Origin of the sequence: Kitasatospora sp. NPDC088264 (assembly GCF_040685715.1) — a bacterium.
Taxonomy (GTDB): Bacteria; Actinomycetota; Actinomycetes; order Streptomycetales; family Streptomycetaceae; genus Kitasatospora.
On record NZ_JBFBIR010000047.1, the window covers coordinates 1 to 57267 of the forward strand.

Consider the following 57267-nt stretch of genomic DNA (forward strand, 5'->3'; position numbering starts at 1 on the left):
TGGCCGCGCAGCGCGAACAGCGCGGCCCCGCTGATCATCCGCGAGTGGACGAAGGAGACGTGCACGGCGATCGGCTCGTGCCGCCCGACCGGGGCCGGCCTTCCGGTCGCGCATCACCAGCGTGGCCACGACCGCCGCCGCCAGCACCCCGATCGCGCTGATCGTGAAGGTCGTCGACATCGCCGAGGTGAAGGCCTCCCGGACGGTCCGGACGAGCCCGGCGTCCCCGTTGGCCAGCGCCAGCGCCCCGCCGACGGAGTGCTTCGCCTCCTCCGGCATCCCGGCGGGCATCTCGGCGGCGAAGCCGCTCGACAGTAGCGAGCCCAGGATCGCGATGCCGAGCGCGGTGCCGGCCTGCTGGATGGTGTCGTTCAGCGCCGAGCCGACGCCCGCCTGCTCCGGCGGGATGGTGCCCATCAGCGCCCCCACCGCCGCCGGCATCGCCAGGCCCGCGCCGAGGCCGAGCAGCCCGAGGGCGACCGCCGGGACGGTGAAGCCGGTGCCGGCGGTGACGGTGGTCAGCAGGGCGAAGGAGGCGGCCATGACGAGCATCCCGGTGAGGATGAGCAGGCGGTTGCCGATCGTGGCGGCGAACTTGGCGCCGACCCCGTTGCCGACCAGGGCGGCGATGGCCAGCGGAACGAACGCGAGGCCCGCCTTGACCGGCGAGTAGCCGAGCACGAACTGCAGGTACTGGGTGAGCACGAGCAGCAGGCCGCCATTGCCGATCTGCACCAGGGTCAGCGACAGCGAGCCCCCGCTGAAGTTGCGGTGCTTGAAGAGCGCCAGCGGGACCATGGGCGCGGAGGTGACGTTCTCCCACACCACGAACCCGCCGAGCGCGAGCACCGCGACGGCCAGGGTGACCAGGGACTGGCCGCCGAAGGCGCCGTGCTGCGGGATCTCGATGATCCACCAGACCAGGGCGGTCATGCCGGCCGCGGACAGCACCGCGCCGAGCGGGTCGGGCTTCTGCCACGGCCCCTTGGACTCCGGCATCAGGAGCAGGCCCGCCAGGATCGCCAGGGCGACGACCGGAACGTTGATGAAGAAGATCGAGTGCCAGGAGAAGTGGTCGATCAGCACGCCGCCGAGGACCGGGCTGCCGACCAGCCCCAGCATCGCCACGGAGCTCCAGGCGGCCATCGCCTTGTTGCGCTCGTCCTCGTCGAAGACGGTGATGAGGATCGACAGCGTCGAGGGCATGATCAGCGATCCGCCGACGCCCATGGCGACCCGTGCCGCGATCACCTCGCCGGGGTTGGTGCAGAAAGTGGCCGCGAGGGAGGCCGCCCCGAAGAGCAGCAGTCCGATGATCATGATCTTCCGGCGGCCGAAGCGGTCCCCGAGGCTGCCGGCGGTGAGCAGCAGCCCGGCGAAGACCAGGACATAGGAGTCGAGGATCCACTGGGTGTCCTGGGCGCCGGCGTCGAGGTCCGCCGTCATCGAGGGCACGGCGACCGTGAGCGCCATGCTGTCGACCACCAGGACGAGCGAGCTCAGGCACAGCACGATCAGGATCCACCAGCGGTGCGGGTTGCGGCCCTCGGTCGCGTTGAGCGCTGTCATCAGCCACCCCTCCATTCTGCGCACACCGTTCCCCCGATGCGCACGTCGATCCTTCGTTGCGCACACTGTACGCACTGCGGAACAGTGTGCGCAACACCCGACTCCTGTACGCTCGATGCGAACGGTGTACGCAGCGAAGCAGGAGCAGAGGGAAGGGGAGCCGCCATGGCCGCCGAAACGAACCCGATCCCGTCCGTGTGGGCCCGTCGGCAGCGCGAGCCCGACCAGCCCGCACTCAGCCGGGCCGCGATCGTCCGCGAGGCGATCACCATGCTGGACGCCGAGGGCATCGAGGCCCTGAGCATGCGCAAGCTGGCCACCCGGCTGAACGCGGGCGCCACCTCCCTGTACCGGCACGTGGCGACCAAGGACGAGCTGATGGAGCTCGCGGTGGACGAGGTCTTCGGCGAGATCACCCTCCCGCCCGCCGACAGCCCCGACTGGCGCGCCGCCGCCACCGAGGCCGCCGGCGCCTTCCGGGCGACGGCCCTGCGCCACCCCTGGCTGTCGTCCGTCCTCGGCCAGGCCGGCCTCGCCTACCTCGGCCCCAACCTGATGTCCTACGGCGAGCGGCTGACCGCCTTCTTCACCTCGGCCGGCTTCCCCGAGCCGGTCCGGGCGATCGACGCGGTCATCTCCTACGTCGTCGGCATGAGCACCACGGAGGCGGCCTGGCTCACCACCGTCGCCCGGGCCGGCGAGAGCGAGGCCGCGTTCATCGCCCGGCTGATGCCCGCCGCCCGGGAGGCCACCGCGGGCTTCGCCCACCTCACCGACGCCTACTCGACCGTCTCCGCGGACCCGGACCCGGCCGCCACGCGCGACGCCAAGTTCGCCTACGGCCTCGACGTGGTCCTGGACGGCCTGGCCCTCCGCCTGCCCCGCTGACTCTCCGGTCGGACGACCCCCGGCCACTCCGCTCAGCGCGCAGCCGCCGTCCGCCCACCACGCCGGGCCGACCGGACCAAGCCGTCCAACTCCCCCGCAAAGGGACAGCGGTCGCGTCCCACGTGCGGGCGCCCCTTCCCCGCCTGGCGAAATACCGGCGGTCGCGGGGTGGGGAGCGGGCACAATGGCCTAGTGATGGTGGGCCGTCCGGTGTCGGGGGGCCAGGGAATGGAGGCCCGGGTGAGCGATCTTCCGCGCAAGGCAGTGACCCGCACGGCACGGCTCGCCGCCCTGCCGCTGGGGATAGCCGGACGCGCCACGCTCGGTCTGGGCAAGCGCATCGGCGGCCGCTCCGCCGAGGTGGTGACGGCCGAGCTCCAGCAGGCCACCGCCGACCAGCTGTTCAAGGTCCTGGGTGAACTCAAGGGCGGAGCCATGAAGTTCGGGCAGGTGCTGTCCGTCTTCGAGGCCGCGCTGCCCGAGGAGGTCGCCGGGCCGTACCGGGCCGCGCTCACCAAGCTGCAGGACGCCGCTCCCCCGATGCCCGCCGCCAAGGTGCACACCGCGCTCGCCCAGCGGCTCGGGGACGGCTGGCGCGAGCTGTTCCGGGAGTTCGACGACCGGCCGGCCGCGGCCGCCTCGATCGGGCAGGTGCACCGGGCCGTCTGGCACGACGGGCGCCGGGTCGCGGTCAAGGTGCAGTACCCGGGCGCGGGTGACGCGCTGCTCGCCGACCTGACGCAACTGAGCCGGGTGGCCTGGCTGTTGGGCCCGCTGATCCCGGGGCTGGACATCAAGCCGCTGATCGCCGAGCTGCGCGAACGGGTGTCGGAGGAGCTGGACTACGAGCTGGAGGCGCAGGCCCAGCGCCGGCACGCCGAGGAGTTCGCCGGCGACCCGGACATCGTGGTGCCCGGCGTGGTGGCGCAGGCCGACCAGGTGCTCGTCTCCGAGTGGATGGACGGCACCCCGCTGGCCGAGGTGATCACGGACGGCACCCAGGAGGAGCGCGACCGTGCCGGGCAGTTGCTGGCCCGGTTCCTGTTCGCGGGCCCGTCCCGGACCGGCCTGCTGCACGCGGACCCGCACCCGGGCAACTTCCGGCTGCTGAAGGACGACGGCCCGGCGTCGGGCTGGCGGCTGGGGGTGCTGGACTTCGGCACGGTGGACCGGCTGCCGGGCGGGCTGCCCGCGCCGATCGGGGCGTCGCTGCGGATGGCCCTGGACGGCGACGCGGCGGGCGTGCTGAAGATGCTGCGCGAGGAGGGCTTCGTCAAGCCCTCGATCGAGCTGGACCCGGACGCGGTGCTGGACTACCTGCGGCCGATCATCGAGCCGGCCGCCGTGGACAGCTTCCACTTCACCCGGGCCTGGATGCGCGCGCAGGCGGCCCGGATCGCCGATCCGCGCTCGCCCGCCTACAACCTGGGCAAGCAGCTGAACCTGCCACCCGCGTACCTGCTGATCCACCGGGTGACGCTGAGCACCATCGGGGTGCTCTGCCAGCTGGGCGCCCAGGCGCCGTTCCGGGCGGAGATGCTGGCGTGGCTGCCCCAGTTCGCCGGTCGGGAGCCGGCGAAGCCGGCCAACCCAGCGGGGACGGCGAAGCCCGCCGGTCGCAAGCCGGCAGGCGGCAGGCCCGCCAGCCGCACCCGCAAGAGCTGACCGGAACGCCGCCCCCGACGACCGCAGGCCGCTCCCCGTGACGGGGGGCGGCCTGCGGCACGACGGGGGTGGAACGCGGGGAGGCCCCGCACGCGACGACAGCCGCGACTACATCAGGGCGACGGCGATCGCCTTGCGGGCCCGCAGCGAGGCGCGCTCGGCCCGCTGCTTGAGCCGGCGGGCCCGGGCGACCCGGGTGACGAGGCGTTGGTGCTCGGCCTCGTGCAGGCGCTCTTGCATATGGGCCCGGGCCAGGGATTCGTGGAGGAGTTGCATTTCGAGGGTCCTGTTCTGGATCTGAAGTTCGGTGGTCTGCTCAGCGCGGACGGTCGGATCGATGGCGGCGGCGGTCATGTGGTGGTCCTGCTCGTGGTGCGTGCTCGGGAAGGGGGCTGGCCGGGATGCGTCGGCCTTGGCGGCGGCGATCCGGACGGAACGGCGGAGGGAGCTGTCCAGCAGGGGCTGCTCTCCCCGGCGGACGGCCCTGGCGCCGTGGGCGGGGTTCACGCCATGACCTCGGTCTTGCGCGGACGGCCACGCGGCCGCTTGCGGGCCACGACGACGCCCTGGACGAAGAGCTCGCCACCCCAGACGCCCCACGGCTCGCGCCGCTCCAGCGCACCGGTCAGACAGGCGTCCTTGACCGGGCAGGTGCCGCAGAGGGACTTCGCGTACTCGACGTCGGCGGGCGTCTCGGCGAAGAAGACCTCGGGGTCGAAGGCGCGGCAGGGGATGGGGAGCCCGAGCGCCTCGGCCTGCTCGATGGAGCTGATCTGCATGGAAGGAACCTCCGGGGGGTCGGCCTGGTCGGCCTTGGTGATCTGGCTTGTCGGCGGTACGGACGGGATGGGCGGCGTGATGACCGTGGACACTGTGGCGTCTTCCTCGTCTTCTCAGTGGTTCCGGCCCAGATGGCTGGTGGGTCTGGGCCGGAGGCCCCGGGGGGCCTGGGTGATCTTGCGTACCGGACAAAACAGAAGGGCCGCGGATCCCGGTGTGACGGGTTCCGCGGCCCTGGAGGTGCCGACCTGAGGCTTACTCAGGTTCGTTCTCTCCAGGGTTCAGGCCCGCGGAAGGCCCGCATCCGGATGGCCGTGGCGCCCGCAAAGGCGGCCATGGCCTGGTTAATCTGCTGCTCGTTCTGCTTCTGGGTGCTTCCGGCACCGACGACCTGCGCATAGTCGCCGTGCATGGCGGCTGCTACGACTGCCTTCGGTGCCTGGGTCGGTCGCTCATCACGCAGGGAGCGCGACGTACCGAACGACGCCCAGTCGCCGGACAGACCGGCCTCGACGGAGGTGCCTTCGACGTTCCTGCCGCCCGCGGCGCAGACATCAGTGTGTCCAAGGCCACTGACAGCGGGGACGACGGAGACACCGGTGGTGTCGAGACCCAGACCGGTTCCACCGAGCTCGGCGAGCGCCCGCAGACGGGCGGCACGCAGGGAGGCAGCAACAACGGTCTGGCCAGTCATTTTGGTGATCATGATGTTTCCCACTGTCATCGCCTCCTCTCGGCGTCTCGCGGAGCCAGGTCGCCCCGGTTCCGAATGTTCGGATGTCTGTCTCGGTGAAGCTGTTGGGTGCAGGGGATTCGGCACAGGTGTCACCCCGTGCGATCTCGTCCCCTTGACCGCTCCGGCAGGCTATTGCGCTCCCGGTATGCCGCGCAAACTATTTTTCACGGCGGGTTCGGATGTCCCCCGAGCGGCCCCCGGGAGACTCCCCTGGACCGCGCCCGGACCGGCTCACGCCGGATCGACCGGCTCGCCGTCCTCGACGCCGTCCGGATCCTCCTCGGGCTCCTCCCCCGCACACAACGAGAGCACGGCCGCCCCGTACTTGTCCAGCTTCATCGCGCCGACCCCGGAGATCACGGCCAGCTCCTGGCGGCTGGCCGGCACGTCCTCGGCGATGGCCATCAGCGTGGCGTCGGTGAACACCACGTAGGCCGGCGCCCCCTGCTTCTTGGCCTGGCGGGCCCGCCACTCGCGCAGCCGCTCGTACAGCGCCTCGTCCATGGTGGACGGGCAGCTCTCGCAGCGGCGCAGCTTGCGCTCGACCGCCTCGGTGAGCACCTTCTCGCAGACCCGGCACTTGACCGGGCCGCGGACCCGCCGTCCGGCGGAGCGCTCGCCGGGCTCCACGCCCCCGCGCCCGCCCCGCCCGCCGGTGCGTGCGCCGGGGGCGCTGGAACCGGGGCGCAGCCCGTCCAGGAAGCGGCTGGGCTTGCGGCTGGCCCGGCCGCCCGGGGAGCGGCTGAGCGCCCAGGAGAGGGAGAGGTGCTTGCGGGCCCGGGTGACGCCGACGTAGAGGAGTCGGCGCTCCTCCTCGATCTGCTCGTCGGTCTTGGCGTAGATGATCGGCAGGGTGCCCTCGGTGAGGCCGACGAGGAAGACGGCGTCCCATTCGAGGCCCTTGGCGGCGTGCAGCGAAGCGAGGGTGACGCCTTCGACGGCGGGGGCGTGCTGGGCGGCGGCGCGGGCGTCGAGTTCGGCGACGTAGGCGGCGAGGTCGGCGCTGTGGCCGGCGGCGGTGCGGGTGCGCTCGAACTCCTCGGCGAGCCGGACGAGGGCGGCGAGGGACTCCCAGCGGTCGCGCACGGCGCCGGAGCCGGCGGGCGGTTCGGCGGTGAAGCCGCGGGCGGCGAGGACGGCGCGGACCTGGCCGGCCAGGTCGGGGGCGTCGGCGGTGAGCGGGTCGGCGCCGGCCCGGGCGGCGCCGCGCAGCAGGACGCCGGCGTCGCGGACCTCGGGGCGTTCGAAGAACCGCTCGGCGCCCTTGAGCTGGTAGGGGACGCCGAGGTCGGCGAGGGCCTGCTCGTAGACCTCGGACTGGCCGTTGGTGCGGAACAGGACGGCGACCTCGCTGGCGCGCACGCCGGTGGCGAGCAGGTCCTTGATCCGGCGGGCGGTGGTCTCGGCCTCGGTGGGTTCGTCCTCGTACTCGGTGTAGACGGGTTCGGGGCCGGCCTCGCGCTGGGAGACGAGTTCGAGGCGGTGGCGGGCGGCCTCGCCGCGGGCCTGGCTGAGCAGTCCGTTGGCGAGGTGGACCACCTGCGGGGTGGAGCGGTAGTCGCGGACCAGCTTGACGACCGTGGCCTCGGGGTGGCGGGTGCGGAAGTTGAGCAGGTAGTCGGGGGTGGCGCCGGTGAAGGAGTAGATGGTCTGGCTGGCGTCGCCGACGACGCAGAGGCTGGCCCCGCCGCCGGGGCCGGTCCACTGGTCGAGCAGCCGCTGCTGGAGCGGGGAGACGTCCTGGTACTCGTCGACGGTGAAGTGCCGGTACTGGGAGCGGACCTGGTCCGCGATGTCGGGGCGGTCCTCCAGGATGGCGGCGGTGAGCAGCAGGACGTCCTCGAAGTCGATGACGCCGCGGCGGCTCTTGGTCTCCTCGTAGACGCGGTAGACCTGGGCGGTCTCGGCCGGGTCGCGGGGGGCGTCGCGGCCGGACTTCTGGACGGCGGCGGGGTAGTCGTCGGGGCCGAGCTGGGTGACCTTGGCCCACTCGATCTCGGCGGTGAGGTCGCGCAGTTCGGTGCGCTGGACGCGCAGGCCGCAGCGGCCGGCGGATTCGGCGACGAGCTGGACCTTGCGTTCGAGCAGCTGGGGCACGGGGCCGCCGACGGCGCGCGGCCAGAAGTACTGGAGCTGGCGCAGGGCGGCGGCGTGGAAGGTGCGGGCCTGGACGCCGTCGGCGCCGAGTTGGCGCAGCCGGCCGCGCATCTCGCCGGCGGCGCGGGCGGTGAAGGTGACGGCGAGGACCTGCTGGGGCTGGTACACGCCGCTGCGCACGCCGTAGGCGATCCGGTGGGTGATGGCGCGGGTCTTGCCGGTGCCGGCGCCGGCGAGGACGCAGACGGGCCCGTGCAGGGCGGTGGCGACGGCGCGCTGTTCGGGGTCGAGCCCGGCGAGCACGGCGTCGGGGCCCGTGGCGGCGGTGGGGTCGGCCCAGAGGGAGCCGTGGGGGCCGTCGGACGGGCTGCCGCTCAAGAGGTCTTCCTGCATGCTTTCCATCCTCTCAGCCCGCTGGGACAACGGGGGCGGGGTTGTCCACAGGCACGGTGTGATCGCAGGATGATCGCTGCGCACCGGGGCGCGCGGGGCCGTTCGGGCGCCGTCGTGGTGCGACGGAGCGTGGCCGTGCGGAATGACCGTCGCGCGGTGGGCGTTCCTGCCCTGAGACCGTACGCCCTCTTCCTGAAGGAGCCTCCTCGATGTCCGGCAGCGTGACGATGTACAGCACGACCTGGTGCGGGTACTGCAACCGACTCAAGAGCCAGCTGGACCGGGAGGGGATCGGCTACACGGAGGTCAACATCGAGGAGGACCCGGCGTCGGCGTCGTTCGTCGAGTCGGTCAACGGCGGCAACCAGACCGTGCCGACGGTGCTGGTGACGCCGAACGCCGGCGGCGAGCGGGTCGTGATGACCAACCCGAGCCTGCTCCAGGTGAAGAAGGCCCTCGGGGTCTGAGTGGTCCGAACGGCCTGAGCGGTCCGCGCGACCCGAGCGGCCCGCATGGTCCGTGCTGCCCGAGCGGGCTTGAACGGCCCGGCCGGGCCGGCCCGGGGTCCGGGCCGGCGCGCGTCACTGCGCGTCGGCCCTGGCGGGGTCGACGGGTGCGGCGGGCGCGGGCAGGGTGGCGCGCGCGCCGAGGTCGCCGATGCCGTAGACGAGCCGGCTGCGGTCGGCCGAGTAGCGGGTCTCGATGACCCGGACGGGCCCGCGCCGGTCGTAGGTGACGCGGGTCTGAACCATCAGCGGCACGCCGGGGCCGCCCTGGAACCACTGGGCCTCCTCGGGGCCGGGCATCCGGGCGACCAGGTGGTCGACGGCGCCGATCTCGGTGCGGCCGAGTTCGTCGAGGACGGCCTCGTCGCCGCCCTCGACCGGGTCGGGTTCCATCAGCGGGGTGCCGGCGGCGAGTCCGGCCCGGTAGTGGCTCTCCTCGATGGAGTACGGCTCGCGGTCGAGCAGGCGCAGTTGGCGGCGGACCACGATGGCCTCGCCGGGGCGCAGTCCGAGCCGTTCGGCGATGTCGACCCGGGCCCGGACGATCATCATCTCGAAGTCGGTGGTGAGTTCGCGGCCGGCCTCGGCGGCCTCGCCGAGGTAGACGGCGGAGGGCACGGCCAGGCAGTCCCGGGGGGCGGGGGCCAGGGTGGGGCCGTAGGCGCGGTGGTCCAGGACGGGATGTTCCCGCAGGTAGGTGCCCTTGCCCTGGAGGCGGACCAGGCGGCCTTCGTTGACCAGGACGTCGACGGCGAGCCGGACGGTGTTGCGGGCGACTCCGTACTGGCGTTCCAGTTCGCTCTCGACCGGGAGTGCGGCGTCGGCGGTGAACTCGCCCTCGGCGATCCGGCGGCGCAGGTCGGCGGCGAGACGCTGGTATTTGGGGGATTGGGCGGTGCCCCGGGGGATTGTCACCCGAGTGAATGTAGCGAGCGCGATGGCGGGGTTTCAGCCGTTTCCGGCAATGTCGTCCGCGCGGGTTGACGACGGCTTCGGGACGGCGGGCGGTGGTAGCAGAACTGGCCCGTCCGGCCACGAACATCCGATCGTGGCGGATTCGGAAAGGAAGGGAAAAGAAAAACGGGGGCGCGCGGGATAACCCGCACGCCCCCCATTCGTCGGGGATTACCAGCGCGCCGCCGACGGCAGCGGTCCGCCGTACCAGAGCTCGACCAGGTGGCGCGCGATCGAGATCCCGGAGGGCGGCAGGATCTCCCCCGCCTCCATCCCGGCCCGCAGCTCCTCGCGGGAGAACCAGCGCGCCTCGGCCAGTTCCTCGCCGTCCACGGTGATCGCCGTGCCGCCCGGCAGCGCCCGGCCCGTGAAGCCGAGCATCAGGCTCGACGGGAAGGGCCAGGGCTGGCTGGCGACGTAGCGCACCTCGCCGACCTGCACGCCGGCCTCCTCGTGCACCTCGCGCACCACCGCCTGCTCGATCGACTCCCCCGGCTCGACGAAGCCGGCCAGGGTGGACCAGCGGCCCTCCGGCCACAGCGCCTGGCGGCCGAGCAGGCAGCGGTCCTGCTCGTCGGTGATCACCATGATCACCGCCGGGTCGGTGCGCGGGTAGTGCTCGGCCGCACAGGAGGTGCAGCGCCGCACGTGCCCGGCGCCGGCCTTCTCGGTCGGGTGCCCGCAGCGCGAGCAGAAGCTGTGCAGCCGGTGCCAGTGCTCCAGCGCCACGGCGTGCACCAGCAGTCCGGCGTCCCGGTCCGACAGCAGCGCGCCGACCTCGCGCAGTCCGGCCGGGCGGGCGTCGCCGTCCAGCCGCCCGGGCAGGCTCTCACCGGCCAGCGCGAAGTACGAGACGCCGTCCTCGTCGGTGCCGAGGAAGTACCGGTCCCCGGTCTGCGGCGCCTCGAAGGAGGGCATCAGCACGAGTTCGGTGCCCTGCGCGGTGTCGACGACGAACGCCTCGCCGCCGGCGATCGGCAGCACCCGGGTGGCCGGGTGGCTCCAGGCGGCGGCCAGCCAGGGCTCGTCGAGCCGGTGCTCGGCCGCCCGGTCCACCCCGGCCCGGGCCAGTGCCAGGTTCAGTGGGCGTTCGGTCTCAGGCACGGTGCTCACTTCGTTCCATCCCCACGTGATGAATCATCCGGATGAGTGATCTGACTGCCATGGTGTGCCCGCGCGGGGTCACGCGCCGGGCCGGAAGTTCTCGGCCAGGTCCCCCCACAGGTACGCGGCCGTCTCCACGCCCTTGGCCAGCAGGTCCAGTTCGACCTTCTCGTTGACCGAGTGCCAGCCGTCCGAGGGCACCGAGATGCCGAGGAACAGCACCGGCGCGCCGAGCACGTCCTGGAGGTCGGCGGCCGGGCCGGAGCCGCCCTCGCGGGTGAAGAGGATCTTCTGCCCGAAGGCCCGGCCCATGGCGCGGACGGTGGACTGCAGCGCCGGGTGGTCCAGCGGGGTCAGGCAGGGCCGGGTCGCGCCCGGGAAGGTCAGCTCGTGGCGGACGCCCTCGGGCACCCGCGCGGCCACCCACTCCCGGACGGCCTCGCGCACCTTCTCCACCTCCTGCCCGGCGACCAGCCGGAAGGACAGCTTGAGGTGCGCCGAGGACGGCACGATGGTCTTGCCGCCGGGGCCGGTGTAGCCGCCCCAGAGGCCGTTGACCTCGGCGGTCGGGCGGGCCCAGACCCGCTCCAGGGTGGAGTAGCCGGCCTCGCCCCGGGTGCCGTACGACTTGGCGACCCTGAGCCACTGCGCCTCGTCGAAGGGCAGTTCGGCGAACAGCTCGCGCTCGCGGTCGGTCAGCTCGATCACGCCGTCGTAGAAGCCCGGGATGTCCACCCGGCGGTCGGCGTCGTGCAGGCCGGCCGCCAGCTCGGCGGCGACCTGCGCCGGGTTGGGGACGGCGCCGCCGAAGGAGCCGGAGTGGATGTCGGTGTCCGGGCCGTACAGGTCGATCTGGGCGTCGGCCAGGCCCCGCATGCCGGTGCAGACGGTCGGCGTGGTCTCGGACCACATGCCGGTGTCCGAGATGACCACCACGTCGGCGGCCAGCCGCCCGGCCTCGCGCCGGACCAGGTCGGCGAAGTGCGGCGAGCCGGACTCCTCCTCGCCCTCGATCAGCAGCTTGAGGTTGACGGCCGGCGCGGTGCGGCCGGTCGCGGCCAGGTGGGCGCGCACGCCCAGGGTGTGGAAGAACACCTGGCCCTTGTCGTCGGCCGCGCCGCGGGCGAACAGCCGTCCGCCGACCACGGTCGGGGTGAACGGCTCCGTGTCCCAGCCGTCCTCCTTGGCAGCGGGCTGCACGTCGTGGTGCCCGTAGACCAGGACGGTCGGCGCGGACGAGTCCCCGGAGGGCCACTCGGCGAACACCGCCGGCAGGCCGTCGGTCTCCCACACCTCGGCCACCGGGAAGCCGGAGTCGCGCAGCTTGGCGGCCAGCCACTCGGCGGAGCGCCGCACGTCGCCGGCGCGGGCCGGGTCGGCGGAGACCGAGGGAATGGCCAGCCACTCGGAGAGGTCGGCGAGGAAGCCGGCCTGGTGCTGGTCGATGAAGGAGCGGACGACGCTGTCCGGAGTTCTCGTCATACGGACGACTTTAGTTCGCCCGTGCGGGTGCCCGCCCCGGCCGTCCGGCTGCCGGGCGCCGTCGGGGCTGTAACCTCCGTCACCCCCGCCCGCGCCCCCGGAGTGGAGGGGGCGCGGACGGGGGTGACGGGAGGGTGCGCGAACCTCAGCCGGAGCGGCGCAGCAGGGAGATCCGCGAGCGGGTGAGCAGCGCGGCCAGGCCCGCCGCGAGCACCGGCAGCGCCACCACGGTGACCGCGATGGTGAGCCACGGGAGGACCACGACCGAGTTGTTGGCGATCGTCTCGGCGCTCATCCCGGGGACGGAGGTCGCCACGCCCTGGACCTTGCGCAGGGCCACCGCCGGCACGATCCCGCAGACGGTGCCGAGGAGGGTGCCCATGGCGGCGATCACCCCGCACTGGAAGCCGGAGAGCGTGCGCCGGATCCGGGGCTCGGCGCCGACCGCCGCGAGGGTGGTCAGGTCGCGCTGGGAGTCGGCGGCGGCGAGTCCGGTGGCGATGCCGGCCGCGCCGAGGGCGACGATGCCGGCGAAGATCGACAGGCCGAGGCCGATCAGGTCGGACCTGGACTGGTAGCCGCGCTCGATCGAGAGGACGTCCTGGTCGGTGAGCTTGGCCAGCGCCCCGTTGGCCTTCTGCTGGGCGCCGTCGGAGGGCGAGCTGTCGGGCAGCCAGACCGAGCCGGCCGGGGAGGTGGTGAGGCCGAGCCGGGTGGCGGTGTCGGGGCTGATCACGGCCTGGCCGCTGGCCGGCACCACCGCGGACGCGAGGACGGCGTCGACGGAGATCTCGGTGTGGCCGCGCTTCCGGGGGGACGGCCCGTCGGTCTCCTCCATCGGATCGTTCAACCCGACCGCGACCTTGCCGTCCTTGAGGTACTTCGCGTCGAAGACCACGGCCTTGCCGGCGGCGAGGGCCTGCCCGGCGGCCGGGTCGGTGACGCCGTAGAGGTTGCGCAGCAGGGTGGCGTCGCCCGCGGAGAGGTTGCTGAAGTGGTTGCCGCGGTGGCCGATGCCCTGGCAGCGCGGGTCGGTGCCGAGGATGCGTTCCGTCTCGTCGGTGCTGCGCTCGGTGTCGTCGAGGGCGGGGCAGCGCAGTTCCTTGGGCAGTTCGACCTGGATGTAGCCGCAGCCGCTGCCGCCGTCGGCGCAGTCGCCCTTGTAGTCGACGCGCTGGATGTCGGCGCGCGATCCGAGGGCGGGGATGTTGCGTTCCACCGCGTCGCGCATCTGCGGCAGCAGCTTGCCCTCGGAGGCGGGCAGCCATCCGCTGCCGAGCATGACGGCGCCGGAGGGGGCGGCGGCGGTGTACTCGCGGCGGTTCCCCTCGTCGTAGCTGGCGAGGTAGACGCTGACCGCGACGGTGCCGGCGACGGCGGCCATCACGGCGGCGACGGCGGGCGCGGTGCGGCCGCGGTGGCGCACCGAGTCGCGCAGGGCGAGCCGGGGGCCGAGCGAGAGCCAGCGGCCGAGCCGGCCGAACAGGCCGACCAGGTAGGGCGTCAGGGCGACCATGCCGAGTTCGGCGACGGCCGAGCCACCGAGGACGGACAGGCTGCGGTTGGCGAAGCCGCTGGTGGCGCCGAGCAGGGCGAGCGCGGAGCCGCCGCCGAGCATCAGCAGGCCGAGCAGGGCGAGCTTGCGGCTCGGGGGCTTGAGCGAGTCGCGGCCGGTGAGCGCGGCGACGACGTCCTGGCGGGAGGCCTGGACGGCGGGCACGACGGCGGCGAGCAGGCCGGTGACCAGGCCGACCAGGAGCACGCCGAGCAGGTCGAGCGGCTGGAGGTTGAAGTGGCCGAAGCGCTGGCCGGCGTACTCCTCGGCCCGGGTGCGCAGCAGGGCGACCAGGCCGATGCCGAGTCCGAGGCCGACGACGGCGCCGGTGATGCCGAGGACGATGCCGCCGCCGAGGACGACGGCGCGGATGTTGGCGCGCTCACCGCCGCCGGCGGCGAGCAGTCCGAGCTGCCGCCGGGAGCGCCTGGCCCCGACGGCGAAGGCGGGGCCCGCGAGGAGGACGATCTCCAGCAGGGCCATGCCGACGACGGTGGCGAGGATGACGACGGAGGTGCGGTCGAGGTACCCGGGGGTGGGGCCGCCGTGCTTGTCGGCCTCGACGTAGTAGGGGACGTCGGCGCGGGCCGGCGGGTCGAGCAGGACGGCGCGGGAGGCGAGGGTGAAGCCGTAGCCGCCCAGTTCGGTGACCTTGGGCCAGTCCAGGCTGCCGGCGGGGAGCTTGACGAGCCAGCGGGTGGGCGCGTCGGTGCCGGCGTTGCGGCTGCGGTCGGCGCCGGGGAGCTTGGCGATCTTGCCGATCAGGGTGTCGGGCCGGGCGATGATCTCGGTGGCCGTCAGTTCACCGGGGTACTCGACGACGCCGGTGATGGTGAAGGGGGTGTCCTCCAGGCCGCGGACGGCGGTCTGGTCGCCGATCTTGAGGCCGGAGCGGGTGAGGAAGTCCCGGGTGACGGCGGCTTCGCCGTCGGTGGCGGGGGCGCGGCCCTTGACCAGGTCGACCCGGCCCTTCCAGACCGGGTCGGTGAGGTCCAGCTCGGTGGTCCGGGTGCTGAGCAGGCCCTGGGAGCTGCCGGCGGCGGTGTAGGGGCCCTGCCGCTCGGGCACGAGGACGGTGCCGGGCGGGAGCAGCTGCTTCGCCAGTTCGACGGGTTCGGTGTCGAGGCTGCGCTGCTGGGCGGGGGTGTACTGGGGGGCGGCGCCGTTCTTCGCCTCGTCCTTGGCGCTCCTGGTGGACATTCCCTTGTCGGGGTCGGGCGCCTGGAGGACGATGGCGCCGCGTTCGAGCATCTGCAGTTCGCCGTCGGCCTGGCCCATGACGCGCACGACGTGTTCGGCGGGTTCGAGGTCGGCGCTGCGGAAGACCACGTCGGCGCCGGTGACGCCGAGGACGGGCAGTGCGACCATGGCGACCACCAGGGCGCTGCGGCCCTTGGCGCGCAGGGCGTCGCGGCGGGCGATGCGCAGGGCGACCCGCCAGGCGCTGAGCTTCACTCGTCCACCTTCATGCTGTTGGTGGCGGCGCTGACGAGCAGGCTGGCGGCGTCCTGGCTGACGCTCTCGTCGACCATGCGGCCGTCGCGCAGGAAGACCACGCGGTCGGCCCAGGCGGCGTGCCGGGCCTCGTGCGTGACCATCATGGCGGCGGCGCCGGCGTCGCAGCGGGCGCGCAGGACGGCGAGGACGGCCTCGCCGGTGGTGGAGTCGAGGGCGCCGGTGGGCTCGTCGGCGAGGACGAGGCGGCGGTCGCCGATGAGGGCGCGGGCGATGGCGACGCGCTGCTGCTGGCCGCCGGACATGTCGTCGGGGAAGCGGTCGGCGAGCTCGGGGATGCCGAGCTCCTCCAGGGCGGCGAGCGCCTCGCGGCGGGCGGCGCGGGCGGAGAGGCCGTCGAGTTCGCGCGGCAGCGAGATGTTCTCGCCGGCGGTGAGGGCCGGTATCAGGTTGTAGTCCTGGAAGACGTAGCCGATGGAGCGGCGGCGGACCTGGGCGAGCCGCTTGCGGTTGAGCCCGCCGAGGGCGACGCCCTCGACGAGGACCTGGCCGGTGGTCGGGGTGTCCAGTCCGCCGGCGAGGGTGAGGAGCGTCGACTTGCCGGAGCCGGACGGGCCCATGACGGCGACGAACTCGCCGGGGTGGACCTTGAGGTCGATGCCGCGCAGGGCTTGGACCTCCGCGGCGCCTTGGCCGTGGACTCGGGTGACGTTCTCCAGGTGCAGTACCGGCGTCTGCCGGGCCGGGTCGGTGTGGGACATGGTTCCCCCCTTGTGCTGGTGGTGGGCTCGGCGTCGGGTCCGGGCCGGTGGTTCGGGCGGGCCGTCGCGGTCAGGTGCGCGAGCGGCGGCCGTCGCGGGGGCAGGTGCGCGAGCGACGGCGGGCGGGGTCAGGTGCGCGAGCGGCGGCGGGCGGGCCGGGCGGCCGTGGCGCCGCCGTCGCGGGCGGCTTCGGCGGCGCGGGCCTGTTCGGTCTCCGCGTGCTGGTGGAGCCGGGTCTCGCAGTGGTCGAGCCAGCGGATCTCGGCCTCGGTCTGGAAGATCAGCTGGTCGAGGACGAGCAGCCAGGCCAGGTCGTTGCTCGCGGAGGGCGCGATGCCGGGCCGTGACTCCCCCGCCAGCGCGCGGCCCTTGAGCCGGGTGTAGTCCTGGAGCGCCTTGATGCTGTGGCGGCGCTGGCCCTGGACGACGGCGGAGACGTCCACCCCGGGGACGGTGACGGCCATGGCGAGCTTGATGGCCAGTTCGTCGCGCGGGGGGTTGGTCCGGGGCACCGGGGTGTCGAACCAGGCCCGCAGCTCGGTGCGTCCCTCTTCGGTGACGGCGTAGAACTGGTGGCCCTCGTCGTCCTCTCCGGCGGGCTCGACCAGGCCGTCCCGCTCCAGTCGGGACAGCGTCGTGTAGACCTGCCCGACGTTGAGCGGCCAGGTGGCGCCGGTGCGCGCCTCGAACTCGGTGCGCAGTTGGTAGCCGTAGCGCGGGCCCTGGTCGAGCAGGGCGAGCAGGCCGTGTCGGATGGACATACTCAGTATGTATACCCGGTATGCCCCACGGGCTCAAGCCGCGCCCCCTCCCCCGGCGAGCGGGTACCGTCGTGCGGTGTGAGCCAGTTGCGCATCGCCACCTTCAACCTGCTGCACGGTCAGCCGCTCGCCCCGGACGGCGCCCCGCGGCCCTACCCCGCCGACGCCGGCGGGCCGCTGGCGGAGGCGGTGGCCGCGCTGGACGCCGACGTACTGGCCCTCCAGGAGGTGGACCGCCACCAGTCCCGCTCGGGCGGCACCGACCAGGCCGCGGTGGCCGCCAAGGCCATGGGGGCCGCCGACTGGCGGTTCGCCGCCGCCCTGCACGGGCGCCCGGCGCCGGTCGCGGGCTGGGTGCCGGAGCCCTCCGTGCCCGGCGGCCTGCGGGTGTACGGGCCCGGCGACGTCGGCGACGGCGCCCCGCCCTCGTACGGCACCGCGCTGCTGACCCGGCTGCCGGTGCGGCACTGGCGGGCCCGCCGGTTCGCCCCGGCCCCGTTCGGACTGCCACTGCGGGTGGCCGGCCGGCGCGGGCTCACCCCGGTGCCGGACGAGCCGCGGGCGGCGCTGGCGGCCGTGCTGGAGGGCGACCACGGCCCGTTCACCGTGGTGGCGGCGCACCTGTCCTTCGTCCCCGGGTGGAACATGGCGCAGCTGGCCGGCATCCGGCGGTGGATCGCGGACCTGCCGCAGCCGTACCTGGTGCTGGGCGACTTCAACCTGGTCGGCGCGGTGCCGCGCACCGTCCTCGGCGGGGCGACCGCACTGGAGCGCACCGCTCCCCGGGCACGGGTCCGGGAGCTGCGGGCGGCCCGGCGGGCCCGGCCGGCCCTGGCCGAGCCGCGCCGGCGCCGGGTGCGCGAGCCCCGCCCCCGTCTGCAGGGCTGGTACGACCTGGCCCGCACCCCGACGTACCCCTCGCACCGCCCGGCGGTGCAGTTCGACCACGTGCTGGCGGTCGGCGTGCCGCGCGCCGCGGTCGGCCCGGCGGCGGCGCCGCGCGCGGCGGTGTCGGACCACCGGCCGCTGCTGGTGGAGGTCTCGCTCTAGTACGGGCCCAGCACGGGACTAGTGCCGGGTCAGGACGCCGTGCTGGTGCGGTAGTTGGGTGCCGGCGGCGGGGGCCGGCGCGTACTGGAGGAGCAGCATGGCCGCGTCGTCGCCGAGTTGGCGGCCGACGTGGCGCACCACGTCCTCGTGCAGGCGCTGCAGGACGTCCGCCGGGCGGCCGTCGGCGCAGCGCGGGAGGCGCTCGGCGAGCGGGTAGAAGGCGCCGGAGCGGTCGCGGGCCTCGATCACCCCGTCGGTGAACAGCAGGACCCGGTCGCCGGGCCGCAGTGCCACCCGGTGCACCGGCGGCCGGACGTCGGCCGGGTCCAGGACGCCCAGCGGCGGGACGGTCTCGGCGAGTTCGAGCGGCCGGACATCCCCGCCGCGCAGCAGCAGCGGCGAGGGGTGGCCGCAGTTGACCAGTTCCGCGGTGCCGTCCGCCCCGACGCCGATCAGCACCAGGGTGACGAACTCCTCCTCCACGCCCGGGTGGTCGTTCTCGTGCAGGGCCCGGTCGAGGCTGACGGCCAGCCAGCCGGCGACCCGGTCCAGTGCGGGCTCCTGGTGCGCGGCCTCGCGGAAGGCGCCGAGGACGGCGGCGGCGGTCTCGACCGCGCCGAGGCCCTTGCCGCGGACGTCGCCGACCACGGCCCGCACCCCGTGCCGGGTGTTGACCACCTCGTACAGGTCGCCGCCGATCCTGGCGTGCGCGGCGGCGGCCTCGTAGTGGACGGCCGCCTGGACGGTGCCGACCCGCTCGGGGACGGGCCTCAGCAGCACCCGGCGGGCGATCGAGGCGACGAGCTGGGCGTCGGCCAGCGCCCGCTCCTGGCGCAGCCGCAGGGTGGCGCTGACCCAGCCGATCAGCGCGACCAGCAGGATCGCGAAGACGCTGGCGGCGTGCACGGACTGGTCGAGCGCGTCGCTGCGGAAGGCCATCAGGAAGGCCACCGCCTCGGTGAAGAGGCCGATGGCGAGCGGGTACCAGGTTCGGTGGCTGACCACGGCGGCCAGCGCGGGGACGGCGGTGAGGGCCGGTTCGACCGTCACCTCGGTGTTGCTGACGAAGTCGAGGGCGACGATCAGCGCCATGCCGATGAAGGGCAGCGCGAGCGCCGTCCTCGGCCAGGTGCCGGTCGTGCCCGGAGCGGGTCCCGGGGTCGGCCCGGTGAACCGCTCTCTGATCCATCCGGTCGCGCTCAACGTCGTTACTCCAGCAGAAGACGCCGATGCCCTGGGGCACCTGCGGTGATGACTGAGGGTTAGGGAATGCGGGCCTCGCTGGCGGCCGGAGCACGGGGGTTGACCGGTTACCGACCCCACAATAGGCACGAAACGTGCATGACGCACAGGTTTCGGGCGCTGCCGTGATGACTTGAATGCTCTGCGTGACTCATTCTTCACTGTTCCCGATCAGGAGCCGTTCCAACTCTTTTCGGTCGGGAAGTCCTGCCGGACGGACGATCCGCCCGCTGCGGACGTACAGGAAGGAAGCCGTGACCTGCTCCGGCGGAACGCCCGCCTGCTCGGCCCAGGCGATCCGGTAGACCGCGAGCTGCAACGGGTCGGCAGTCTCCTCGCGGTGGGTCTTCCAGTCCACCACTTCGTAGCGTGACGCGCCACCGGCTACTGACGTCACGTCACCGTCCCGGTAGACCGCGTCGATCCGGCCGCGCACCACCCGCCCCCCGAGCACCAGCTGGAACGGCGCCTCCACCCGGTGCGGCCGGCGCTGGGCGTACGGGGTGCGCAGGAACGCCTCCTTGAGCTGCTCCAGGTCCTGCTCGTCCTCGATGCCGTCGTCGTCCGCGCCGGGCAGCGCGCCCGGCTCGATCAGCAGCAGCGGTTCGATCCGGGACTGCACCCAGGCGTGGAAGCGGGTGCCCCGCCGGGCGGCCGGCTGCGGCGGGCGCGGCATCGGCCTGGCCAGGTCGCGCGCGAAGCCGTCCGGGTCGGCAGCCAGGCGCAGCAGTTGGGTGGCGGACAGCGCGGCGGGCAGCGGCACGTCGCGGGCGGTGCGCCGGGAGCGCTCCAACTCGCCCAGCAGCGCGGTGAGGTCGCGGTCCCAGGAGGCCGCCTGGCGCTGGTCCTCGGCGGCCATCGGCTCGGGCTCGGGGGCGGGCGCGCCGGCCAGCCGGGCGTGCACCACCTCGGCGACCCGGCGGCGGGCCAGCTGGGCGGCCGGGTCCAGCGGCAGCGGCCAGGGGTGCTCGACGGGGGCGGCCAGCGCCGGGTTCTCGGCGCCCTTCTCCGGCTGCTCGGCCCAGTGCTCGACCTCCCCGGCGCCGGGCCGCTCGCAGTGCTCGCGCAGCTGCTCCAGGAAGGCGGACGGGCCGCGGACGGTCTTCTGGTTGGGCCCCCACCAGTGCCCGGAGGCCAGCAGCAGCGTGCGCGGGCGGGTGAACGCGACGTAGCCCAGGCGCAGTTCCTCGGTGCCGGAGTGCTCGGCCAGCTGCCGTTTGAACGCGGTCATGGCCTTGCCGTCCCACCCGCCGCGCACGTCGGGCAGGGTGTCCGCGTCGCCGCGCAGGGCGTGCGGGAGCACCCGCTTGCTGCTGGTCCAGCGCTCGCGCGAGGTGGTGGACGGGAACGAGCCCTTGACCAGGCCGGGGACGGCGACGACGTCCCACTCCAGGCCCTTGGACTTGTGTGCGGTGAGCACCTTCACGGTGTCCTCGCCGCCGGGCAGGCTGCTGTCCAGGCCGCGCTCGTACTCCTGGGCGGCGCGCAGGAAGCCGAGGAAGGCGGCCAGGCCGGGGTCGCCGTCGAGGTCGGCGAAGGAGGCGGCGACGTCCAGGAAGGCGTGCAGGGTCTCGCGCCGCCGGGCGGCCAGCGCCTGCGGGGAGGCGGCGAGTTCGACCTCCAGACCGGTGACGGCCAGCACCCGGTGCAGCACGTCCATCAGCGGGTCGGCGAGCGAGCGGCGCAGGTCGCGCAGCTCCTGGCCGAGGCGGGCCAGGCGGACCCTGGCCTCGGCGGAGAAGGGCAGTTCGTCGGGCTGCTCCGCGTCGAGGAAGGTCTCCACCGCGTCGGCGAGCGAGACCACCTCGGTGGGGTCGGCCTCGGCGACGGCCGCCGTCAGCGCCTCCACGCCCTCGGGTCGGTCGGTGCGCACCAGGTCGGCGGCCCGGCGACCGAGCAGGGCGAGGTCGCGCGGGCCGATCCGCCAGCGCGGGCCGATCAGCAGGCGCACCAGCGCGGCGTTGGCGGTCGGGTCCTGGAGCACCTCGCAGACCGCCACCAGGTCGGCCACCTCGGGCAGTTGCAGCAGCCCGCCCAGGCCCACCACCTCGACCGGCACCTCGCGGGCGACCAGGGCCGCGTGGATGTCCGGGAAGGCCGCGCCGCCGCGGCACAGCACGGCGATCCGGCCGGGCGCGGTGCCGGTGCGCACCAGGTGGGCGATCGAGTCGGCGAGCCAGTCGACCTCCTCGGCGTGGGTGGGCAGCAGCGCCGCCCGCGCGTAGCCGTCCTGCTCGGCGCCGGGGGCCGGGCGCAGCGCCTCGACGCCCTCGTGCATGGCCCGCAGCGGCGCGGCGAGTTCGTTGGCGAAGGCGAGCAGCCGCCCGCCGCTGCGGCGGTTCTCGCTGAGCGCGTAGCGGGCGGCGGGGCGGCCGTCGGCCTTCGGGAAGTGCCGGGGGAACTCGTCGAGGTTGGCGACGGAGGCGCCGCGCCAGCCGTAGATCGCCTGGCAGGGGTCGCCGACGGCGGTGACGGGGTGGCCGCTGACGGGGTGGGCACCGCCCGGTCCCCCTGGGCCGGCGCCGAACAGGCCGGCCAGCATCAGCCGCTGGGCGACCGAGGTGTCCTGGTACTCGTCGAGCAGCACGACCCGGAACTGGCCGCGGAGCAGCGCGCCGACCTCGGGCCGCTGCTGGGCGAGCCGGGCGGCGGCGGCTATCTGGTCGCCGAAGTCCATCAGCCCGGCGGCGTGCTTGCGGCGCCGGTAGTCCTCGACCAGGCGCAGCAGCTCCAGCCGGGCCCGGGCGGTGGCGGGGACGGCCCGCAGGTCGTCGTTGGTGAGCTTGACGGTGGCGAGGGTGTCCAGCAGGTCCTCGTCGTGGGCGCGCAGGGTGTCCGGCTCGACCAGGTGCTCGGCGAGTTCGCCGTCCAGGGCGATCAGGTCGGCGACCAGGTTGGCGAAGGTGCCGGTGAGCGCGGGGAACGGGCCGCGGGCGGTGCGCAGCACCTTGGCGGCGAGCTGGAAGCGGGTGGCGTCGGCGAGCAGCCGCACGTCGGGTTCGATGCCGATCCGCAGGCCGTGCTCCTTGAGCAGCCGGCCGGCGAAGGCGTGGTAGGTGGAGATCTCCGGTTCGCCGAGCGGCTCCGCGCCGTCCTCCCCGGTGACACCGGCCCGCAGCAGGGCGGTGCGCACGCGTTCGGCGAGTTCGCCGGCGGCCTTGTTGGTGAAGGTGAGGCCGAGCACCTCCTCGGGCCGGACGGCGCCGGAGCCGACCAGCCAGACCACCCGGGCGGCCATCACCGTGGTCTTGCCGGACCCGGCGCCGGCCACGATCACGGCCGGTTCCAGGGGGGCGCCGATGGCCGCCATCTGCTCCCGGTTGAACGGGATGCCCAGCAGCTCCTTGAGCTGGTCGGGATGGCTGAGCACGGCGGTCACCCCGCAACGTTAACCGGAGCGGCGGACAACCTTCACTCGACGAGTTGCGCCCCGTCCCGCTGGGCGGAGCAGCTGCGGCGGAAGGTGCAGCGGTCGCAGCCGCCGCCGGTCTGCGGGACGAAGCGCTCGGCGAGGACCCGGCCGGCCGCGTCGGCGAGCAGGTTCTCGATCCACGGCTCGCCCTCCGGCGGGTCCTGCCGCTGCACCTTGGGGGCGTCCTGGGCGGCCTTGGCGGCGGGCTCGCGCAGGTGGACGAGTTCGGCGCCGCCGGTGGCCGGGGGGCGGTCGGCGAAGCCGGGCAGCTCGTTGAGGGCCCCTGCGCGGACGGCGAGCTGGTAGACGGCGAGCTGCTTGTGCTCGGGCAGCGACCTGTCGGTGGGGATCTGCTTGCCGGTCTTGAAGTCGACGACGTAGGCGCGCCCGGCCGCGTCCTTCTCGACCCGGTCCATCGAGCCGCGGATGCGCACCGAGACGCCGCCGGCGTCGAGGGTGACGTCGAAGCCGTGCTCGGTGGCGACGAGGTCGCGGCCGCGTTCCAGCACGTGCCAGTTGAGGAAGCGCTCCAGGGCGGCACGGGCCTGGGTCTTCTCCTGCTGGGACTTCCAGGGCGCGTCGAAGGCCAGCGCGTCCCAGACGGTGTCCAGGCGTTCCATCAGGACGGCGAGGTCGGCGGGGGTGCGCCCGGAGCCGACCTCGTCGGCGAGCGCGTGCACGACGTTGCCGAAGCCCTGGGCGGCGGAGCCGGCTGCGCGGGCCTTGACCTCCTTGTCCAGGAACCACTGCAGCGAGCAGTTCTCCAGTTGCTCCAGGCCGCTGCCGGACAGCCGCACCGGCAGGTCGGCGCTGCGCAGCGGGTCGGGGGCGGCGGTGGCGTCGGCCAGGCCCCACCAGCGGTCGGGGCGGGCGGCGGGCACCAGTGGCAGGCCCTCGTCGTCGGTGGCGGCGGCGAGCAGGGCGAGCCGTTCGGCGGCGGCCCGGCGCAGTTCGGGCGAGCGGGCCGGGTCGACGGTGACGGCCCGCAGTTCGGCGACCAGTGCGGCGACGGACAGCGGGCGGCGCGGACGGTGGGTGACGTCCTCGACGACGACCGGCGGGGTGCGGCGCACGACCCTTCCGGTGCGCGGGTCGACGTCCTCGCGGTAGAGCTCGCGCAGGAAGCGGGAGGGCTCGTCGCCGTCGTCGGCGGGGGCCTTGACGGCGGTGACGATCAGCCGCTCCCGGGCGCGGGTCGCGGCGACGTAGAAGAGCCGGCGCTCCTCGCCGAGCAGGGCGCCCGGGGAGAGCGGTTCGGCGAGGCCGTCGCGGCCGATCCGGTCGGCCTCCAGCAGGGAGCCGCGGCGGCGCAGGTCGGGCCAGAGGCCGTCCTGGACGCCGGCGACGACGACCAGGCGCCACTCCAGGCCCTTGGAGCGGTGGGCGGTCATCAGCCGGACGGCCTCGGGGCGCACGGCCCGGACGGTGAGGGTGTCGGCGGCGATGTCCTGGGCGTCGAGCTCGGCGAGCAGGTCGAGGGCGCCGCGGTGGCCGGTGACCTGTTCCTCGGCGCGGGCGGCGGTCTCGAACAGGGCGCACAGCGCGTCGAGGTCGCGGTCGGCGTTGCGGCCGGCGGCGCCGCCGCGCAGGGCGGCCCGTTCCAGACGTTCGCGCCAGCGGCGGCTGCCGTCCCACAGCTCCCAGAGCGCCTCCTCGGCGGTGCAGCCGCCGGCGAGGCGTTCGCGGACCTTGCGCAGCAGGGTGCCGAGGTCGCGGGCCCGGCGGGCGTGGGCGGGGTCGAGGGCGATCAGCCGCTCGGGTTCGGCGAGGGCCTCGCGCAGCAGGTCGCCGGCCGGGCGCGGGGCGGCCGGGTCCCCGTCGGCGCGCAGGGCGGCGCGTTCCTCCTCGCGCAGGGCGCGGCCGAGGCGGCGCAGGTCGGAGCCGTCGAGGCCGCCGAGCGGGCCGGTGAGCAGGGCGTGGGCCAGGTCGGTGGTGAGCGGGTCGGGTGTGTCGGGGTCGCCGTGCCGGTCGCGGGCGGCCTGCTCGGCGCAGACCCGCAGGGCGAGCAGCAGGTGGGCGACGGCCGGCTCCTCGCGCAGCGGCAGGTCGTCGCCGTCGATCTCCAGCGGGACGCCGGCCGCGCTGAGCGCCCGCCGTACGCCGGGGATGGAGCGGGCGCCGGCCCGGACCAGGACGGCCATCTCGCCCCAGGGCACGCCGTCCTCCAGGTGGGCGCGGCGCAGCAGGTCGGCGATCGAGTCGAGTTCGGCGCCGGGGGTGGGGTAGGTGTAGACCTCGGCCCGGCCGCCCTCGCGGGAGGGCAGCAGCGCGCGGTGCTGGGCGAGCTTGTCGGCGGGCAGCCGGCCCATCGGCATCCGCCGGGCGAGCTCCCGGGAGGCGGCGAGCAGGACGGCGCCGGAACGGCGGGAGACACGCAACACCTTGACGTCGGCGGGTTCGCCGTCGGCCCGGCGGAAGGTCTGCGGGAAGTCGAGGATGCCGTTGATGTCGGCGCCGCGGAAGGCGTAGATCGACTGGTCGGGGTCGCCGACCGCGACGAGTTCGCGACCGCCGCCGGCCAGCTGGCGCAGCAGCCGGACCTGGGAGGGGTCGGTGTCCTGGTACTCGTCGACGAACACCACCTCGTAGCGCCGCCGCAGTTGCTCGGCGACCTCGGGGCGTTCGGCGAGCAGGACGGCCCGGTGGACGAGTTCGGCGTAGTCGAGGACGCCGCGCAGGTCGAGCACGTCGAGGTAGTCGGCGAGGAAGTGCGCGGCGGCGGCCCAGTCGGGGCGCTGGACGCCCTGGGCGAAGCGCTCCAGTTCGGCTTCGCCGAGGCCCAGCTCGCGGCTGCGGGCGAGGACGGCACGGACCTCGTCGGCGAAGCCGCGGGTGGTCAGGCAGGCCCGCAGGTCGAGCGGCCAGTGGATCCGGGAGCTGCCGAGTTTCGCGTCCTCGGCTCCGCCGGCCAGCAGTTCGCGGACCATGACGTCCTGCTCGGGGCCGGAGAGCAGCCGCAGCGGTTCGGCGTAGTCCTGCGGGTCCTGGTGGGCGCGCAGCAGGGCGTAGCTGAAGGAGTGGAAGGTGGTGGCCTGGGGGGCGGCCGAGGAGGAGCCGAGCCGGGCGGACATCCGGTCGCGCAGTTCCGTCGCGGCCTTGCGGCTGAAGGTGAGGACGAGGATGCGCTCGGGGTCGGTGCCGTCCTCGATCCGCCGGGCGACGGCCTCGACCAGGGTGGTGGTCTTGCCCGTCCCGGGGCCGGCGAGCACCAGCAGCGGCCCGCCGCCGTGCTCGACCACGGCGCGCTGGTACTCGTCCAGCACGGGTGGGGCGGGCTGGACGAGCGGGCTGCGCACGAGCCGGTACGGGGAACTCACGGAGGCGGATCCTGGGGTTGTGCTGGAGGCGTGGCCGGGCGGGCCCGCCGGGGCCCGCCCGTATCGAGCCTACGATCCTGCCCCGTCATTCCCGTCGGCGCGGCGGTTTCGCGGCATCCCCGGTCCGCAGCGACCCGGTCCGCGGCGGCCTCGTCGCGCGTTCCGCGGCGGCCTCATCGCGCGGTGCCCGGCTCCCGTCCGTCCCAGCGGGCCCGGCGCAGGTCGACCCGGGGCGGGTCGGCGAGTTCGCGCAGCGGGGTGCCTTCCTCGCCGTAGTGGGCGAGGGCGCGGTGCTCGTGCCCGGGCAGGAAGCGGCCGTCGGCGCGGATGACCCGCCACCAGGGGACCGAGCCGCCGTACAGGGCCATCACCCGGCCGACCTGCCGGGGGCCGCCCTGGCCGAGGTACTCGGCAACGTCCCCGTAGGTCATCACCCTGCCGGGTGGAATCCGCTCGGTCAGGTCGAGCACCAGTTCGGCGAAGGGCGGCAGGGTGTCCGGGAGGCCGTCGTCTGTTACGTCCGTCACCTGCGGCATTCTTCCTCACGGGGGCGCACCCGCGGCCCCGTACGAACGATCCGCCGCGCCCGATCCGGCCCCTGTCCAGCACGGGGCGCCGAGGCATGCCACCATCTTCGGGGCGGTGAGTGGTGATACGAGGACAAGACCAGATGACCGGGACGGCTGACGTGGGTGTGGACGAGGACTCCGACGAGTCCGCCGCCGCCGTGCCCTCGGCTCCCGGTGGTGGGCCCGCGACCGGGCCTACGCCGGAAGTCTCCCTGATCAAGGACCGGACGATCAAGACCCCCGCGCCCGCCGAGGCCTCCGAAGAACCCGCCGAACCCGCCGAACCCGCCGAGGCCCCCGGGGAACCGGCCGTCCCCGGACCGGCGGCTGCCGAACCGCCGGCCCGGCGCCCGCTGCCCGACTACCACGACCCGCTGGACGGCACCCCGCACCTGGACGTCGACGAGCCACTGCTCGCCGCCCGGGCGCACCGCCCGTCCGACCTGATCCGCTTCCTGGCCGGCGTCTTCGGCATAGTCGCCGTCTTCGTGCTGGCGGGCATCGCCACCTCGACCACCACCGGCATCGAACAGGACATCGCCACCAACGCGCCGCACTTCTCCGCGGTGCTCTCCACGATCACCGGCCTGCTCTCCAGCGTCGCGGTGCTCGCCGTGCCGCTGGCCTTCGCGGTCGAGCGGCTGATCAAACGCGACGGCCTGCGGGTCGCCGACGGCGTGCTCGCCTCGGTGCTCGCCTACGGCGTCTCGCTGGGCATCGACTGGTGGGTGGCCGAAGGCGCCTCCGACCACATCCGGGACGCGCTGACCAGGCTGCCGATGGACAGCAACGGCACCCTCACCGACCCGGTGCACGGCTACCTCGCCCCGGTGATCGCCTACATGACCGCGGTCGGCATGTCGAGCCGCCCCCGGTGGCGGGTCGCCCTGTGGGTGGTGGTGGTCTTCAGCGGGATCACCGAACTGCTCGGCGGCTACACCACCCCGCTGTCGCTGCTGCTCACCGTCCTGATCGGCTGGTCCGTCGCGTACGGCACGCTGTACGCGATCGGCTCCCCGAACATCCGGCCCACCGGCCAGCACCTGATGATCGGCCTGCGCAAGGTCGGCTTCACCCCGGAGAGCGCCCACCGCGCCCCGGACGCGCCCGGCGGCACCCGCCGCTACTACGTCACCCAGCAGAGCGGCCCGCCGCTGGACGTCCACATCATCGACCGCGAGCAGCAGGCCTCCGGCTTCTTCTACCGGGCCTGGCGGCGGCTGCGGCTGCGCTCGGTGGCGGTGCGCCGCAGCCCGCAGTCGCTGCGCCAGGCGCTGGAGCAGGAGGCCCTGATCGCCTACGCGGCGGCCGCGTCGGGCGCCCGCGCGCCGCAGCTGGTCGCCACCTCCGAGCTGGGTCCGGACGCCGCGATCCTGGTCTACGGCAAGGTCGAGGGCCGCATCCTGGACGAGCTCTCCGACGAGGAGGTCACCGACCAGGTGATGGCCTCGCTCTGGGAGTCGGTGGCGGCCCTGCACGAGCGCCGGATCGCCCACCGCCGGCTGACCGGCGAGTCGCTGCTGGTGGTGGACGAGAAGACGGCCTGCCTGGTCAACCTCTCCGGCGGCGACATCGCCGCCACCGACCTGACGCTGCGCATCGACGTCGCCCAGCTGGTCACCACCTTCGCGCTGCGGATCGGCCCGGAGCGGGCCGTCGCCACCGCCAACGCGGTGCTCGGCGCCGACCGGGTCGCCCAGGCGCTGCCGCTGCTCCAGCCGGTCGGGATGAGCCGCTCCACCAGGGTCGACCTCGCGCGGCTCACCAAGGAGCGCAAGACCGTCGCCCGGGCCAGGGCGCTGGAGCAGGTCGCGGCCGGCGAGCGCACCCAGCAGCAGGCCGAGGAGGACATCGCGGTGGCCGGCGAGGACCTGCTGAGCCGCATCCGCGGCCAGATCCTCCAGATCGCCCCCGAGGCGCCGATGGAGCCGGCCAAGCTGGAGCGGCTGAAGCCGAAGAGCCTGATCATGGTGATCGCGCTCACCTTCGCCGCCTACCTGGCGCTGACCACCATCAAGCCGGCCCAGCTCAAGCTCTCCCAGATGGACTGGGTCTGGGCGGCGGCGGCCCTGCTGGCGGCCGCGTTCAGCTACGTCGCCGCCGCGATGAGCCTGACCGGATTCGTCCCGGAGAAGCTGCCGTTCCGGCGCACCGTCGCGGCCCAGCTGGCCGGCTCCTTCGTCAAGCTGGTCGCGCCCGCCGCGATCGGCGGCATCGCGCTCAACACCCGCTACCTGCAGAAGGCCGGGATCCGCTCCGGCCAGGCGGTGGCCTCGGTCGGCGCCTCCCAGCTGGCCGGCCTGGCCGGGCACCTGCTGCTGCTGTTCAGCTTCGGCCTGATCACCGGCAGCCAGACCAACGGCGACCTGTCCGCCTCCCGCGCGGTGATCATCGGCGTGCTGACCGCCGCCGTGCTCGCCCTGGTGGTGGCGGCGGTCGCGCCGCTGCGCCGGTTCGTGCTGGGCCGGCTGCGTTCGCTGTTCTTCGGCGTGGTGCCGCGGATGCTCGACCTGATGCAGACGCCCAGCAAGCTGGTCACCGGCTTCGGCGGCATCCTGCTGCTGACCCTGTCCTTCACCGCCTGCCTGGACGCCTCGGTTCAGGCCTTCGGCGGCGACGTCAGCTTCTCGGCGGTCGCGGTGGTCTTCCTGACCGCCAACGCGGCCGGCTCGGCGATCCCCACCCCGGGAGGCATCGGCCCGGTCGAGGTCGCCCTGATCGGCGCCCTGACGGTCGCGGACGTGTCGCCGGCGGTCGCCACCCCGGCGGTCTTCCTCTACCGGGCGCTCACCTTCTGGCTGCCGGTGCTGCCGGGCTGGATCTCCTACAACGTGCTGCAGCGCCGCGGCGCGCTCTGACGTCCACCGGATACGCGGAAGGGCCCGCCGAGGCGGGCCCTTCCGGTGCGTTCCGGCGTTCTAGTAGACCGGCTTGTGCGGCTCGATCTGGTTGACCCAGCCGAGCACGCCGCCGCCCAGGTGGACGGCGTTGGCGAAGCCGGCCGCCTTGACCACGGCCAGCACCTCGGCCGAGCGCACGCCCGACTTGCAGTGCAGCACGATCTTGCGGTCCTGCGGCAGCTTCTCCAGGGCGTCGCCCATGAGGAACTCGTTCTTCGGGATCAGCACCGCGCCGGGGATGTTGACGATCTCGTACTCGCCGGGCTCGCGGACGTCGATCAGGAAGATGTCCTCCTTGTCGTCCTGCCACTGCTTGAGCTGCGCCGAGGTGACGGTCGAGCCGGCGGCGGCGGCCTGCGCCTCCTCCGACACGACGCCGCAGAAGGCCTCGTAGTCGATCAGCTCGGTGACCGTCGGGTGCTCGGAGCAGACGGCGCAGTCCGGGTCCTTGCGGACCTTCACCTGGCGGTAGTTCATCTCCAGGGCGTCGTAGATCATCAGCCGGCCGACCAGCGGGTCACCCACGCCGGCCAGCAGCTTGATCGCCTCGGTGACCTGGATCGAGCCGATGGACGCGCACAGCACGCCCAGCACGCCGCCCTCGGCGCAGGAGGGGACCATGCCCGCCGGCGGGGCCTCCGGGTAGAGGCAGCGGTAGCAGGGGCCGTGCTCGGCCCAGAACACGCTGGCCTGGCCGTCGAAGCGGTAGATCGAGCCCCACACGTACGGCTTGCCGAGCAGCACCGCGGCGTCGTTCACCAGGTAGCGGGTGGCGAAGTTGTCGGTGCCGTCCACGATCAGGTCGTAGCCGGAGAAGATCTCCATGACGTTGGAGTTGTCGAGGCGCTCCTCGTGGAGGATCACGTCGACGTAGGGGTTGATCTCCTTGACCGAGTCCCGCGCCGACTCCGCCTTGGAGCGGCCCACGTCCGACTGGCCGTGGATGATCTGGCGCTGCAGGTTCGACTCGTCGACCACGTCGAACTCGACGATGCCCAGCGTGCCGACACCGGCCGCGGCCAGGTACATCAGCGCGGGCGAGCCCAGGCCGCCGGCGCCGACGCACAGCACCTTGGCGTTCTTCAGCCGCTTCTGCCCGGCCATGCCCACGTCGGGGATGATCAGGTGGCGGGAGTACCTGCGGACCTCGTCAACGGTGAGCTCGTCGGCCGGCTCGACCAGGGGTGGCAACGACACGGGGACTCCGATGGGTGTCTGGTTCAGGTGGCCTGGGCCAGCCTCATGGTGGTTGCTGCGCCGCCACGCGGGTGGCTCCTAGGCCAACAGTGTCACGCCCCTTCGGTATTCCGAGACAGCTCGTCCGATGGGCGAGACGGCCGGCGTCGGATCGTGGGACCGCCCGCCGGAGCCCGGAAAAGCGCCCCGGGCCTGTGCCGACAGGCCCGGGGCGCTCCCGGTGGCCGCTCAGACCCGGCAGGCCGTCTCCAGCCAGACGTCCCCGAGCGACTCCTCCAGCGGCACCTGTGTCCGCCAGCCGAGACGGTCCCGGGCGGTGCGCACGTCCGCCTGCCGCCACGGCACCGGCTCCCCCGCCGCGACCCGGCCCTCCGGCCGGTGGCCCGGCAGGTGGTGGCCGGGCAGGTGGTCGCCGACCGGGCCGCCGGCCTGCGCGGGCAGCAGGACCTGGCGGTTCTCCTCGACGATCGCCCCCTCGAAGCCGGACGCCCGGACCAGCAGCTGGGCCGCGTCCCGGGCCCGGACGGCGTGCCCGCTGCCGATGTTGACCACCCCGGTGGCGGCCGACACCGCCGCCGCCTGAATCGCCCGCGCGACGTCCCGCACGTCCACGAAATCCCGGTATCCGGACAGGTCCGGCATCCGCACCTGGGTTTCGTCCCGCTCCAGGGCCCGCCGCAGCCCCTCCGCGAGCCGCCCGAACAGCGAGGCGGTCGGCGCCCCCGGGCCCACCACGTCGAACACCCGCAGCACCGCCGCGTCCAGGCCCGACGCCAGCACCAGCTCCGTCCCGGCCAGCTTGGACACCCCGTACGGGCCGACCGGCCGCGGCTCGGCCTGCTCCGACACCGGCACCCCGCCCGGCACCGGGCCGTACTCGGCGGCCGAGCCGACGTGCACCAGCCGGGCCGGCTCCCGGCTGCGCCGGATCGCCTCGCAGACGGTGGCGACGGCCAGCGTGTTCGACCGGATCAGGGTGCGCGAGCTGCCGTAGGTGGCGCCCGCGCAGTTGATCACCACCTGCGGCACGACCGCGTCCAGGAACCGGGCCAGCGCGCCCGGGCTTCCGGTGGTCAGGTCGAAGCGGATGTCGGCCGAGTCGCGCCGGCCGAGCACCGTCACCTGCAACTCCTGGTCCATGAGCAGACGATCGGTGACCCGGCGGCCGATGAAACCGTCGGCGCCCAGCAGCAGCACCCTCATCGGGGGCGTCCTTCCACGAAGCGAGGTCGGGGACGACCTGGCGGACTGAAAATCAAGAGCGGACTGAGTGAGAGCAGAGAGAAGGGGGCGGCACCCGGGGCCGCACCGGCGGGCGGGGCTCAGCGGTGCGAACCGGCCCGGCCGAGCACGGCCCAGGCGTACGCCAGCAGCACCGCGGCGACCGCGCCGCCGCCGAGCACCCCGGCCGTCGGCCCGGAACGGCCCAGGGCGAGCAGCCCGAGCGCCACGGCGGGCCCGGCCAGCGCCCCCGCCGCGGCGGCCGCCGTCCGGCCGCAGCGGGCCAGCAGCGCGGGCAGCACCAGCAGCAGGCCCAGCACGCCCTGCGCCGCCCACTGCGCGGCGCCGGCCCGTTCGGCCGCCAGGTGCAGCAGGCCCCCGCCGTGGCCCGGCCCGGGGCGCGGCGCGAGGACGGTCAGCACCGCCAGCGCGGCGAAGGTCAGCACCGCGAGCACCGCCAGGTGCAGGGCGACCGCCACCGGGAGCACCGGCCGCATCCGGGACCGGAACTCTGCCAGCGTGGCCGCCGCGCCGAGATGGCCGCGGCCGACCTGCCGGTACCAGCGGGCCGCCCGCTCGGCCGACCCGGCCGACACCGCCCCGGCCAGCACCAGCGCGGCGGTCAGCCGCCGGTCCCCGTCCGCCGCGGCCAGCGGGAGCAGCAGCAGCGCGGCCAGGCCCAGCCCGTGCCCCAGCGCCGCCGGGTGCCACCGGGAGCCGGCCCGCCGCGGCGCCCGCGCCGGACCCAGCCCGTCCGCCGCGCCGCAGGGGCGGGTGTCCGGCGGGCCGGGCTCGGCGGCGGGGTCCGCGGCCAGGGCGGGCACCAGCACCAGCGGGACGGCGGCCGGCAGCAGCACCGGCCAGCGGGCGCCGAGCGCGACCACGGCCGCGCAGGGCAGCGCGGCCAGCGCGGCGGCGGTCAGCGTCGCCCGGGTGGCGGCGGCGCACTCCCGGCCGCGCGGCGGCTCCGGCACGGGTGGGCGGCGGGGCACCCGCGCGTACAGCTCCTCGGCGAGCGAGAACAGGTCGGCGTGCCGGCAGCGCGCGGCGGCCTGCGGGCCGAGCCCGGCCTCCTCCAGTCCGGCGGCGATCTCCAGCGGGTCGACGGCCCGCTCGCACAGCGCCCGGTGCTCGGCCATCACCTCGCGCACCGGGTCCCCCACCGGGCTCCCGGGGCCGCCCGGCGCCGCGCCGCCCGCCATCAGACGGCCTCCGCGAGGGCGCCGGGGCGCTCTTGCGCGCCGGCGTCACCGCCCCCGTCCTCCGGCCGCTCGGACCCGGCCGGCCCGGCGCCGTGGCGTCCGCCGGAGCCGTCCGCCGCGTCCGGGGCACCCTGGCCGCCCGGGCCGCCCGGCGCGCGGCGGCCGTCGGCGAGCCAGTACTCGGCGGGCCGGGCGAACGGGCGCGGCGACTCCCCGGCCGCGCCGCTGGCCCCGCCGCCGGGGAAGGCCGGGTACTGCGAGACCAGCTCCAGGTAGATCTCCCGGAAGGCGCCGATCACCGGCTCCACGGCGAAGCGTTCCTGCGCCCGCAGCCGCCCGGCCAGCCCGAGCCGGGCGCGCCGCTCCTCATCGCGCAGCAGCGCCAGGCAGGCGCCGGCCAGCGCGCGCGGGTCCCGGGCGGGCACCAGCAGCCCGGTCGGCCCGACCACCTCGCGGGCCACCCCGACGTCGGTGGACACCACGGCCCGGCCGCTGAGCATCGCGTCCGCGAGCAGCCGGGGGCTGCGCTGGGACAGCGCGGAGAACACGGCCAGCGTGCCGCCCTCCCAGACCTCGGCGAGCGAGCCGGGCCGCCCGGCGAAGTCCACCGCCGCGGCCAGTCCGAGCCGCTCGGCGAGCGCCGCGCAGTGCGCCCGGTAGCCGGGCTCGGCCTCCTCGCCGTGGATCACCAGCCGGGCCCTCGGCAGGTCGGCGCGCACCCGCGCGAAGGCGTGCAGCATCAGCTCGGTGTCCCGCCCCGGCTCCAGCGCGCCCGCCCACACCAGGGTCGGCACGGCGGGCTCGGGCCCGGCCGCCGGGCGGACCACCGCGGGCGTCCCCTCGTAGACCACCCGGGTGCGCGCCTGGTCGGCCCCGCAGCGGCGCTGCCACTGCTGGTCGTGGGCGCTGCCGGGGGTCAGGACGGCTGCCTGCCGGTAGGTCTCCTCGGTCAGCGCCCGGAAGTACGCCAGCAGCAGCGCCCGGACCGGCCACCGGTACGGCGCCTCGCGGTGGCCGAGGTACTGCTCGCGCAGGTGCAGGCCGTGCTCGGTGACCACGAACGGCACCCCGTGCAGGTACCGGGCGACCAGCGCGGGCAGCGCCGCGGGGCCGCCGCCGACCACGTGGCACAGGTCGGCGCCGCCGAGGCCGTCGGGCCCGGTGCCGTACCAGGGCGCGGACAACGGCCGCAGGCACTGCTCCAGCAGGTCCGCCGCGACCAGCACGTCGCGGACCAGCGGCTGCCCGGCCGAGGTCTCCGCGCCCGGCAGCCGCCAGACCCGCTCCAGGGTGCGCCGGGCGTGCGCGGAGGCGAGGAAGGCGGGCAGCGTGCCGTCCTCCCGGGCGAGGACGGCCAGCCGGTACAGCCCGGCCCCGAAGCCGGCCCGCTCCCCCGGCAGCACCAGGGCTCTGACCAGGTCCTCGTACGCCCGGGCGTACTGGCGTCCGCGCAGCGTGCCGGGCACCCGGCCGCCCGGCCGGCGCCCCCACAGCGCCAGCTCGCGCGCCCCGCGCCAGGCGGGCGACAGCCGCTCGGCGGTGCCCTGGCCACCCTGGCCGGTCAGCAGGTACAGCCCGAACTCGTGCTCCGGCAGGCCCGCGGCCAGCCGGTCGCACCAGCCTCCGGCGCCGCGCCGGGAATGTGGGCCGGCACCCTCGGTGAGCAGGGCGATGCGCACGGGAGACCTCCAGGGCAGAGCGGATCACGGGCGGGCGGATCGACGGATGGCTTGAGCGGCTTGAGTGGCCACCGGGGCGGCCCCGCACGGCGGCGGGGACGGTCCGGGGGCGAGGAGTCCGGTCGGCCGGGTACGACACCGCGACGCTCCCCCGGGGCGGGGCACCACCGAGCGGTGGTGCGGCCGTCCGGCCCGACGGTCCGGCCGCGCCCCTCCCGCGATCCGTTCCCCCGGGCGCACGCCCGTTCCGGCGGGCCGGGCCCGACCCGCCGGGCCCCCTGGGTGCGGCCGCCCTCCGGATTTCCCCGGCGTCCGCGGCCTCCCCCACACCTGTTCGGTCCGACAGCAGAAAGGTAGGACCGGGCCCGGGCAATCCATCGGTCACATGCCTGGTTGCCACCTGAACGAGTGAACGGGCGTGACCTCGCCCCGAACCGGGCCGTTACCGGGCGGCGCCGGCGGCCGGGCGCCGGTCGCCGGCCTCCCCGCTCATGGCGGACGATGGGAGTGGCCTTGTTCGCCGCCGCGAGGGGCCCCGGGTCCACGATGCCGGCCCGCGCTCCGCGCTCGGTGACGCCGCCGGTGCGGTGCGTCACGAGGTTCGGATTCCGACGGCCCGGACGGCCGTTCCGGCCCCTGTCACACCCCTGCCGACGCCGAGGTCAGCGCCGTATTGTGGGCTCCTGACAAGGAGGCCGAGGTCCTTTTCTCACTCCCGCCGAACGCGGAAGCGGTTACCGAAAAGTAGAATCGGCCCTCTTGCCAGCCCCGAACAACCGAAGTGAGGAGCGCCGTGACGGCCATCCAGGAGGCGCAGGAGCGCCCGCGCGGTGCCCGCCTGCCGCGAAGCGCCCGCCGTGAACAACTGCTCGGTGCCGCCCAGGAGGTGTTCGTCGCGCAGGGTTACCACGCGGCCGCCATGGACGACATCGCCGACCGCGCCGGGGTCAGCAAGCCGGTGCTGTACCAGCACTTCCCCGGGAAGCTGGAGCTGTACCTGGCGCTGCTGGACAAGCACTGCGACGCCCTGGTCGAGTCGACCCGCGACGCACTGTCGACGACCACCGACAACAAGCTCCGGGTGGCCGCGACGATGGAGGCGTACTTCAACTACGTCTCCAGCGAGTCCGGCGCGTTCCGCCTGGTCTTCGAGTCGGACCTGACCAACGAGCCGGCCGTGCGCGAGCGGGTCGAGCGGGCCTCCGAGGCGAGCGCGACGCTGGTCAGCAAGGTGATCCAGGAGGACACCGACCTGCCCGAGGCGGAGTCCAAGCTGCTCGCCGCCGGGGTCTGCGGCCTGGCCCAGATCACCGCCCGGTACTGGCTGTCGCAGGGCCTGGACATCCCGCGCGACGAGGCGGCGCGACTGGTCGCCAGCCTGGCCTGGCGCGGGCTGAAGGGCTTCCCGATGCACCCCACCTCGGAGGGCGGAGAGGCCCTCTAGCAGGGGTGATCCACCGACCTTCGCCGCCGCGGTGATCCCGTGCTCTATGGTGAAGCCGTACGGCGCGGTCGTCGCGAACGCTTGTCCCAGGCGGTCGGGGTGTCCGCGCGTGGAGGCTGCAACCCCGGAGGGACGGAAGCCGTGGAGGTCAAGATCGGCGTGCAGAACACGCCGCGCGAGATCGTGATCGAGAGCACGCAGAGTGCCGATGAGATCCAGAGCGCGATCGCCAAGGCGCTGGAGGGTTCGGAGAAGCTCTTCGCGCTGACCGACGAGCACGGCCGCCGCGTCATCGTCCCGGCCGAGCGCCTGGCGTACGTGGAGATCGGCGAGCAGGCCGCCCGCAAGGTCGGCTTCGGCACCGCCTGAGGCGTCGTCCGAGCTGCTCACCCGGTGCCCCGCTCCCCCAGGGAGCGGGGCACCGTTGCGTGTACGGCCGGGTCGGCCGGGGTACGGCGACAGTGCGGCCGTCGGCGCCGCGCGCCCGTCCCCGGGAGGCAGTTTTGCTGGTCGAGTCGATCGCCTTCGCCCTCGTCGGCCTGGCCGCGGGCCTGGCCGCACTGCTGGCGCGGCCCGCGTACTTCCGGGCGGCTCGCACCCTGACCCTGGGCACCGCCCTGGCGGCGGCGCTGCTCGGCGGGACGGTGGCGCACTTCTGCCTGGACGGGCGCTACCCGGCGGCGTCGATCGCGGCCGCGGCGCTGGCCTCGGCGGTGCTGACCACGACGCTGGCCCGGCCGGACCTCGCCGCCGGGCGGGCCCCGGCGCACCGGCACCACCCGCACCGGGCCGGTGTCCACCGCACACGGCGCCACCGGCCGGCCTGACGCCCGGGCCGGACAGGCCCTAGCTGGCCAGGCCCAGGGCGGCCATCCGCCGGGTGTGCGCCTCGGTGATCCGGTTGAACATCTTGCCGACCTCGACCAGGTCGAAGCCCTGCACCTGGACGCCGCCGACCAGCAGGTTGGACAGCGCGTCCCGCTCGGCGACCACCCGCTGGGCCTGGCTGAGCGCCTCGCCCATCAGCCGCCGGCCCCACAGCGCGAGCCGGCCGCCGGAGCGCGGGTCGGCCTCGATGGCCTGGCGCACCTTGTCCACCGCGAACTGGGCGTGCCCGGTGTCGGACATGACGCCGAGCACCAGGTCGCGGGTGTCGTCGTCGAGCCGGACGGCGACCTCGCGGTAGAAGTCGGTCGCGATGGCGTCGCCGACGTAGGCCTTGACCAGGCCCTCCAGCCAGTCCGAGGGCGCGGTCATCCGGTGGAACAGCTCCAGCGGCTCGACGAACGGGCGCATCGCCTCCTGCGGGTCGGCGCCGATCTCGGCGAGCCGGTCGTGCAGGCGCTGGTAGTGCTGGAACTCGGCGGAGGCCATCCGGGCCAGGGCCGCCTTGTCGGCGAGGTCCGGCGCCAGCTTGGCGTCCTCGGCGAGCCGCTCGAAGGCGCTCAGCTCGCCGTAGGCGAGTGCGCCGAGCAGGTCCAGCACCGCCGCCCGGTAGCCGGGGTCGGCCGAGCACGCGGCCCAGTCCCCGATCGAGCCGGCCGCGGCGTCCTGCGTCTCACCATGGGTCTCCATGACCCGCCACCTTAGTCCCGCCGGCCCGGGGGACCCACCCTGGCCGGCCGTCGGCCGGTCGCCCGGGTGACCGGCCGGAACACCCCTTCCGGCCCGGGTCGGGAGGGGCAATGTCAGACGCGTCACGTGTTCGAGTCGTCGCCTGACTGTATGGTGGTACGGAGCCCCGTCGTGTTCGCACGGTGTCACCGCCGTCTCGGTGTCCCGCGCAAGCCCGCTCCGAAGCGGCACCGTCCATCCGGACGTGTCCGCACCGGAGCCACGGGTACTCACGTACGCGGATGCCCGGTCGGAGAGCCGATCGGCTCCGACCATGGCTTGGACTTCAAGCCTTGGCACCGCATCAGTGGCCGAGCGAGGGCCGCCGAGACCACGCCCCCTGGCGAAGGTCCCGCGCAGGTCCCTCATGGGAATCCTCCCCGACGCCGCCGGCGACGCGCCCCGCACAGGGCAGCGCGCACCGGCCGGCCGCAGGGACCGGCGCGGTTGTGCGTCCGCTCAGCTGCATCAGGGCCGCCAGGCCCGTACGCAGCCGTGCGGCTGCCCGCCCGCCGCTCGCTCTCGGCCCCTTTCACACGGAAGAGGCAGCACCCTGTCCACCACCGCTGAACCCATCAAGACGACGTTCCGGGATCTGGGAATCCTCCCGGAGACCGCCGAGGCGCTCGAGTCCGTCGGCATCGTCCACCCCTTCCCCATCCAGGAGATGACCCTCCCGGTCGCGCTGACCGGCCACGACGTCATCGGCCAGGCCAAGACCGGCACCGGCAAGACCCTCGGCTTCGGCCTCCCGCTGATCGAGCGGTGCGTCGTGCGCGCCGACGTGGACGCCGGCCGGGCGACCGAGGAGCAGCTCTCCGACGGCCCGCAGGCGCTCATCGTCGTCCCGACGCGTGAGCTCTGCACCCAGGTCACCAACGACCTGCAGACCGCCGGCAAGGTCCGCGACGTGCGCGTCCTGGCCGTCTACGGCGGCCGCGCGTACGAGCCGCAGGTCGAGGCGCTCGCCAAGGGCGTCGACATCGTGGTCGGCACCCCGGGCCGCCTGCTGGACCTGGCCGGGCAGAAGAAGCTGAACCTGTCCAAGGTCCGCTCGCTGGTCCTGGACGAGGCCGACGAGATGCTCGACCTCGGCTTCCTGCCGGACGTCGAGAAGATCATCACCATGCTGCCGGCCAAGCGGCAGACCCTGCTGTTCTCGGCCACCATGCCGGGTCAGGTCATCAGCCTCGCCCGCCGGTACATGAGCCAGCCCACCCACATCCGGGCCGCCGCCCCGGACGACACCGGCACCACCGTCGCCAACATCGAGCAGCACATCTTCCGCGCGCACTCGCTGGACAAGGTCGAGCTCGTCTCGCGCATCCTCCAGGCCGACGGCCGCGGGCTGGCGATGATCTTCTGCCGGACCAAGCGCACCGCCGCCGACGTCGCCGACCAGCTGACCCAGCGCGGCTTCGCGGCCGGCGCCGTCCACGGCGACCTCGGCCAGGGCGCCCGCGAGCAGGCGCTGCGCGCGTTCCGCAACGGCAAGGTCGACGTGCTGGTCTGCACCGACGTCGCCGCCCGCGGCATCGACGTCGAGGGCGTCACGCACGTGGTCAACTACCAGTGCCCCGAGGACGAGAAGACCTACCTGCACCGGATCGGCCGCACCGGCCGGGCCGGCGCCTCGGGCACCGCCGTCACCCTGGTCGACTGGGACGACATCCCGCGCTGGCAGCTGATCAACAAGGCGCTGGAGCTGACCTTCAACGACCCGGAGGAGACCTACTCCACCTCGCCGCACCTGTACGAGCTGCTGAAGATCGCGCCGGGCACCAAGGGTGTGCTGCCGCGTTCGGAGCGGACCCGGGCCGGGCTCGGCGCGGAGGAGGTCGAGGACCTCGGCGAGACCGGCGGGCGCGGTGCGCGCACCGCCCGGGCCAAGGGCCCGCGCAGCGGCTCCGGCCGCACCGGCGCCCCCGAGGCCGCCGTGGCGACCGAGGAGAAGCCGCGCCGCACCCGTGAGCGCCGCCGCACCCGGGGCGGCTCCGCGGTCGCCGAGGGCGAGGCCGGGACCGTCGTCGAGGCCCCCGCGGCCCCGGCCGTCGAGGGCACCGAGGGCGAGTCGGCCCCGCGCCGCCGTCGCCGCCGTTCGCGCGGCGCCGCCGCCGGCGAGGCCGCCGTGGTGGCCGAGGCCGTCGCGGTGACCGAGGCGGCCGTGGCGGCTCCGGTCGCCGAGGCTCCGGCCGCGGTGGCCGTCGTGGCCGCCGCCGAGGCCGTCGTCGAGGCCGCCGTCGCGGAGAAGCCGGCCGCCCGCACCCGGACGCGCGCCACCCGCAAGCCCAAGGCCGAGGCCGTCGAGGCCCCGGCCGAGGCTCCGGCCGTCGAAGCCGTCGAGGCCGCTGAGGCCGTCGTCGCGAAGAAGCCGGCCACCCGGACGCGCACCCGCAAGCCGAAGGCGGAGGCCGTCGAGGCCGTCGTCGAGGCCCCGGCCACCGAGGCCGCCGTCGCGGAGAAGCCCGCCACCCGGACGCGCACCCGCAAGCCCAAGGCCGAGGCCGCGACCGCCCCGGCGGCTCCGGAGGCTGCGGCCGCCGACGCCGCGACCGAGGTCCCGGCCCCGCGCAAGCGCACCCGGGCCCGCAAGGCCGCCGCCGCGCCGGAGGCCACCCCGGAGAGCTGACGCACCCCGTCCCGGAGGGGGCGGGCCGGGCCCCTCGCGGTCCGGCCCGCCCCCTCCGGCGTTCCGGCGTTCCGGCGTTCCGGCGTTCCGGCGTTCCGGCACAGGCTGGATAGGGTCGGGGGCACCGGCCAGTCGCCTGCAGGAGAGCAGCCCATGAGCACGCCGCCGTTCCTCACCCTTCCCCGCTGCGCCCGCGCGCTGCGGCTGTCCACAAGCCGCGGCGGGTTCGCCGCGCTGCGGGCCGAGCCGGACGGGCCGGTGCGCGGCTCGGCGCTGCTGGTGCCGGGCTTCACCGGCAGCAAGGAGGACTTCATCGCCCTGCTGGAGCCGCTGGCGGCGGCCGGCTACCGGGTGACCGCCGTCGACCAGCGCGGCCAGTACGAGACCGGCGGCCCGGACGACCCGGCCGCGTACGCCGTCGAGGCGCTGGGCGCGGACGTCCGGGCGCTCACCGAGGCCGTGGCCGCCGACGGCGGGCCGCCGCACCTGCTGGGGCACTCCTTCGGCGGCCAGGTGGTCCGGGAGGCAGTGCTGGCCGCGGCCGCGGACGGCCCGTCGCCGTGGCGCTCGCTGACCCTGATGTCCACCGGCCCGGGCGCGATCGACCCGGCCGAGGCGGCCCGTACCCAGCTGCTGCTGGACGTGCTGCCGGTCATGAGCCTGGAGGAGATCTGGCAGGTCATGCGGCAGATGGAGGAGGGCAGCGGGGACCAGAAGCAGCGCCCGGAGCCGGCCGTCGCGGAGTTCCTGCACCGCCGCTGGCTGGCCAACGTACCGCTGTCGCTGAGCGTCACCGGTGGCCATCTGGTCGCCGCGCCGGACCGGGTGGCGGAGCTGGCCGCCGCCACCGCCGGCCTGCCGGTGCTGGTGCTGTCCGGGGTGCGGGACTACGCCTGGCCGGTGCCGGAGCAGACCGGGATGGCGGAGCGCCTGGGGGCCCGCCGGGTGGTCGTCGAGGAGGCCGGCCACTCCCCCAACGCCGAACGCCCGGCCGCCACGGCCGAGGCGCTGGCCGCGTTCTGGGCCTGAGCCGCACCGGTCCCGGAGAGTGGTCTGAACCACTTCTCGAAGTTCGACCGTCCTCAACACAGGACAAAAGTCGTTAGTTACGGTAATCTTTGATTCTGTCCGGGAATCATCGCCGGCCTCCGCGTCGGCGCGAATCAGCCGAAACCTGGACTTCACGGTCGGGCAACGACCCGGAAGCATCACCACGTCACCGTGGTTCACGAGGCACCAGGCAAGCAGGGGGAGCCCTTGCCGCAGCAGACCGCCGCACGTACGAACCGAACGATCCGGCCGCACCGCCGGACCCGCAGGACCCCGAAAGGGCTGGTACCCACTCAGCCGCAATCGCCCCGACCGACGGGGCAAGAAGAGGAGACGCCCATGACGAAGACCATGCGCTTCGAGATCGTCCGACTGGACGACGCCAACGGCTCCGCCGCCGACCGCCTGATAGCCGACGCCGAGACCGTCCGCGAGTTCGTCCAGGCCGCCGCCCGCACCGGTGAGCGCCTGCTCATCCGCCCGTGCCCGACCGTCTGACCACGCGCGGCGCCTCCGACCGGGAGCCCTCACCCGCCGCCGACGAGCCGGGAGCGTCCGATCCGGACGTTCCGATACCCGACTGACGCCCTGTCACCGCGATCGCCGATGACAGGGCGTCAGTGCGTCCGGGCCCTGGGCCCGTAGACGTTTGCCGCCGCCCGCCACGGGACATCCCCCAACGGGAACCGCCCGTGCCGCGCCGCCCCACCCGCGCCGAACGGGCCCCGCCACCGACAGGTGCCGCCGAGCCCTCCGTACGGGTGATCGTCCTTGACGCGGCGGTCCGGAGGGAGGAGCGTTGTCGCCTATGAGGGGCGAGCCAAGCTGCCCGAGGTGCGCCGGTCGGGTCCGCGCCCCCGGTCTGTTCTCAGACACCTGGCAGTGCGACCGGCACGGAGCCGTGCACCCGATGCAGCCCGTGCTGCCACCGAGCGTCGAAGCCCTGGGCGTCGCCGTCGCCCGCTCGCAGGTCCCCGTCTGGCTGCCCTGGCCGCTCCCGGTCGGCTGGCTCTACACCGGCATCGCCCACGTCGGCGACGACGTCTCCGGCGCCCGGGCCACCGCCGTCGCCTGCTCCGGACCGGCCCCGCTCGGCGGCTTCGGCGAGCTGGTGCTCGTCGCCGAGGAACTGGGGGTCGGCCTCGGCGCCCGCTACGCCGGGATGCCCGGGCCCGACCCGGGCGACTCCGTCGGCCTCTACAAGCCCGCCGACGCCAAACTGCTGGCCGCCGGGCGGCCCACCCCGATGTTCCACGTCCCGGACGCCCCGGTCGACCGCGCGGTGTTCGTCGGCGAGGCCCGCGGCCTCTGGCTCTGGGCCGTCGCCTGGCCCGAGCAGTCCGCCCTGGTGATGTACGACGAACTCGTCCTCACCGACCTGCGCGAGGCCGGCGCCGAACTGGACCTGCTCCCCTGCGGGGCCCTCTCCCCCCGCCTGCTGGGATAGGTGCTGTCCGGCCGGGGCCCGGCGCCCTGTCCTATCCTGGGCGGCACCCCGAGCCCTCAGGAGTCCGCCCCGTGCGCATCGACCTGCACGCCCACAGCAACGCCTCCGACGGCACCGACAGCCCGACCGAGCTGGTCGCGGCGGCCGTGGCCGCGGGCCTCGACGTCGTGGCGCTCACCGACCACGACACCGTCGCGGGCCACGCCGAGGCCGCCGAGGCGGTGCGCGCGCTGCCGGACGGCAGCCGGCTGACCGTCGTCCCGGGCGCCGAGCTGTCCTGCGTGGTGGGCGGCGTCAGCATGCACCTGCTGGCGTACCTGTTCGACCCGGACGAGCCGGAGTTCGCGCGCGAGCGGGAGCTGGTGCGCACCGACCGGTTCCGGCGCGGGCGGGCGATCGTCGAGCGCTGCCGCGAACTCGGCGCGGACATCAGCTGGGAGCAGGTGCAGCGGATCGCCGGGACCGGCTCGGTCGGTCGCCCGCACATCGCCAGCGCGCTGGTCGAGGCGGGCGTCGTGGCCACCGTGTCGGACGCCTTCACCGCCGAGTGGCTGGCCAACGGCGCCCGGGCGGACGTGCGCAAGCACGAGACCGACCCGATCGAGGCGGTCCGGCTGGTCCGGGCGGCCGGCGGGGTGCCGGTGTTCGCCCACCCCGGCGCGGTCAAGCGCGGGCGGACCGTCCCGGACCAGGTGATCGCCGACCTCGCGGCGGCCGGGCTGGCGGCGCTGGAGGTCGACCACACCGACCACGACGAGGAGACCAGGGTGCGGCTGCGCGGCCTGGCCGACGAGCTGGGGCTGCTGGTCACCGGCTCCAGCGACTACCACGGCAGCCGCAAGACCGTCCGGCTCGGCGAGCACACCACCGACCCCGCGGTGTACGAGGCGCTGCTGGCGCAGGCCACCGGCGCGAAGCCGATCGGCGGCTGAGGGCCGCGCGCCGGGGTGCGGGGGCGCGGCGGGAGCGCGGGGCCAGGACGGGAGACTCGTGACCTGAGCCCCGGTCAGTCCAGCCGGACGCCGCGGCGGTCCGGGTCGCGCAGGTCGGCGCCCTGCTCCAGCCAGCGCTCCTGGAGCGCGGCCGCGCCGTGCACCCGCTTCCAGCCGGCCTCGTTGGGCGTCATCGGCAGCAGAGGCAGGAAACGGACCGGGTCGGCCGGCTCGTCCAGCTCCAGGTCCGGCACCAGGCCGCCCGGCTCGGCGGCCAGCACCGAGGTGAACGGCGCGCCGTCCCACAGCGGGGCGCCGAGGTCCAGCGAGCCGCCGGGGGCCACCACCAGGCCCTCGACCTGCGGGGTCGCGGCCAGGGTGGCCAGGCTGCGCAGCACGCTGTCGCGCCCGCCGCGGACGGTCAGCACCAGTTCGGCGCGTGGGCCGCGCAGTTGGTCGGCCACCGGTGCGGTCGGGTCGGCCATCGGCGCGGCGGACATGCCGAGCGTCGCGTACCGGACCAGGCCGTCGGCGTCCGGGCCGAAGCGCAGCACCTCGATCCGGTCGGTGCCGAGGAAGGTGACCGCGGCGCGGCCGCTCGGCTCGCCGAAGGTGGTGATCAGCCGGGCCTCGACGGCGGCCAGCACCGCCTCCCGGGAGAGCGCCGGGGAGCTGCCGCCGTGGGGTTCGCCGAAGAGCGGGAAGTCGTGCGCCATGCCGGTGAGCGTAACCCCCGGGGGCGGGCCGGCCGTGTGCGGGCGGCCCGGGCAAAGCCTCGGGAAAGCCCGGGGCGCCGATGGTCGGTCAGATGTTAGGGTGAGCGACTGGCCACCGGGAATCCTCAGGTTCCCGGGGCGGCGGCACGAAGGAGGTGGTTGCGGTGGATACCGGCCGACCATGCAGTACCGGCAGCTCTACCCGGCCCCGACTTCCCCGCACCCCTCGCCACGCAGGCTGAACCGGCTGATCCAGCCGAGGTAGCCCGGGCAGGCCGGGCGCGGACGAACCGGCCGGGAGAGCACCCTCACCCCCCTTCACCGGTGTTCTTCGCCGTCGCACCACGGCCGCCCGCTCCTCCCCCGCCTTCCGACGGGGGGACCCCGACGCCGCTGTGCGGCGGCTCCTGTTCCAGGGAGCCTGCCATGTCGATGATCAACAGCCTGCGCGCCGCCGTCCGCACCAACCGCCGCCGTTCCGCGGCCGGCGCGTACGACGCCGTCCCGGCGGGCGCCGGCTCGGCGGTCGTCGACTGCGCGGTGTACCAGCACGGCAAGCGCCACGGCGAGACCTGCAGCCCCCGCGAGGCCGCCCGCCGGATCAAGGCCGCGCACCAACTCCCGGACGGGGACGGCTCGTTCAGCTGGATCGGGCTGCACGAACCGACCGAGGCCGAGTTCGAGGGCATCGCCCAGCGCTTCGGCCTGCACCCGCTCGCGGTCGAGGACGCGGTGCACGCGCACCAGCGGCCCAAGGTCGAGCGCTACGACGACGTGCTGTTCGCCGTCTTCAAGACCATCCGCTACGTCGAGCACGACCAGCTCACCCCGACCAGCGAGGTGGTGGAGACCGGCGAATTGATGGTCTTCGCCGGGCGGGACTTCGTGATCACCGTCCGGCACGGCGGCCACGGCTCGCTACAGGAGCTGCGGCACCGGCTGGAGGCCGACGCGGACGAGTCCGGGCTGCTCGCCAAGGGCCCGTCCGCGGTGCTGCACGCGATCGCCGACCACGTCGTGGACAACTACCTGCTGGTCTCCGAGCGGCTGCAGAACGACGTGGACGAGATCGAGTACGGCGTCTTCTCGGCCAAGGGCGGGCGCAGCGCCGACGTCGGCCGGGTGTACCAACTCAAGCGCGAGGTACTGGAGTTCAAGCGAGCCGTGGTGCCGCTGCTGCGCCCGATGCAGCAGCTGTCCGAACCGCTGCAGCGCCTCGTCGACCCGGACATCCAGAAGTACTTCCGGGACGTCGCCGACCACCTGGCCCGGGTCACCGAGCAGGTGCACGGCTTCGACGAACTGCTGAACTCGCTGCTCCAGGCCAATCTGGCGCAGGTCTCGGTGGCGCAGAACGAGGACATGCGCAAGATCACCGCCTGGGCGGCGATCTTCGCCGTGCCCACCATGATCACCGGCGTGTACGGGATGAACTTCGAGTACATGCCCGAGCTGCACCACAAGTACGGCTATCCGATGGTGCTCACCGCCATCATCCTGATCTGCGTCGGGATGTACCGGGGCTTCCGCCGCAACGGCTGGCTGTAGCCGCCCGCGGCGCCCGCCGGCCGCCACGGGCGACCAGGACCAGGCCCACCAGGATCAGCACCACCGCCGGATACGCCGCCACCGGGGGCCACTGGCCGAGCCAGAGGGCGGCGATCAGGGCCGCGCCCGGGGTCTCCAGCAGGATCGCCGTGGAGGTGATCGACGGGCCGAGGGTGCGCACCACGCGGTTGCTCAGCGAGTGGCCGAGCAGCTGGGCGGCGACCATCAGCAGCACGATCTGCCACCACACCCCGGCCGGCCAGCCGGCCAGCGGCGTCCCGGCGACCAGGCAGATCGCCAGCAGGCCCGCCGCCGTGGTGGTGTAGCAGACCAGCGTGTACGCGGTGGTGCTGACGGTCCTGCGGACCTCCGCGCCCAGCAGCATGTACCCGGCGGCGGCCAGGCCCGCGCCGAGGGCGAGCGCGTCGCCGAGCAGCGCGCGCGGGGAGAGCGAGAGGTCGACGCCGGTCAGCACCAGCACGCCGGCGAAGGCCACGCCCGTGCCGAGCCAGACCATCCGGGGGGCGCGGACGCCGAGCAGGCGCATCAGCAGGATGGTCCACAGCGGGGTGGTGGTGACCAGGGCGGTCGCCGAGGCCACCGAGGTCATCCGCAGGCTGGGCATCCAGAGCGCGAAGTGCACGGCGAGCAGTGCGCCCGCCGCGATCGCGAGCAGCAGCGCCCGCCGGCCGATCCCGCGCAGTTCGGCGCGGTGGCGCAGCAGCGCGTACGGGCCGAGGACGCCGACCGACATGACGTTGCGCCAGAACGCGATCGCCAGCGCGGGCGCGGCGGTGGCGCTGATCAGCGGGCCGGACAGCGAGATGCCGGCGATGGAGACGGCGAGCAGCAGCAGGTCGGCGGTGGGGAGCGGGTGCACCGGCTCGGTGGCGGTGGCGGCTGGTGCGGGGGCGGTCGCGGGCCGGGCGGCGGGCACGGCGCTCCTCTGCTGGTCACGTGGGCTGGGGCGAGGCGGGGACCGGGCTGAACCGGGCCGGGGCCGGGCGTTCCTACGGTAAGGCCCGTGGCAAGCCGATGGAACTGTCGCCCGACGGCTGAGACAACTCGTGGACGGCGGAGGTCGTACGCTGGGCGCCATGGACCGTACGCCCGCCGCCGCGACCGCCGACGACTTCCTCGACCAGGCCCTGCTGGAGGAGGCCGCGAAGAAGTCCGGCCTCCTCTGGGTCCGCGCGGACGGCCAGGAGCAGGCCCGCCCGCTCTGGCACGCCTGGCACGACGGCGCCGTGGTGGTGGTCGGCGAGGGCAGCGAGCAGCCGCTGCACGGCCTGACCGCCGGATCCGGCGCGGTGGTGACCGTCCGCAGCAAGGACAAGGGCGGCCGGCTGACCGGCTGGAGCGCCCGGGTCTCGGAGCTGGCCCCCGGCGGCGAGGCCTGGCTGGGCGCCGTCGAGGAGCTCAAGGGCAAGCGGCTGAACGCGCCCGACACCGACACCATCACCGACCGCTGGGCCCGCGAGTGCCGGGTGCTGCGCCTGGAGCCCGCCGGTGCGCTGACCGAGCGTCCGGGCACGATGCCGGACGTCTCGCACGCCGCCCAGCCGATGCCCACCGCGGCCACCACCCGCCGCCCCGTCCCGGCCGGCCTGCCCAAACTGCTGTTCAAGCGCCGCTAAAGATTCACGCCCGGGACTCCTCGGCTGTGTACCGTGCCTCGTCGGGCCGGGCTCGCGACACGCGGGTAGCCTTGCCCGCAGGTGCGCCCCGGCGTACCCGGCACGGCATCGAACGAGTCGAGGGAGTTCATGGCAGGGCCAGGCACCCGGGTCTTCATCTCCCACCTCTCCGCCCTCGCCGTCTTCGACCCGAACGGCGACCAGGTCGGCCGGGTCCGTGACGTCGTCGTCTCGCTGCGGCTGAGCGGCCGCCCGCCGCGGGTCCTGGGCCTGGTGGTCGAGGTGGTCGGCCGGCGCCGGATCTTCCTGCCGATGACCCGGGTGACCAGCCTGGAGTCCGGCCAGGTGCTCGCCACCGGCGTGATCAACCTGCGGCGCTTCGAGCAGCGCCCGTCCGAGACCCTGGTGCTCGCCGAACTGCTGGACCGCACCGTCACCTGGTCCAAGACCGGTGAGAACGTCACCGTGCTGGACGTCGGGATGGTGCAGACCCGGATGCGCGAGTGGGAGATCAGCAAGGTCTTCGTCCAGATCGGCCGGGCCGGCCGGCTGCGCAAGGGCAAGGGCGAGCGGCTCACCCTGGACTGGCAGGACGTCACCGGCTTCACGCTGCCCGAGCAGGACCAGGGCGCCGCCAACCTGCTCGCCACCTTCGACCAGCTGCGCGCCGCCGACCTCGCCAGCGTCATGCACCACCTGTCCGCCAAGCGCCGCGCCGAGGTGGCCGCCGCGCTCGACGACGAGCGGCTCGCCGACGTCCTGGAGGAGCTGCCCGAGGACGACCAGGTCGAGATCATCGGCAAGCTCAAGGACGAACGCGCCGCCGACGTCCTGGAGGCGATGGACCCGGACGACGCCGCCGACCTGCTCTCCGAACTGCCCGCCGACGAGGCCGAGCGGCTGCTCCAGCTGATGGAGCCGGACGAGGCCGAGCCCGTCCGCCGCCTGCTGTCGTACGAGGAGAACACCGCCGGCGGTCTGATGACCACCGAGCCGGTCGTGCTGGAGCCGGACGCGACCGTGGCCGAGGCACTCGCCCGCATCCGGGTCTCCGACCACAAGCCCGCGCTCGCCGCGCAGGTGTACGTCTGCCGGCCGCCGAACGAGACCCCGACCGGCAAGTACCTGGGCACCGTGCACTTCCAGCGGCTGCTGCGCGAGCCGCCGTACGTACTGGTCGGCTCGCTGGTCGACGACGACCTGGACCCGCTGCCGCCGGACACCCCGCTGTCACTGATCACCAGCTACCTGGCGACCTACAACCTGGTGTCCGCGCCGGTCGTCGACGAGGCCGACCACCTGCTCGGCGCGGTGACCGTCGACGACGTGCTCGACCACCTGCTGCCGGAGGACTGGCGCGAGTCCGTCCTGCACGGCCACGACGACACGGACGGCACGAGGGAAGAGGTGCACGGTGGACGCTGACCGCAAGGGGCGGCGGGACGAGTCCCCCCGCCAACGCCTCCAGAGCGAACTGCGGGAACTGCGCCAGCTGCGCGAACTGCGCGGCCGGGAGGGCGGCCGGGAGCGGCGCGCCGAGATCTCCGTGGCCGGCCCGGCCCGCACCCGGCTCGACCAGCCCCGCACCGCCCGGCCCGGGCTGATCTCGCTGCCCGCCTACGACCCGGAGGCGTTCGGCAAGCTCTCCGAACGGATCGCGCGCTTCCTGGGCACCGGCCGCTTCATCGTCTGGATGACGGTGGTGATCATCATCTGGGTGGCCTGGAACACCCTGCTGCCGGAGAACGTGCGCTTCGACAGCTACCCCTTCATCTTCCTCACCCTGGTGCTGTCGCTCCAGGCCTCCTACGCGGCCCCGCTGATCCTGCTCGCGCAGAACCGCCAGGACAACCGGGACCGGGTCAACATGGAGCAGGACCGGGCCCGCAGCGACCGCAACATCGCGGACACCGAGTACCTGACCCGCGAGGTCGCGGCACTGCGGCACGGGCTCGGCGAGGTCGCCACCCGGGACTTCATCCGCTCCGAACTCCAGTCCCTGCTCAAGGAGATCGAGGAGCGCCGGGAGCCCTCCGAGACGCTGTGACCGGCGGCACGCCACCGTCGGGTTAGGGGATCCCCCGAGCGCCGTACCATCAAGGCATGGCCAACGAGACAGAGGTCGCGGCCGGCGTCACGGAGGAGTCCGTACGCCAGGCGCTGGCGACCGTCAACGACCCGGAGATCAACCGCCCGATCACCGAGATCGGCATGGTGAAATCGGTCGAGATCGCCGAGGGCGGCGTGGTGCGCGTCGCGGTCTACCTGACCGTCTCCGGCTGCCCGATGCGCGACACCATCGTCACCCGGGTCCGCGAAGCGGTCGGCCGCGTGCCCGGTGTGACCGGCGTCGAGGTCGAGCTCGACGTGATGAGCGACGAGCAGCGCAAGGAACTCTCCCAGCTGCTGCGCGGCGGCGCCCCCGAGCGGGAGATCCCGTTCGCCAAGCCGGGCACGCTGACCCGGGTCTACGCCGTCGCCTCCGGCAAGGGCGGCGTCGGCAAGTCCTCGGTCACGGTCAACCTGGCCGCCGCGATGGCCGCCGACGGCCTGAAGGTCGCCGTCGTGGACGCCGACATCTACGGCCACAGCGTGCCCCGCATGCTCGGCGTCGAGGGCCGGCCCACCCAGGTCCAGGACATGATCATGCCGCCGCAGTCGCACGGCGTGAAGGTCATCTCGATCGGCATGTTCACCCCGGGCAACGCCCCGGTGGTCTGGCGCGGCCCGATGCTGCACCGCGCGCTCCAGCAGTTCCTCGCCGACGTCTACTGGGGCGACCTGGACGTCCTGCTGCTGGACCTGCCGCCCGGCACCGGCGACATCGCGATCTCGGTGGCCCAGCTGGTCCCCAACGCGGAGATCCTGATCGTCACCACCCCGCAGATGGCCGCCGCCGAGGTGGCCGAGCGGGCCGGCACCATCGCGGTGCAGACCCACCAGAAGATCGTCGGCGTGATCGAGAACATGTCCGGCATGCCGTGCCCGCACTGCGACGAGATGATCGACGTCTTCGGCACCGGCGGCGGCCAGACCGTCGCGGACGCGCTCACCCGCACCGTCGGCGCGACCGTCCCGGTGCTCGGCTCGATCCCGATCGACGTGCGCCTGCGCGAGGGCGGCGACGACGGCCGCCCGGTCGTGCTCGCCGCCCCCGACTCCCCGGCCGGCGTCGCCCTGCGCGCCGTCGCCGGCAAGCTCGGCGGCCGCCAGCGCGGCCTCTCCGGGCTCTCCCTCGGGCTGACCCCGAAGAACAAGTTCTGATGACGCGTCGCCGAAGGGGCCGGGTGGTTCGACCACCCGGCCCCTTCGGCGTACTCGGCGTCGTCGCGCCCTACGGGCGGGTGTAGGCGGTCAGGTCGGGGGCGGTGGCGAAGCCGGCTCCGTAGGCGCTGACGCCGCGGCCGTAGGCGCCGAGCAGGACGCCCGGGGCCTCGCCGGCGAGCACCCAGCCGTACTCGGACTCGCGGTAGCGGAAGGGCTGCGGCAGGCCGTTCACCGGGAGGCTGAGGGTGGACCAGCCGGGGCCGGCCAGGTCGTCGGCGAGGTCCCACGCGAGGGTGCTCTGCTGGTCCAGCCAGTCCTGGCGCAGCGCGCGGTCGAGCTGGCCGGGCCAGGTCGAGGCGAGCAGGCCCGAGCCGGCCAGCCAGGCGGCGGAGGAGGCGGAGGTCGCCTCCAGGGTGCCGGTGTTGTCGGCGCTGCGGCGGCTGTCCCGGCGGGCCACCGTGACCACGACCGCGAACCTGCGCATGTCGCGCGGCTCGTACTGCCTGGCCGGCTCCTCGCCGTGGCCGAGGCTGCCGTAGTCGACGCTGCCGGGCGCCCCGGCCCGGAGGCCTCCGGCGCCGGCCTGCATCAGGTAGCGGCGGCCGGTCCAGCCGTCGTCCAGGCCGTACCAGGGGAAGTCGGCGGACAGGTAGGGCACCAGCGGGTCCGCCGGGCCGGCCTGCCCGCCGACCACCGGGCCGCCGGCCGTGGCCGTCGTCCCCACCGCCTGACTCGTCGCGTCCATCCCCGGGCCTCCTCAAACACACGTTTGCCTGCCGTGGCGCGCTCCCATCGTGGCGTACCGCGGCGTTCCCGGGAGCCGTTCCTGGTCCGCGACAGCGCGGAATGTGACGGACGGCTCAGCGGGAACAATCAGCACAATAGCGGCGCACACGCCGCCGCCCCGCTCAGCCGGGCGGCCGGGCGGGGCGGTGGCGTGGTCGTACGGGGTGTGACCGGGGGCCGGTCAGGTCGCGTCGGGGTCGAACGGGGGCCGCTCGCCGGGCTGCAACGGCGCCCCGGTGGAGGCCGCCACCGGGGCGGCGGCCTTCTCGAAGCTGACGCTGCCGCTGCGGCCGTTCACCGGCGCCGCCGGCTTGTCGTCCAGGACCGAGCGGATGTCGAGCGAGTCCTTCATCTCCTTGAGGCCCAGCGGGTCCTCTTCGCCGCCCATGAGCTGCTTGCGGACGAAGGTCTTGGGGTTCAGGTCCTCGAACTCGAAGTCCTTGAACTCGGGGCCCAGCTCGCTGCGGATGTCCTCCTTCGCGTTGTCGGCGAAGGAACGGACCTTCCGGATGAAGCCCATGGTGTCCTGGATCAGCTTCGGCAGCTTGTCGGGGCCGAAGATGACGATCGCCATCACGGCCAGGGTCAGGATCTCCAGCCCGCCTACATCGCTGAACACCTAAGCTCCCTAGCTCGTCGGACGACGGTCCCTACAGGGTAATGGCCATCGGCGGGTCCATGGTCCACGCTGCGATGAAGCCGTGGTAAAGACCTGCCGATGGCCGAGATCGTCGCGACCGGGGCGCGAGCGGCGCTCTAGGTGCGGACAGGGCCTAGCGGGTCTGCTGGCGCAGTGCGGGCAGGCCGCCCGAGTTGCGCTCCGAGGCCGGCGGCGGCGTCGCGTCGCGGGTCGCGGCGACGGGGTGGGCCGGGAAGTCCACCGGGATCTGCGCGGTCATCGGGACCAGGCCCCCGCTGCGGCCCGTGCCGCCGCTGTTGCCGACCGTGCTGACCGGGTTGCCGTGCTGGTCCTCGCTCTGCGCGCTGAGGCCGCCGACCCCGCCGAGCGTGACCGCGGCGACCGAGAAGGCGCCCGCGGCGGCGAAGACGAAGCGGCGCCCGCGCGGCGCGGCGGAGCGTACGGCGGCGGCCGGGCGGGGCCGGACGGTGCTCTCGGGGCGGGCCGCGGCCTCGGGGCGGCCGTTGCGCCGGCCCATCAGGGGCCGCAGCACCGCGCCGCCGCGCCCGAACGCCCGCGGGTCGACCCCGGGCACCGGGGTGTCGGCGCCGAGCGCGCCCGCGCCGAAGGAGGCGCCTGCGCCGCGGCCGAAGGAGCCGCCGGTGAGCCGGCTGCCGCCGAGCGTGCCGCCGGCCGCGACCCCGCCGCCGGGCAGGTCGTCGTCGTCACCGCGGCTGCCGCGGCGGACGGGCCAGTCGGCGTCCGCCGGATCGTCCTCGGGCAGGCCGCCGACGGCCATCAGCCGGGCCATCAGGCCGGAGGAGGGGCCGGGGGTGCCGGTGCGGGTCAGCAGGTGCTTGACGGCCCGGCCCGCGTCGACCTCGGCGAGGCACTGCGGGCAGGTCGCCAGGTGGGCCTGGACGCGATCGCGCGAGTCGTGGCCGAGTTCGCCGTCCAGGAACGCGGAGAGGCGCTCACCGAGGTGGTGCTCCTCGGCGGCCGGCTCGGCGGGGCGCACCGGCACCGCGCGCAGCGCCGTCTCGCCCGGCAGCGGCAGCGCGGGCAGGACGGGCTCGCCCGGTTCGTCGCCGCCGCGGCGGCCGGGCAGGGCCCAGCCCCGCCTGGCCGCGGACCGGCCGGACGGGTCCGGCTGGCCCGGCCCGGACCGGCCGGTTCCGCTCACGATCGCCTCCGTCCGCGCGCACCCGGCGCGAGCGCGCCCTCGACGGCGGCGCCGACCGGCACCGGCTCCTCCGAGCCGCCGCGGCGCTCGCGCCCGGGGGCCGAGCCGGGGGCACGGTGCTTGAGCGCGGCGCGCAGGTGCGAGCGGCCGCGGTGGATGCGGCTGCGGACGGTGCCGAGCTTGACGCCCAGCGTGGCGGCGATCTCCTCGTAGGACAGTCCCTCGATGTCGCAGAGCACCACGGCGGCGCGGAACTCCGGGGCGAGGGTGTCCAGGGCGTGCTGCACGTCGGCGTCGAAGTGGGTGTCGCTGAAGTGCTGGGCCGGGCTGGGCTCGCGGGAGGCGAGCCGCTCGGCCGCGTCCTCGCCGAGCGCGTCGAAGCGGATGCGCTGGCGGCGGCGGACCATGTCCAGGAACAGGTTGGTGGTGATCCGGTGCAGCCAGCCCTCGAACGTGCCGGGGGTGTAGGTGGACAGCGAACGGAACACCCGGACGAAGACCTCCTGGGTGAGGTCCTCGGCGTCGTGCTGGTTGCCCGTCAGGCGGTACGCGAGGCGGTAGACCCGGGCGCTGTGCGCCTCGACGATCTCCTCCCAGGAGGGTGGAGTCCAGGTCTGCGCGTCGGGGCCCTCGGTGAAGGTCGCGAGGGCGGGGGCCTCGGTGGTACCGGCGGCCGGCGTCGCGGCGGCGGGCTGGTCCAGGTCGGAGTGCGCAGGCTGGTTCATCACGGGCTTCGGCGTACGGGCCGACGCGGTGCCGCGGGAGTGCCGCCGCACGGGGACGTCGCCCTCGGCCACACCTCCTCGGTCGGCTCTTCTGCCCAGCAGGGCCACCACCATATCCACCTCACCCGTCAAGCCCGGATAAAAGTGCCCGGGAGGTCTCCCGTACCCGGTCCTTCGTGACAACGGCCCGCCGCCGTACGCGGTTCCCGGTCGGCCAGTAATCTGTGCCAGGAAATATCGACTTCCCTCGGCACCGGGCCGTAACCCGGGGCTCCGAAAGAGGCAGCCATCAGCGAGTTCGGGCCCGCGCGTGTGGCCCTCGCCGACACCTACGTCGGCGAGGACGCGGTGCTGACCTACGCCCGGGCGCAGTCCGCGCGCACCGGGATACGGGCGATCGGGCCCAGCGGCGGGGCGTGCCTGCGGCTGCTGGCCGCGGCACTGGACGCCAAGGCGGTGGCCGAGATCGGCACCGGGACGGGCGTCTCCGGGGTCTACCTGCTGCGCGGCATGCGGCCGGACGGCGTGCTCACCACGGTGGACTCCGAGCCGGTGCGCCAGCAGCTGGCCCGCGAGGCGTACCACGCGGCCGGATTCGCGGCCAACCGCTCGCGGTTCATACCGGGCCGGGCGCTGGAGGTGCTGCCCCGGCTCGCCGACGGCCAGTACGACCTGGTGTTCTGCGACGGCGACCCGGCCGAGTCCAGGGAGTACCTGCTGGAGGCGATGCGGCTGCTACGGCCGGGCGGGATGGTCTGCTTCGAGGGGGTGTTCCAGGAGGGCCGGCTGGCCGAGCCGGAGCTGCAGGACCCCCAGACGGGCGCGGTGCGCGACCTGGTCCGGGACGTCCGGGAGAGCGAGGCGCTGCTGCCGGCGCTGCTGCCGGTCTCGGACGGACTGCTCTGCGCCATCAAGCGGTAGGACCGTCGAGCGGCAGGGCCGTCAGGCAGCCGGACCGTCAGGCAGCGGCCCCGCCGCCCCGGACCGCGGCCTCCGGGCGGCCGGGCAGGGCCCCAAACGCCGCGGGGCCCGGGCCGACATGACGTCGTACCCGGGCCCGGCAGCACATCTCCAGGAGATGACGAGCACCCGCTGCGGTCAGCCGCAGGCCTTCTTCAGGGCCTCGCCGAGGGCGTCGGCCTCGTCAGGTGTGAGCTCCACCACAAGGCGTCCGCCGCCTTCGAGCGGAACGCGCATGATGATGCCCCGTCCCTCTTTGGTGACTTCGAGCGGGCCGTCACCCGTCCGCGGCTTCATGGCCGCCATGCTCGTTCCCCTTCCTGCAACCGCTCAGCTACGCACCGGCAGTCCGTCCACCGCCGGTATCGAACGCATTGATCGGAAGCCATTATCCCGCATGCCACGGGCTGATGACCAACATCACTCTCGGTGCAACATCGGCCGGACCGCCCCCAAGCGCCGCAATTGCCGTCATAAGCCCCGGCGTGGCGGCGGCGCGCGGGCCGTCGAAAGGTGCGATACCTCACACTCCCCACCCGGCCGTCCGCTCCGGCATCCTGGCACACGACCGACACCGAGCCGACCACAGGGAGCCCTCGCCCATGTCCGATTCCGTGCTGTACGAGCTGGACGGCGGCCTGGCCGTCATCACCATCAACCGCCCGGAGGCGATGAACGCCCTGGACGTCGCGACCAAGGTCGCGCTGCGGGACGCCGTGGCCGCCGCGGCCGCGGACCCGGCGGTGCGGGCGGTGCTGCTGACCGGGGCCGGCGAGCGCGCGTTCTGCGTCGGGCAGGACCTGAACGAGCACCTGACGGCGCTGAAGCGGGCCGAGGAGACCGGACAGAGCCCGCTGGGCACCGTCGCCGAGCACTACAACCCGCTGGTGCGGGCGCTGGCCGGGATGCGCAAGCCGACCGTCGCCGCGGTCGGCGGGGTGGCGGCCGGCGCGGGCGCCTCGCTGGCCTTCGCCTGCGACTTCCGGGTCCTCTCCGACCGGGCCGGCTTCAACACCGCCTTCGCCGGGATCGCCCTGACCGCCGACTCGGGCGCCTCCTGGACGCTGCCCCGGCTGGTCGGGCACGCCAGGGCCACCGAGCTGCTGATGCTGCCCCGGACGGTCAAGGCCGCCGAGGCGCTGGATCTGGGCCTGGCCACCAGGGTGGTGCCGGCCGGGGAGCTCGCCGCCACCGCGCGGGCCTTCGCCCGGGAGCTGGCCGCGGGCCCCACGGTGGCCTACGGCGCCATCAAGGAGTCGCTGGCGTACGGCGCCTCGCACTCGCTGGACGAACTGCTCGACAAGGAGGACGAGCTGCAGACCCTGGCCGGCGAGAGCGAGGACCACCGGATCGCGGTCCGCGCCTTCATCGCCAAGGAGAAGCCGACCTACCTGGGCCGCTAGGGCGCGCCCAGCGGCCCTCTTCGGATCACACCGGGCGCGCGGTGCGGACGTGGCAGTCCGCCAGGTGGTCGTCGACCAGGCCGCAGGCCTGCATCAGGGCGTAGGCGGTGGTCGGGCCGACGAAGCGGAAGCCCTCCTTCTTCAGGGCCTTCGCGAGCGCGGTCGACTCGGGCGTGACGGCCGGCACCTCCCCCATCGTGCGGGGGGCCGGCCGGTCCGGGGCTCCGGCGAACCGCCAGATCAGCGCGTCCAGCCCGCCGTCCAGGTCGCGGGCGACCCGGGCGTTGGCGATGGCGGCCTCGATCTTGGCCCGGTTGCGGATGATGCCGGTGTCGGCGAGCAGCCGCTCCACGTCCGCCTCGCCGAACTCGGCGACCGCGGCGATCCCGAAGCCGGCGAACGCGGACCGGAAGCCCTCCCGGCGGCGCAGGATGGTCAGCCAGGACAGCCCGGACTGGAACGCCTCCAGGCAGACCCGCTCGAACAGGGCGTCGTCGCCGTGCACCGGACGGCCCCACTCGGTGTCGTGGTAGGCCCGGTAGTCGTCGGTCGACTCGCCCCAGGCGCAGCGGCGCAGGCCGTCCGCGCCGAGCACCGCGCCCTCGGCGAGAGCGGTCACCGGTCGTTCACCGGCTTCGCGTCCTCGGGCCGCTCCTGCTCGGGCCGCTCCTTGGTGAGCGCGACGGCCGGTTCGACCACCTTCGCGAACTCCTCCAGGCCGGGCAGCGGTTCGGCGCCGGCGTCCGGGCCGTCGGTCGCCTCGACCGCGCCGCGCAGGTGGCCGGCGGCCTCCAGTTCGGCGATCCGCGAGT

General features: G+C 74.5%; 49 protein-coding genes (1 of these 49 only partly in view). 20 read left to right on the forward strand and 29 right to left on the reverse strand.

Going from position 1 to position 57267, the window contains the following annotated elements; translation table 11 throughout:
* The coding region (locus tag AB0O82_RS28120; protein WP_363586722.1) for an MFS transporter at positions 1 to 1569 on the reverse strand (1569 nt) is incomplete at its 3' end.
* Positions 1570 to 1734: 165 nt separating this feature from the next.
* Here AB0O82_RS28120 and AB0O82_RS28125 point away from each other — a divergent pair.
* Together AB0O82_RS28125 and AB0O82_RS28130 are read left to right on the forward strand one after the other, a co-directional pair.
* Entirely contained in the window at positions 1735 to 2457 is a 723-nt protein-coding gene (locus AB0O82_RS28125; RefSeq protein ID WP_363586723.1) for a TetR/AcrR family transcriptional regulator, read from the forward strand.
* Positions 2458 to 2697: 240 nt separating this feature from the next.
* Positions 2698 to 4122: an AarF/ABC1/UbiB kinase family protein gene (locus AB0O82_RS28130; protein ID WP_363586724.1), complete on the forward strand. Its 1425-nt coding sequence runs from the start codon at positions 2698 to 2700 to the stop codon at positions 4120 to 4122.
* A gap of 108 nt (positions 4123 to 4230) precedes the next feature.
* Here AB0O82_RS28130 and AB0O82_RS28135 read toward each other — a convergent pair whose 3' ends face one another.
* From AB0O82_RS28135 to AB0O82_RS28150, 4 genes are all read right to left on the reverse strand, one after another.
* Complete coding sequence (locus tag AB0O82_RS28135; protein WP_350879868.1) at positions 4231 to 4629, reverse strand: hypothetical protein; 399 nt, start codon at positions 4627 to 4629, stop codon at positions 4231 to 4233.
* The gene (locus AB0O82_RS28140) at positions 4626 to 4943 is read right to left on the reverse strand and encodes a WhiB family transcriptional regulator (protein WP_280676621.1); all 318 of its coding nucleotides are present in this window, start codon (positions 4941 to 4943) and stop codon (positions 4626 to 4628) included. Before AB0O82_RS28140 ends, AB0O82_RS28135 begins: the two co-directional genes overlap by 4 nt.
* Before the next feature lie 218 nt (positions 4944 to 5161).
* Complete coding sequence (locus AB0O82_RS28145) at positions 5162 to 5620, reverse strand: hypothetical protein (protein WP_363586725.1); 459 nt, start codon at positions 5618 to 5620, stop codon at positions 5162 to 5164.
* A 249-nt stretch (positions 5621 to 5869) separates the two neighbouring features.
* Positions 5870 to 8038, reverse strand: a complete 2169-nt coding sequence (locus AB0O82_RS28150) for an ATP-dependent DNA helicase UvrD2 (protein WP_363586762.1) — start codon at positions 8036 to 8038, stop codon at positions 5870 to 5872.
* 299 nt (positions 8039 to 8337) lie between these two features.
* On the opposite strand from AB0O82_RS28150, the gene AB0O82_RS28155 reads away from it, so the two are divergent.
* Positions 8338 to 8595 (forward strand): mycoredoxin, encoded by a 258-nt coding sequence (locus tag AB0O82_RS28155; protein WP_363586726.1) that lies wholly within the window; start codon positions 8338 to 8340, stop codon positions 8593 to 8595.
* A 114-nt stretch (positions 8596 to 8709) separates the two neighbouring features.
* Here AB0O82_RS28155 and AB0O82_RS28160 read toward each other — a convergent pair whose 3' ends face one another.
* From AB0O82_RS28160 to AB0O82_RS28185, 6 genes are all read right to left on the reverse strand, one after another.
* On the reverse strand, positions 8710 to 9549 hold the full coding sequence (locus AB0O82_RS28160) for a GntR family transcriptional regulator (protein WP_363586727.1): 840 nt from the start codon (positions 9547 to 9549) through the stop codon (positions 8710 to 8712).
* 210 nt (positions 9550 to 9759) lie between these two features.
* Positions 9760 to 10701, reverse strand: a complete 942-nt coding sequence (nudC, locus tag AB0O82_RS28165; RefSeq protein WP_363586728.1) for an NAD(+) diphosphatase — start codon at positions 10699 to 10701, stop codon at positions 9760 to 9762.
* A gap of 69 nt (positions 10702 to 10770) precedes the next feature.
* Positions 10771 to 12174: a dipeptidase gene (locus AB0O82_RS28170; protein ID WP_363586729.1), complete on the reverse strand. Its 1404-nt coding sequence runs from the start codon at positions 12172 to 12174 to the stop codon at positions 10771 to 10773.
* Positions 12175 to 12319: 145 nt separating this feature from the next.
* Positions 12320 to 15184: an ABC transporter permease gene (locus AB0O82_RS28175; protein ID WP_363586730.1), complete on the reverse strand. Its 2865-nt coding sequence runs from the start codon at positions 15182 to 15184 to the stop codon at positions 12320 to 12322.
* Positions 15181 to 15945 (reverse strand): ABC transporter ATP-binding protein, encoded by a 765-nt coding sequence (locus tag AB0O82_RS28180; protein ID WP_363586731.1) that lies wholly within the window; start codon positions 15943 to 15945, stop codon positions 15181 to 15183. Before AB0O82_RS28180 ends, AB0O82_RS28175 begins: the two co-directional genes overlap by 4 nt.
* Before the next feature lie 128 nt (positions 15946 to 16073).
* Positions 16074 to 16706 carry a PadR family transcriptional regulator gene (locus AB0O82_RS28185; protein WP_063347909.1) on the reverse strand — a complete coding sequence of 211 codons (633 nt, stop codon included), beginning with the start codon at positions 16704 to 16706 and terminating at the stop codon, positions 16074 to 16076.
* A gap of 78 nt (positions 16707 to 16784) precedes the next feature.
* Between AB0O82_RS28185 and AB0O82_RS28190 the strand changes: the two genes are divergently transcribed.
* Positions 16785 to 17756, forward strand: a complete 972-nt coding sequence (locus tag AB0O82_RS28190; protein ID WP_363372609.1) for an endonuclease/exonuclease/phosphatase family protein — start codon at positions 16785 to 16787, stop codon at positions 17754 to 17756.
* An 18-nt stretch (positions 17757 to 17774) separates the two neighbouring features.
* Here the strand turns inward: AB0O82_RS28190 and AB0O82_RS28195 are convergent, their stop codons facing one another.
* The 4 genes from AB0O82_RS28195 to AB0O82_RS28210 form a co-directional block, all read right to left on the reverse strand.
* The gene (locus AB0O82_RS28195) at positions 17775 to 18959 is read right to left on the reverse strand and encodes a PP2C family protein-serine/threonine phosphatase (protein ID WP_363586732.1); all 1185 of its coding nucleotides are present in this window, start codon (positions 18957 to 18959) and stop codon (positions 17775 to 17777) included.
* Between the two features lie 190 nt (positions 18960 to 19149).
* On the reverse strand, positions 19150 to 22377 hold the full coding sequence (locus AB0O82_RS28200; protein ID WP_363586733.1) for an ATP-dependent DNA helicase: 3228 nt from the start codon (positions 22375 to 22377) through the stop codon (positions 19150 to 19152).
* A gap of 32 nt (positions 22378 to 22409) precedes the next feature.
* Positions 22410 to 25727 (reverse strand): ATP-dependent DNA helicase, encoded by a 3318-nt coding sequence (locus tag AB0O82_RS28205; RefSeq protein WP_363586734.1) that lies wholly within the window; start codon positions 25725 to 25727, stop codon positions 22410 to 22412.
* A gap of 173 nt (positions 25728 to 25900) precedes the next feature.
* Positions 25901 to 26254 (reverse strand): MGMT family protein, encoded by a 354-nt coding sequence (locus AB0O82_RS28210; RefSeq protein WP_363586735.1) that lies wholly within the window; start codon positions 26252 to 26254, stop codon positions 25901 to 25903.
* A gap of 143 nt (positions 26255 to 26397) precedes the next feature.
* Between AB0O82_RS28210 and AB0O82_RS28215 the strand changes: the two genes are divergently transcribed.
* Positions 26398 to 29154 carry a lysylphosphatidylglycerol synthase transmembrane domain-containing protein gene (locus tag AB0O82_RS28215; protein ID WP_363586736.1) on the forward strand — a complete coding sequence of 919 codons (2757 nt, stop codon included), beginning with the start codon at positions 26398 to 26400 and terminating at the stop codon, positions 29152 to 29154.
* 60 nt (positions 29155 to 29214) lie between these two features.
* Here the strand turns inward: AB0O82_RS28215 and moeZ are convergent, their stop codons facing one another.
* From moeZ to AB0O82_RS28235, 4 genes are all read right to left on the reverse strand, one after another.
* Positions 29215 to 30393: an adenylyltransferase/sulfurtransferase MoeZ gene (gene moeZ / locus AB0O82_RS28220; RefSeq protein WP_363372596.1), complete on the reverse strand. Its 1179-nt coding sequence runs from the start codon at positions 30391 to 30393 to the stop codon at positions 29215 to 29217.
* A gap of 228 nt (positions 30394 to 30621) precedes the next feature.
* The gene (locus tag AB0O82_RS28225) at positions 30622 to 31596 is read right to left on the reverse strand and encodes an NAD-dependent epimerase/dehydratase family protein (RefSeq protein ID WP_363586737.1); all 975 of its coding nucleotides are present in this window, start codon (positions 31594 to 31596) and stop codon (positions 30622 to 30624) included.
* 119 nt (positions 31597 to 31715) lie between these two features.
* Entirely contained in the window at positions 31716 to 32816 is a 1101-nt protein-coding gene (locus tag AB0O82_RS28230; protein ID WP_363586738.1) for a hypothetical protein, read from the reverse strand.
* Positions 32816 to 34495 carry a DUF3492 domain-containing protein gene (locus tag AB0O82_RS28235; RefSeq protein ID WP_363586739.1) on the reverse strand — a complete coding sequence of 560 codons (1680 nt, stop codon included), beginning with the start codon at positions 34493 to 34495 and terminating at the stop codon, positions 32816 to 32818. The genes AB0O82_RS28230 and AB0O82_RS28235 overlap by 1 nt, the downstream gene beginning before the upstream one ends.
* 793 nt (positions 34496 to 35288) lie before the next feature.
* On the opposite strand from AB0O82_RS28235, the gene AB0O82_RS28240 reads away from it, so the two are divergent.
* The 3 genes from AB0O82_RS28240 to AB0O82_RS28250 all read left to right on the forward strand — a co-directional run bounded on the left by AB0O82_RS28240 (position 35289) and on the right by AB0O82_RS28250 (position 36766).
* A complete protein-coding gene (locus AB0O82_RS28240; protein WP_363586740.1) occupies positions 35289 to 35939 on the forward strand; it encodes a TetR/AcrR family transcriptional regulator in 651 nt (216 codons plus the stop codon).
* Positions 35940 to 36080: 141 nt separating this feature from the next.
* The gene (locus AB0O82_RS28245; RefSeq protein WP_063347919.1) at positions 36081 to 36308 is read left to right on the forward strand and encodes a DUF3107 domain-containing protein; all 228 of its coding nucleotides are present in this window, start codon (positions 36081 to 36083) and stop codon (positions 36306 to 36308) included.
* A 134-nt stretch (positions 36309 to 36442) separates the two neighbouring features.
* On the forward strand, positions 36443 to 36766 hold the full coding sequence (locus AB0O82_RS28250; RefSeq protein ID WP_363586741.1) for a hypothetical protein: 324 nt from the start codon (positions 36443 to 36445) through the stop codon (positions 36764 to 36766).
* A 19-nt stretch (positions 36767 to 36785) separates the two neighbouring features.
* Here AB0O82_RS28250 and AB0O82_RS28255 read toward each other — a convergent pair whose 3' ends face one another.
* Complete coding sequence (locus AB0O82_RS28255; RefSeq protein WP_063347921.1) at positions 36786 to 37514, reverse strand: ferritin-like fold-containing protein; 729 nt, start codon at positions 37512 to 37514, stop codon at positions 36786 to 36788.
* Positions 37515 to 38106: 592 nt separating this feature from the next.
* Here AB0O82_RS28255 and AB0O82_RS28260 point away from each other — a divergent pair.
* From AB0O82_RS28260 to AB0O82_RS28280, 5 genes are all read left to right on the forward strand, one after another.
* On the forward strand, positions 38107 to 40182 hold the full coding sequence (locus AB0O82_RS28260; RefSeq protein WP_363586763.1) for a DEAD/DEAH box helicase: 2076 nt from the start codon (positions 38107 to 38109) through the stop codon (positions 40180 to 40182).
* Positions 40183 to 40335: 153 nt separating this feature from the next.
* Positions 40336 to 41211, forward strand: a complete 876-nt coding sequence (locus AB0O82_RS28265) for an alpha/beta fold hydrolase (protein ID WP_363586742.1) — start codon at positions 40336 to 40338, stop codon at positions 41209 to 41211.
* A gap of 360 nt (positions 41212 to 41571) precedes the next feature.
* A complete protein-coding gene (locus tag AB0O82_RS28270) occupies positions 41572 to 41730 on the forward strand; it encodes a hypothetical protein (RefSeq protein ID WP_159398440.1) in 159 nt (52 codons plus the stop codon).
* 310 nt (positions 41731 to 42040) lie between these two features.
* Positions 42041 to 42679, forward strand: coding sequence for a DUF6758 family protein (locus AB0O82_RS28275; RefSeq protein ID WP_363586743.1), 639 nt, complete (start codon positions 42041 to 42043; stop codon positions 42677 to 42679).
* A gap of 71 nt (positions 42680 to 42750) precedes the next feature.
* Positions 42751 to 43611, forward strand: a complete 861-nt coding sequence (locus tag AB0O82_RS28280) for a PHP domain-containing protein (protein WP_363586744.1) — start codon at positions 42751 to 42753, stop codon at positions 43609 to 43611.
* Between the two features lie 74 nt (positions 43612 to 43685).
* Here the strand turns inward: AB0O82_RS28280 and AB0O82_RS28285 are convergent, their stop codons facing one another.
* The gene (locus tag AB0O82_RS28285; protein WP_363586745.1) at positions 43686 to 44327 is read right to left on the reverse strand and encodes a suppressor of fused domain protein; all 642 of its coding nucleotides are present in this window, start codon (positions 44325 to 44327) and stop codon (positions 43686 to 43688) included.
* Between the two features lie 426 nt (positions 44328 to 44753).
* Between AB0O82_RS28285 and corA the strand changes: the two genes are divergently transcribed.
* On the forward strand, positions 44754 to 45875 hold the full coding sequence (corA, locus tag AB0O82_RS28290) for a magnesium/cobalt transporter CorA (protein ID WP_363586746.1): 1122 nt from the start codon (positions 44754 to 44756) through the stop codon (positions 45873 to 45875).
* On the opposite strand, the gene AB0O82_RS28295 is transcribed toward corA, so the two are convergent.
* Positions 45820 to 46755 carry a DMT family transporter gene (locus AB0O82_RS28295; protein WP_363586764.1) on the reverse strand — a complete coding sequence of 312 codons (936 nt, stop codon included), beginning with the start codon at positions 46753 to 46755 and terminating at the stop codon, positions 45820 to 45822. The genes corA and AB0O82_RS28295 overlap by 56 nt on opposite strands.
* A gap of 217 nt (positions 46756 to 46972) precedes the next feature.
* On the opposite strand from AB0O82_RS28295, the gene AB0O82_RS28300 reads away from it, so the two are divergent.
* The 4 genes from AB0O82_RS28300 to AB0O82_RS28315 all read left to right on the forward strand — a co-directional run bounded on the left by AB0O82_RS28300 (position 46973) and on the right by AB0O82_RS28315 (position 50776).
* Positions 46973 to 47512 carry a hypothetical protein gene (locus AB0O82_RS28300; RefSeq protein WP_363586747.1) on the forward strand — a complete coding sequence of 180 codons (540 nt, stop codon included), beginning with the start codon at positions 46973 to 46975 and terminating at the stop codon, positions 47510 to 47512.
* A gap of 129 nt (positions 47513 to 47641) precedes the next feature.
* A complete protein-coding gene (locus AB0O82_RS28305; protein ID WP_363586748.1) occupies positions 47642 to 48937 on the forward strand; it encodes a CBS domain-containing protein in 1296 nt (431 codons plus the stop codon).
* Positions 48938 to 49013: 76 nt separating this feature from the next.
* Positions 49014 to 49559, forward strand: a complete 546-nt coding sequence (locus AB0O82_RS28310) for a DUF1003 domain-containing protein (RefSeq protein WP_363586765.1) — start codon at positions 49014 to 49016, stop codon at positions 49557 to 49559.
* 56 nt (positions 49560 to 49615) lie between these two features.
* Positions 49616 to 50776: an Mrp/NBP35 family ATP-binding protein gene (locus AB0O82_RS28315; protein ID WP_363586749.1), complete on the forward strand. Its 1161-nt coding sequence runs from the start codon at positions 49616 to 49618 to the stop codon at positions 50774 to 50776.
* A gap of 70 nt (positions 50777 to 50846) precedes the next feature.
* On the opposite strand, the gene AB0O82_RS28320 is transcribed toward AB0O82_RS28315, so the two are convergent.
* From AB0O82_RS28320 to sigE, 4 genes are all read right to left on the reverse strand, one after another.
* Positions 50847 to 51524, reverse strand: coding sequence for a hypothetical protein (locus AB0O82_RS28320; protein WP_363586750.1), 678 nt, complete (start codon positions 51522 to 51524; stop codon positions 50847 to 50849).
* Positions 51525 to 51746: 222 nt separating this feature from the next.
* A complete protein-coding gene (locus tag AB0O82_RS28325) occupies positions 51747 to 52184 on the reverse strand; it encodes a sec-independent translocase (protein ID WP_363586751.1) in 438 nt (145 codons plus the stop codon).
* A gap of 154 nt (positions 52185 to 52338) precedes the next feature.
* On the reverse strand, positions 52339 to 53367 hold the full coding sequence (locus AB0O82_RS28330; RefSeq protein WP_363586752.1) for a zf-HC2 domain-containing protein: 1029 nt from the start codon (positions 53365 to 53367) through the stop codon (positions 52339 to 52341).
* On the reverse strand, positions 53364 to 54206 hold the full coding sequence (gene sigE / locus AB0O82_RS28335) for an RNA polymerase sigma factor SigE (protein WP_350879899.1): 843 nt from the start codon (positions 54204 to 54206) through the stop codon (positions 53364 to 53366). Before sigE ends, AB0O82_RS28330 begins: the two co-directional genes overlap by 4 nt.
* A 198-nt stretch (positions 54207 to 54404) precedes the next feature.
* Here sigE and AB0O82_RS28340 point away from each other — a divergent pair, with 198 nt between their 5' ends.
* A complete protein-coding gene (locus tag AB0O82_RS28340) occupies positions 54405 to 55013 on the forward strand; it encodes a class I SAM-dependent methyltransferase (protein ID WP_350879900.1) in 609 nt (202 codons plus the stop codon).
* Positions 55014 to 55190: 177 nt separating this feature from the next.
* Here the strand turns inward: AB0O82_RS28340 and AB0O82_RS28345 are convergent, their stop codons facing one another.
* Positions 55191 to 55358 (reverse strand): DUF3117 domain-containing protein, encoded by a 168-nt coding sequence (locus tag AB0O82_RS28345; RefSeq protein WP_014137929.1) that lies wholly within the window; start codon positions 55356 to 55358, stop codon positions 55191 to 55193.
* Between the two features lie 296 nt (positions 55359 to 55654).
* On the opposite strand from AB0O82_RS28345, the gene AB0O82_RS28350 reads away from it, so the two are divergent.
* Positions 55655 to 56455 (forward strand): enoyl-CoA hydratase-related protein, encoded by an 801-nt coding sequence (locus AB0O82_RS28350; RefSeq protein ID WP_363586753.1) that lies wholly within the window; start codon positions 55655 to 55657, stop codon positions 56453 to 56455.
* 25 nt (positions 56456 to 56480) lie between these two features.
* Here AB0O82_RS28350 and AB0O82_RS28355 read toward each other — a convergent pair whose 3' ends face one another.
* Both AB0O82_RS28355 and AB0O82_RS28360 read right to left on the reverse strand, forming a co-directional pair.
* On the reverse strand, positions 56481 to 57074 hold the full coding sequence (locus AB0O82_RS28355) for a DNA-3-methyladenine glycosylase I (protein ID WP_363586754.1): 594 nt from the start codon (positions 57072 to 57074) through the stop codon (positions 56481 to 56483).
* On the reverse strand, positions 57071 to 57267 hold the 3' portion of the coding sequence (locus AB0O82_RS28360) for a DivIVA domain-containing protein (RefSeq protein ID WP_363586755.1). The gene runs 244 nt beyond the window's last position; only the last 197 of its 441 coding nucleotides appear in the window; the start codon falls outside the window, past its right edge; the stop codon is at positions 57071 to 57073. The genes AB0O82_RS28355 and AB0O82_RS28360 overlap by 4 nt, the downstream gene beginning before the upstream one ends.

What these genes read in the sequence shown, in the direction of transcription:
- AB0O82_RS28125 (WP_363586723.1), top strand. Translation starts at nt 1,735, where the DNA reads ATGGCCGCCGAAACGAACCCGATCCCGTCCGTGTGGGCCCGTCGGCAG.
- AB0O82_RS28155 (WP_363586726.1), top strand. Translation starts at nt 8,338, where the DNA reads ATGTCCGGCAGCGTGACGATGTACAGCACGACCTGGTGCGGGTACTGC.
- AB0O82_RS28170 (WP_363586729.1), bottom strand. Translation starts at nt 12,174, where the DNA reads ATGACGAGAACTCCGGACAGCGTCGTCCGCTCCTTCATCGACCAGCAC.
- AB0O82_RS28180 (WP_363586731.1), bottom strand. Translation starts at nt 15,945, where the DNA reads ATGTCCCACACCGACCCGGCCCGGCAGACGCCGGTACTGCACCTGGAG.
- AB0O82_RS28185 (WP_063347909.1), bottom strand. Translation starts at nt 16,706, where the DNA reads ATGTCCATCCGACACGGCCTGCTCGCCCTGCTCGACCAGGGCCCGCGC.
- AB0O82_RS28215 (WP_363586736.1), top strand. Translation starts at nt 26,398, where the DNA reads ATGACCGGGACGGCTGACGTGGGTGTGGACGAGGACTCCGACGAGTCC.
- AB0O82_RS28225 (WP_363586737.1), bottom strand. Translation starts at nt 31,596, where the DNA reads ATGAGGGTGCTGCTGCTGGGCGCCGACGGTTTCATCGGCCGCCGGGTC.
- AB0O82_RS28230 (WP_363586738.1), bottom strand. Translation starts at nt 32,816, where the DNA reads ATGGCGGGCGGCGCGGCGCCGGGCGGCCCCGGGAGCCCGGTGGGGGAC.
- AB0O82_RS28255 (WP_063347921.1), bottom strand. Translation starts at nt 37,514, where the DNA reads ATGGAGACCCATGGTGAGACGCAGGACGCCGCGGCCGGCTCGATCGGG.
- AB0O82_RS28265 (WP_363586742.1), top strand. Translation starts at nt 40,336, where the DNA reads ATGAGCACGCCGCCGTTCCTCACCCTTCCCCGCTGCGCCCGCGCGCTG.
- AB0O82_RS28270 (WP_159398440.1), top strand. Translation starts at nt 41,572, where the DNA reads ATGACGAAGACCATGCGCTTCGAGATCGTCCGACTGGACGACGCCAAC.
- AB0O82_RS28275 (WP_363586743.1), top strand. Translation starts at nt 42,041, where the DNA reads ATGAGGGGCGAGCCAAGCTGCCCGAGGTGCGCCGGTCGGGTCCGCGCC.
- AB0O82_RS28285 (WP_363586745.1), bottom strand. Translation starts at nt 44,327, where the DNA reads ATGGCGCACGACTTCCCGCTCTTCGGCGAACCCCACGGCGGCAGCTCC.
- corA (WP_363586746.1), top strand. Translation starts at nt 44,754, where the DNA reads ATGTCGATGATCAACAGCCTGCGCGCCGCCGTCCGCACCAACCGCCGC.
- AB0O82_RS28300 (WP_363586747.1), top strand. Translation starts at nt 46,973, where the DNA reads ATGGACCGTACGCCCGCCGCCGCGACCGCCGACGACTTCCTCGACCAG.
- AB0O82_RS28305 (WP_363586748.1), top strand. Translation starts at nt 47,642, where the DNA reads ATGGCAGGGCCAGGCACCCGGGTCTTCATCTCCCACCTCTCCGCCCTC.
- AB0O82_RS28315 (WP_363586749.1), top strand. Translation starts at nt 49,616, where the DNA reads ATGGCCAACGAGACAGAGGTCGCGGCCGGCGTCACGGAGGAGTCCGTA.
- AB0O82_RS28320 (WP_363586750.1), bottom strand. Translation starts at nt 51,524, where the DNA reads ATGGACGCGACGAGTCAGGCGGTGGGGACGACGGCCACGGCCGGCGGC.
- sigE (WP_350879899.1), bottom strand. Translation starts at nt 54,206, where the DNA reads ATGGTGGTGGCCCTGCTGGGCAGAAGAGCCGACCGAGGAGGTGTGGCC.
- AB0O82_RS28345 (WP_014137929.1), bottom strand. Translation starts at nt 55,358, where the DNA reads ATGGCGGCCATGAAGCCGCGGACGGGTGACGGCCCGCTCGAAGTCACC.
- AB0O82_RS28350 (WP_363586753.1), top strand. Translation starts at nt 55,655, where the DNA reads ATGTCCGATTCCGTGCTGTACGAGCTGGACGGCGGCCTGGCCGTCATC.